The following is a 57671-nucleotide window of genomic DNA, read 5'->3' as shown; positions in this document are numbered from 1 at the left end:
CCACCCGAACCCGACGAGATGGAACGCGTCATCGACGCCGATCACCGGAAGTACCTGGGCCACATGAACGACCGGCCACGGCACACCCAGCAGGTCGACTACTTCCTGTACGAGCACGACCTGCGCACCCGGGAGCTGCGCGACGGCCGCGCCCGCGTCGACGCGTCGGGCCCCGTCACGCTCGGCGCAGCGCAGGGCGGGGGTGTGGGGGCATGATCCGCGACACCGTCCGCTTCCGCTCCGGCACGGCCGACATCCACGCGTGGCACTTCCGAGCGGACCGTGCACCGGACGAGGCAGATGCTCCGTGCGTCGTGATGGCGCACGGACTCGCGGGTACCAAGGACTCGGGGCTCGCCCCGTTCGCCGAGGCATTCGCCCGCGCCGGCATCGACACGCTCGCGTTCGACTTCCGTGGCTTCGGCGACAGTGGGGGAGCGCCGCGGCAGAAGGTGTCGATGCGGGCGCAGGTCGACGACTACCGCGCCGCGCTCTCCGCGGCCCGCGCACTGCCCGGCGTCGATCCGGCGCGGCTCGTCGCGTGGGGAGTGTCGCTGTCCGGCGGGCACGTCTTCGAGCTCGCCGCCGAGACACCCGCGCTCGCCGCTGCCGTCGCGCTCACGCCCCTCGTGAGTGGCCCTGCCGCGGCAGCGCACTCGGTTCGCGAGCGGTCGCCCCGGGAGTTCGCATCCGGTGTCCTCGACGGCGTCCGGTCGGCCGCGAGCCGAGGCACACGGCGTATGCCCGTCGTCGGGCCGCCCGGCACCCACGCTGCCCTCACCAGTCCGGGCGCCGACGAGTCGTACCGGGCGATCGCGGGACCGTCGTGGCGCAACGAAGTAGACCCCGGGGTGTTGTTCGAGCTGCCGTCCTACCGGCCCGCACGGCACGCCCGGCGCATCAACGTGCCGATGCTCGTGCAGATCGCCGACTTCGACCGGTCGGCGCCGCCCGACAGCGCCGCACGCGCCGCATTCGACGCGCGGGCACTCGTCCACCGCTATCCGTGCGACCACTTCGACGTGTGGCCGGGAACGAGCCACCACACCCGCGCCGTCGAACATCAGGTGCGGTTCGTCGAACGGGTGGTGCGCCAGCCCCTGTGAGACCCCGTGCGGGACACGCGGACCAGCTGAAACGAAGCCGCCCCCGGCGACGATGGACGGGGGTCGGGAACATACCATCTGGTCCGAACTGTGACGGTCCGTGCCCGCGGTGCCGAGACGAGGGGGAGTCGTGCCGTATCTGAGCCTGATCGTGATGGTGATCTGGGTGCTGTGCCTGATCGACGTGGTGTGCGCCGACACCTACGCGGTGCGGCATCTCCCCAAGGTCGCCTGGGTGTTCGTCGTGCTGCTGCTTCCGCTCGTCGGATCGTTGTTGTGGATCGGGATCGGACGGCCGGAGGGAGCCCGATTCGGCGGCGCCTCCACTCGCGGTCCAGCCCCGACGACTGCATTTCCCGAGTACGAACGGCCCGGACGTCAGCTCGCGACCAACTCGGCCGCCGACGAGGAGTTCTTGCGCCGGTGCCGCGAACGTGCCGAAGCGCAGCGTCGCACGTACCGCGAGCAGCAACGTCGCGCCGACGACGCCTGACGCCCGCACACACGGACGTCAGGCGCACAGGACTCAGGCGCACGTACTGCCTGCGTCGCCACCGTCGCGGGCCGTCGTCACGAACGCGCGCACGTCGTCGAGCGACTCCTCGAGCACCGCACGATGGTCGGCGCCGTCGTAGACCCGATAGGTCAGGTCGGCGCCGTTGCCGCACAACGCTTCCGTCACCGTGTCGGTCACCGCACGCGAGACGAGTGCGTCGTCCGTCCCCTGCACGACGAGAGTCGGCACCGTCGGGGTGAGCCCCTCGAGTTCCTGGGTCGCGTAGTAGTCACGCAGGCCGGTCAGATCCGCGTCCGGCGCGAACACCTGATCGAGCGGGACCGACGCTGCTGCGGCGCGGACGTCGTCCATGCATCCGGTGCGCGCCGCGGTCAGCAGCGGCCGTGACGTGTCGGTGAGCATCGCGTCGGCGGACAACTCCGGCTTCGCTGCTTCCGCACCCAACAACAGCACCGGCAGGAAACTCAACGCCTGCTCGATCCCGGGTCCACCGGTCCGGAAGTACTCCGCGGTATCGCTCGTGCGCGAACCCGGCGCGAAGGACACCACTGCCTCGAGGTCGAGCTCCGGTGCACGGGCGGCGCCGCGTGCCGCGGTGAACAGCGCGGCGTGACCGCCTTGACTGTGGCCCATCGCGATCCAGTGGGTGCCGATCGACGGATCGAGTGCGCGGGCCGCGCGCACGATGTCGACCACACTGTTCGACGCGCTGTCGCCGTTCATGTACGGATGCTCGCCGGGCGTACCCAGCCCCTCGTAGTCGGTCTGCACGACGGCATAGCCGTCGGCGACCCACCGGTCGAGCATCGCCGACGTGCGCGAGACGTAGCTGTGCGCCGGCCCGCCGGTGGTGTCCGCCGACGGTGCGCACGGGTCGCCGACGCCCGTCGTGCCGTGCGCCCAGCTCACGACGGGCCAGCCGCCCTCCGGTGCGTCGCCTGCCGGGATCGCGACCGTGCCGGACACGAGGACGGGCCGTCCGTCGGCGCCCTCGGACAGGTACGTGACGAGTTCCGAACGAGCCGCACTCGGCAACGCCGCCGCCGAGGTGAGTGGCCGATCGGTCACGAGGCTGCCTGCGGCGAGCTCGTCGGGGGAGTCGGCGGTATCGGCACAGGCCGTCAGCGTCAACAAGGTCGTCGCGGCGACCGCGGTGACCGCGGCGCGGGTGGGGAAGTGGCGCATGAAACCTCCGTTAAGACGAATGCATTAAGAATCGAGACGAGGTTCTCAGTAATGTGTGATCCATGCCTCTGTCAAATGGCCGTCTCGCTCTCCTGGACTCGGCCGAGAAGCTCATCGCACGCCGCGGCATCCACGGCGTGTCGGCACGCGAGGTGCTCAAAGACGCCGGGCAGCGGAATAATTCGGCCATCGCGTACCACTTCGGGTCGTGGCACGGGCTGCTCGACCAGATCTGGTCTCGGCACGCACCACGTATCAACGTCGAACGCGCCGCGCTCGTCGCCTCCGACGACGAACGCCCGGAACTCGAACGACTCGTCCACGCGTACGTGCACCCGCTCACCACCCAGGTCGGCACCCACGATCCGAGCTACTGGGCACGATTCAACGAACAATGGCTCGCCACCGCGCCACTCGACGTCCTCGCCGTACCCACACCGGAATCGGTGAGCGCGGACTACTACCCGTCGGACGACTCGCTCGACGTTCTCGCGTCGTTGCTCAACCGCATCGCGGCAGCGCTGCCGTTGCCCACCGAGCACGGACGCCGCCGCGTCGGGCTCATGGTGCGCTTCGTCATCGGCTCCTACGCCGCATGGGAACGCGCGCGCGATCACGGCGACGCCCCGGACCTTCGTGCATTCGAAGGTGAGATCGAACGGATCGTCTGTGCGATGCTGGGCGTTCCGCCCGCGTGATGCCGTCTCGACGTCGGGGATCGCCGCCGACAGGAGGTCTCGTGTCCCACCCGATCAGTGCTGTGCATCCCTTCGAACACCGCGTACCGGACGCCGAACTCGACGAACTGCGTGCGCGTCTGGCTACGGCACGGTTGCCCGAGGCCGAGACGGTTCGTTCCGACGCGTCCGGCCGGGCGCGCTGGGAGCAGGGTGTCCCGCTGGCCGACCTCGTCGAGATCGTCGAGTACTGGCGCACGGACTACGACTGGCGGCCTTTCGAGGAACGGCTCGACCGGATCGGCCAGTTCCGCACAACCATCGACGGACTGGGAATCCACTTCCTGCACCGACGATCCACACGCGCCGATGCGACGCCGCTGATCATGACGCACGGCTGGCCGGACAGCATCGTCCGCTTCGTCGACATCGTGGACGAGTTGGCAGATCCGGCGGAGACGGAGGCGCCCGCCTTCCACGTCGTCGTGCCGTCGCTCCCGGGCTTCGGGTACAGCGACAAGCCGGCCGCCACCGGGTGGGGCACCGAGAAGATCGCCGCGGCATGGGTCGAACTCATGAGCCGGCTCGGATACGGTCGATTCCTCGCGCACGGCGGCGATTGGGGAGGCAATATCGCCACCGTCCTCGGTGGCCGCTTCCCGGCACACGTGATCGGCATCCACACGACGTTCGCCGAGGCAGCGCCCGGGTCGACCACGGACGGCCTCACGCCGATCGAGCGCGAATGGGTCGGCGAGACACGCGACTTCTGGGCTCACCGCGCGGCGTACGCGAAACAGCAGGCGACGCGCCCGCAGACCATCGGCTACTCACTCGTCGATTCGCCGGTCGGGCTGCTCGCATGGATCCTCGACAAGTTCGCCGAATGGTCGGACACGGGGGACAGCCCGTTCGACACGATGTCCCGCGACCGGATTCTCGACGACGTCACGCTGTACTGGCTCACGCAGACCGGGGCGTCGGCGGCCCGCATCTACTACGAGAGCCACAACTCGCTCGATCCCGAACTGCGGGTCGACGTTCCCGCAGCACTCACGATGTACCCGCACGACGTCGAGAAGTGCCCGCGTCCGTGGGCGCAGGAACGGTACCGGCGGATCGTTCGCTGGAGCACACCCGATGCCGGGGGACATTTCCCGGCGATGGAGATGCCGGAGTTCTTCGTCGACGATCTGCGGCAAGGACTGACGGCCGTGCTTGCCGCCGACCGGTGAGCCGAGCGGTGGACGAGAGCGACAGGGGGCGTCGACAGCGCCGCGTGGGGAGCCCGGCGGGGGTGGCCGGCAGAGCCGCTCCCGAGGTCCTTTCCTCGTGTTAGTTGACATAATGTAGATTATCGGCGCTTTTTCCACCTGGGCGGATATGGGCCGGAAGTGGTCCATGGGTGTACCCGTAGACCGATTTTCGGCCGTTTCGCCGACCTGGGATTCCGACGGCTCCGCGGCTGTCGTCGTGTGCACGGCACGTACCGCGCGCATGACGCGTCGCGCATATTATTCACGCCACCGAATGAGCGAGCCGAAGAGCGAGACCGCCGCGGGATCCGGGCTTTCGCTCGCTTGTCCCGAATCGACGACTCCGGCGACCGCTTCCCCACCTCCGGCCACTCTCGGTCATTTCGTCACTGTGACGTTTTGAGGTCAGTCAGTTTTGTTCCACTTGCCCGATCAGCGACACCGGAGTCCATGAGGGCCAGTTCGCGTCACCCACCTGCTCGCCGCCGGCGAAGCGCGCCACGATGCGCGTGACGTCGGCAGCCGTGTTGTCGTAGACGGTCGCGTGGTCGGCCCGCGCGACAGCCTGCGCGACGAGCGGCCAAAGCCTGTCGAAGCGCGCGCGGATCTTGTCCTCGGGCACCCGGTGGCCACCCTCGACGGCTCGTTCGGCGACGCGAGCGACCGACAACTCGACCGGTACCAGCAGGACGTGGAGCACGACCACATAGTCCGCGCGCCGCGCTCGGTCGACGAATTCGAGCTTCGACGGATGCGAGAACACGGTCTCGGCGATGAACGACTCCCCTCGCTCGAGGAGCGCGTCACGGATGGTCGCGGCGATCCGAGCAGCCTCGTACGAGTGCTCCTCCGGGGAGCGTGGCCACCGTTGCCGGGCAAGGTCGTCCGCGTTCACGAAGCTGCTTCCGGGGAGCAGTGGAGCGAGGCGCTGCGCGACGAAGGTGGACTTGCCGGCGCCGTTGGGGCCGACGACGAGGTCGAGTCTCCTCACAGCACGATCTGGGTGCCGTCCGGAAGGTGTTTGACGACGCGCCCTTGCTCGTCGAGCACGACGCTCGCGAGGCCGCGTGCGGCGCGGTCGGCGACGTGATTGCCCGTGGCGAGCGACTCGTCGAGTCCCGCCGCGACCTCGGCGTTGAACACCACGCCTTCCTCCGCGGACAACTCGCGCAGTGGCAGGCGCCCGGCCAGCGCGGCCTCGACCCGCCGCCGGGCCACCTGCTGCTGACTGGAGACCTCGCGGCCGACGCGCGCCCAGTGCTCGAGCTGCTGGCGGGCGGACCTGTTCTCCCGCTCCCCCTCGGACGCCGCGGCGTCCACCAGATCGGAAGAAAACCGGGTGACTCGATCCGTGGCGTTCGTCATACGTCTTCCTTACGCGGGCATCGTGTCGGAACGGACCACCTCAGTGTAGCAATCTGCTACACGCGGGTGACCGCTCTCGAAGGTCAGTGCTCGAGTCCTGCGTCCTTGCTGCCGTACGCGCTGTGCAGGGTGGGTTTGACGACCTTGCCGCCTGCGTTACGCGGCAGTGCGTCGACGACGACGAGGCCCTTCGGCTGTTTGAAGCGGGCGAGGTTGTCGTTCAGGTAGGCGCCGAGCTCGTCGAGGGTGAGCGTGTCGACGCCGTCGGCGAGTGCGACCACGGCGATCGGCACCTCGCCCCATTTGTCGTCGGCGCGGCCGATGACGGCGGCCTCGGCGATCGCGGGGTGCCCGTAGAGCACGTTCTCGACTTCGGCGCAGTAGATGTTCTCGCCGCCGGAGATGATCATGTCCTTCGCCCGGTCGACGACGTAGAGGAAGCCTTCGTCGTCCTGGCGCACGAGGTCGCCCGAGTGGAACCACCCGCCCGCGAAGGCGTCGGCGGTGGCCTGCGGGTTCTCCCAGTATCCCTTCATGAGATTCGGCCCGCGGTAGACGATCTCGCCGACTTCGCCGGGTGCGACGTCGTTCATGAGGGGATCGACGATGCGCGCGGTGACGGCGGGGACGACCTTGCCGATCGAGCCGATCTTGCGCCGCGCATCCTTGCCTTCGAGGATGCACGTGACGGGCGACATCTCGGTCTGGCCGAAGGCGGTCAGGTTGAGTGCGTCGGGGAAGGTCGTGTTCATCGCCTCGAGGACGGTGTCGGAGGCGGGCGCGGCGCCCCAACTGATCGTGCGCAGGCGTAGTGCGCGGGGCCGCGCCTGCTGTGCCGCGCACACTGCCTGCCACTGGGCGGGCACCATGAACACCGAGGTGGTGCCTTCACGTTCCATCGTGTCGAGCATGTCGTCGGCGTCGAAGGCGCCGAGTGGGTGGATGACCGCGCGGATACCCCGGTAGAAGACGGGGGCGAATCCGGCGATGCCGGCGATGTGGAACATCGGCGGCACGCACGACGACACGTCGTCGGGTCCGCTGTCCGCCGTGCTGATCACGGTCATCGCCTGTGCCTGCAGGTTCTGGTGGGTGAGCATCGCGCCCTTGGGTTTTCCGGTGGTGCCGGAGGTGTACATGACCAGGGCGACGGTGTCTTCGGGAACGTCGATCTCGGGCAGGTCGGACGAGTCCTCGGCGACGAGTGTCTCGTAGTCGAGGTGGTCGGCACTGTCGCTGCCGCCGACGACGATCGTGGTGTCGAGGGTTCCGGTGGTGGTGGCGCCCGCGTCGGCGAGCGGTGCGAGCAACGTTTCGGTGACCATGACATGCGCTCCGCTGTCGGTGGCCAGGAAGGCGACCTCGGCGGGGCTCATGCGGATGTTGACCGGGACGGGTATGGCGCCGATCAGGTTGGCGCCGAGGACGGCTTCGAGGTATTCGGTGCGGTTGAGCAGTGCCATGAGGATGCGGTCGCCGAAGCGCACGCCGCGCCGGCGCAGTGCGGCGGCGAACGCGCGGGACCGCTCGTCGAGCTGCCGCCAGGTCGTCTCGCGGTCCAGGTACTTGATCGCCACCATGTCGGGGTTCATGAAGGCGTGGCGACGGACCTGGTTGTTCCAGTGGTTGCGTCGTGAGCGCAGCGGCTCGGCGGTGGCGATGTCGGGCGTGTCGATCGCAGCGGTCATGGCGCGCTCCCCTTGTCGTGTGACGCGTCCGGGGCCGTCGAGGCCGCGACGCGCGACGCATCGTTGTGTCGCGGGTCACACACTAGACGGGAGGTGGCTGTCGAGCGAGGTGTTCGATGCGGGGTGCGCCGCGAACCGGGCGTCGAGTTCGCGGGCGATGACGTCGGTCGACTCCGGGGAGAGCATCTGATGGTGTGCGCACGGCACCCGGTACTGGTGGATGCCGCCGTCCACGACGTCGTGCCACGCAGCGACCGGGGGTACGGACGACGTCGAGTGCGCGGCGGCGAAGAACAGGACGTCCCCGTGGAAGACGGCCGGTGTGTGCCGCCGTGCGGCTTCGGCGGCTGCGGTGGCTCCGGCGTGCACGCGTTCGAGGTGGTGCGGTGTCAGTCCGGTCGCGGCACCGAAGGTGCGGCCGAGCAGTTCGAGGGCGTCGTCGTAGCTGGGGTCGGGTCCGCCGTTGACCGACACACCGAGGTCTCGGAGCAGGTCCTTGACGGTGGGGGCGCTGCCCGCGGGCACCTGCAGGTGGGTGTCGAGGAGGGCGAGGGTTTCGACCTTCTCGCCTTCGCGTTGGAGTTCGACGGCGGTGGCGTGCGCGACTATTCCGCCGAGGGACCAGCCGAGCAGGTGATAGGGCCCGCGCGGTTGGACGCGCCGGATCTCGGCGGCGTAGCGGCGCGCGAGGGCGTCGATCGTGTCGACCGGTTCTCCGCTCCCGATGGTGGGCAGTTGCAGGCCGTACAGGGGGCGTCCGCTGCGGAGTCGGCGGGCGAGGGCGACGTATCCCCAGGCGAGGCCTGCGGCGGGGTGCACGCAGAACAGCGGTGGCGAGTCACCGTTGCGCAGCGGGACGAGGACCCGCAGCGCGTCGTCGAAGGTCTCGCCGGTGTCGCCCGCCGCGAGGTGCTCGGCGAGGCCGGCGACCGTCGGATGGGTGAAGAGGGCCTGCATCGCGACCGGTCGGCCGAGCCGTTGCGCGAGGTCTGGTGCGAGCCGGGTGGCGAGCAGTGAGCTGCCGCCGAGGTCGAAGAAGTCGTCGTCGGCGGACACGGTGGCGATGCCGAGGTGGGTGGCGAAGGTCTCGGCGACGACGCGTTCGAGGTCGGTCGCGGGTGCGCGGTGGGATTCGGTGCGGCTGCCGAAGTCGGGTGCGGGCAGGGCGCGGCGGTCGAGTTTTCCTGCGGGCGTGAGGGGTATCTCGTCGAGCACGGTGACGACGGCGGGCACCATGTGCGCGGGCAGTCGCTCTGCGACGTGACGGCGTAGAGCGGCCGGGTCCGGGGCGTCGTCCGTGTCGCCGTGGACGTAGGAGACGAGGACGGTTTCCCCGGAGGGGGCGGTGTGACCGAGTGTGTGCGCGAATCCGATGTCGGGGTGGCGGGTGAGGGTGTCGTCGATCTCGCCGAGTTCGATACGGAAGCCGCGCACCTTGACCTGGAAGTCGCTGCGCCCCACGTACTCGAGTTGCGGTCCGCTCTCGTCGTCGATCCACCGCACCACATCGCCCGTGCGGTACATCCGCTCCCCCGGCTCGCCGTGTGGGTTCGCGACGAAGCGTCCTGCGGTCAGGTCCGGTCGGGCGTGGTAGCCACGCGCGAGTCCGCCGCCCGCGACGTACAGTTCGCCGGCGACGCCGAACGGGACGGGACGGAGCCGTTCGTCGAGGACGAGCGCGTGGTCGCCTCGGGAGGGGTGGCCGATGGTGACGTGGTCGCCGGGGGTGAGCGGCTCGGTGAGCGAGGTCATGATCGTGGCCTCGGTCGGCCCGTAGGCGTCGATCATGCGGTGGTTCCCGCCCCAGCGGGTGACGAGTTCGGGTGGGCACGCTTCGCCGGCGACGAGGAGCACGCGCAGGTCGGGCACGCGGTCCGGGGCGAGCGAGGCGAGTGCGGTCGGCGTGATGAAGCTGTGGGTGACCCGGTGGGTACGCAGCACGTCGGCGAGGTCGTCGCCGCCGTACACGCCGGGGGGCACGACGACGAGGGTCGCGCCTGCGCACAGCGCCATCATGTGTTCGAAGATCGACGCGTCGAAGCTCGGGGACGCGAGATGCGAGATCCTGCTGTCGGGTCGTACCCGGAGATGGTCGTGTTCGTCGGCTGCGAGGTCGGCGAGCCCGCGATGCGTGACGGCGACGCCTTTGGGTCGGCCGGTCGACCCGGAGGTGTAGATGAGGTAGGCGGTGTGGTCGAGGCGGGGAACGGGGCGGTCGTGGTCGGTGAGTGGGGCCGGTGTCGTGGCGCCGAGGGCGTCGACCGTGCCGGGGTCGATCACGAGCCAGGCGACGTCGTCGGGAAGCGAGTCGCGGTGGTCGGGGGTGGTGACGCCGATGCGCGCCTCGCTGTCGGCGAGCATGAACGCCACCCGCTCGGGTGGATAGGTCGGGTCGACGGGCACGAACGGCGAGCCGCTGCGGACGGCCGCCCACACGGCGGCGACGGATTCGATCGACCGGGGTACCGCGAGGGCGACGACGGTGTCGGGCCCGGCGCCGTTGTCGAGCAGCGATCGTGCGAGTGTCGTTGCGACGGTGTCGAGTTGCTCGTAGGTCAGGGTTCGGTCGGCGTCGACGACGGCCGGGGTGTGTGGACTGGTGGCGACGGCGTCGTCGAGCAGCTCGGGCCACACTCGCGGTGCGGTGCCGGTCGGGCCTGCTGCGGGCGTGAGGGCATCGTGTTCTGCGGTGGTGAGCAGGTCGAGGTCGCCGACCGGGATGTCGGGTGTGGCGGCGACGGCGTCGAGCAGCTGGAGCAGTCGGTCGGCGAACGAGGCGACGGTGGCGGGGTCGAACAGGTCCGTCGCGTACACGAATGCGGCGTCGAGGGTGCGGTTGTCACTGTCCTGCGTCCGGTCACTGTCCTGTGCGCGGTCACTGTCCTGAGTGCCGTCGGCGACGAGGAGTTCGAGGTCGAAGTTGCATACGGCGGGGTCGAGGCGGACGCCGCGCGCGGTGAGGTCGGGCAGGTCGAGCCGGGTGGCCACGGGGTTCTGGAATTCGAGCGACACCTGGAACAGGGGTGACTGTGCCGTCGAACGGGCGGGGTCGACGGCTTCGACGACGTTCTCGAAGGGAAGGTCGGTGTGGGCGAGCGCGTCGAGGTCGCGGCGCGTGACGTCGCCGAGGAGGTCGGTGAAGGTGGCGGCGCCGTCGACGGGGGTGCGCAGCACGACGGTGTCGACGAACATGCCCACCATCTCGTCGAGCGCGCGATGTCCGCGACCGGCGACTGGGGTGCCGATCGCGATGTCGGACATGCCGGACAGTCGCGCGAGGAGTGCCGCGAATGCGGCGTGCAGGGTCATGAACACGGTGGTGTCGTGGGCTGCGGCGAGGGTGCGCAGCCGCGCGTGCAGTGCGCCGTCGATGGTGAAGCGCACGCTGTCGCCGCGGAAGGACTGTTGCGGGGGCCGCGGACGGTCGGTGGGCAAGGTGAGGACGTCGGGTAGCGCACTCAGCGTTTCCCGCCAGAACCGGGTCTGCTCGGCGGCGCGTGAATGCTGGTCTGCGGGGTCGCCGAGCCGGTCGAGCTGCCACAGTGCGTAGTCCGCGTACTGGATGTCGAGTGGTGTCCAGGTGGGTGCGTCGCCGCGCACGCGGGCGTCGTAGGCGGTCATGAGGTCGCGTGCGAGCGGGGCAAGCGACGATCCGTCGGCGGCGATGTGGTGCACGACCAGGACGACGAGGTGTTCGTCCGGCCCGAGGGTGTGGACGCGAGCGCGGAGCGGGGGGTCGACCGTGACGTCGAATCCGGTGCCGGCGAAGTCGGTGACCGCGGCGAGGACGGTGTCCTCGGTTGCGGCGACCGTGTCGACGGTGAGTGGGGTGTCGGCGGGGTCGAGCACATGCTGTCGTGGTCCGTCGGCGCTTGCCGGGTACACGGTGCGCAGCGCTTCGTGCCGCGCGAGGACGTCGCGGAGGGCGCTGGAGAAGGCGGCGGGTGAGAATCGTCCGTCGAGGCGCAGGGCGAGGGGGATGTTGTAGGCGGCGGAGGTGGGGTCGTACTGGTTGACGAACCACAGGCGCCGCTGGGCGGGTGAGAGCGGGATGTGCTCGGGGCGTCGGGTGCGGGTCGGGCCGGTGTCGGCAACGTCGGGTCCGGTGCTGTCGAGGTGCGCGGCGAGGGCGCGGACGGTGGGGTGCTCGAACAGGCTGCGTACGGCGATGTCGCGGCCGAGACTCTCGCCGAGCCGGGCGGCGGCGCGGGTCGCGGCGAGCGAGTTTCCGCCGACGTCGAAGAAGCTGTCCGTGGCGGAGAGCCGGTCGAGCCCGAGCACGTCGGCGAGTTGGTCGGCGACGATCATCTCGAGTCCGGGTGCGGGCGGCTGGTGGCCGGTCGAGGTGCGGCTCAGGTCGGGTTCCGGGAGTGCGCGACGGTCGAGTTTGCCGACGGGTGTCAGCGGGATCTCGTCGAGCACGGTGACGACGGTGGGCACCATGTGTGTCGGAACGCTCTGGGCGACATGTGTTTTCATCTCCGACGGGTCGATCGTCGCCCCTGGCGCGGGGTGGCAGTGGGCGACGAGGACGGTGTCTCCCGAGGGTGCGGTGTGCGCGACGGTGACGGCGAACGCGACGCTGGGATGCGTGGTGAGGGCGGCGTCGATCTCACCGAGTTCGACGCGGAAGCCGCGCACCTTGACCTGGAAGTCGCTGCGCCCCACGTACTCGAGCTTCGGACCGTGGCCGTCGTCGATCCACCGCACCACATCGCCCGTGCGGTACATCCGCTCCCCCGGCTCGCCGTACGGGTTCGGGAGGAAACGCGTCGCGGTCAGGTCGGGGCGGGCGTGGTAGCCCCGCGCGAGTCCGGTTCCCGCGAGGTAGAGCTCACCGGCGACGCCGAGCGGGACGGGCCGCAGCGCGGTGTCGAGGACGACGGCGTGCGCGCCGCGTATCGGCGGGCCGAGCGTGACGGCGTCGTCGACGTCGAGGGGACGGCTGATCGCGGCCATGATCGTCGTCTCGGTCGGCCCGTAGGCGTCCACCAGGCGCCGGCCGGGGGCCCAGGTGGCGAGGAGTTCGGGTGGCCAGGCTTCGCCGCCGACGGCGAGGTCGGTGAGCGTGGTCAGGTCGTCGGGTGTGAGCGAGGCGAGGGCGGCGGGCGTGATGAAGCCGTGGGTGACTCCGGTGTCGGCGAGGAAGCGGCCGAGTTCGGTGCCGCCGTACAGGTGGGGTGGGACGACGACGAGTGTGGCACCCGAGGCGAAGGCGAGCAGGTACTCGAAGATCGAGGCGTCGAAGCTCGGTGACGACAAGTGCATCACCTGGGCGCCCGGTCCGGCGTGGAAGCGGGTCTGCTGGTCGAGCGCGAAGTTGTGCAGGCTGCGGTGGGTGGTGACGACGCCTTTGGGTCGGCCGGTGGACCCGGAGGTGTAGATGACGTAGGCCGCGTGGTCGAGCCCGACCGGGCGGTGTCCGGTGGGGGCGGGCTGCCCGGCGTCGGGTGCGTGCAGGTCGAGCCAGCGGACGGACGACGGTAGGCCTGCCCGGTACTCGTCGGTGGTGACGCCGAGGGTGGCGCCGCAGTCGGTGAGCATGAACTCGATGCGCTCGGCCGGGTAGCGCGGGTCGACGGGGACGAATGCTGCGCCGCTCTTGGCGATCGCCCACATCGCGGTGACGGACTCGAGGGAGCGATCGACACCGAGGGCGACGTATCGCTCGGGCCCGGCTCCCGCGGCGACGAGGCGGTGCGCGAGGCGGCTGGCCCGCTCGTCGAGTTCGCGGTAGGTCAGCGAGCGGGTGTGGTCGGTGACGGCGATCGCATCGGGATGGGCGGCCGCGGTGGCGGTGAGCAGGTCCGGCAGCGTCCGGGTCGATCCGCCTGCGGGTCCGGAGACCGGGGTGAGGATGCGACGTTCGGCGTCGGTGAGGAGGTCGATCCGGTCGGCGCGGGTGGCCGGGTCGCCGGTGAGTGCGTGCAGCGCGGTGACGATGCGGTCGGCGACGGCGCCGGCGTCGTCGCGGGTGAACACCTCGGTGAGGTATTTGAGCCGCAGATGCAGTGCGGGATCGGCGTGGGTGACGACGCTCAGTGGGTAGTGCGTGGCGTCGTGGCCGGCGATTCCGGTGACCCGCAGCCCGGCGATGTCGGTGTCGCTGTCGAGTCCGGCGGTGTCGACGGGGTACGACTCGAACACGGTGAGCGTGTCGAATTGTGCGGCAGGACCGACTGTCTGGGCGAGGGTGTCGAGGTCGACGTGGTGGTGGTCGAGCAGCGCGGCTTGTTCGGCTTGCACACGTTCGAGCAGTGCGCCGACGGTGTCTCCGGGGCGCACCGTGATGCGCACGGGGACGGTGTTGATGAACAGGCCGATCATGGATTCGATGCCGTCGACGCCGGGCGGTCGGCCGGACACGGTGGCGCCGAAGACGACGTCGGTGCGGCCGGTGAGTGCGCCGAGCACGAGCGCCCATGCGGTCTGGACGAGAGTGTTGACGGTGACTCCGCGCGCCGCGGCGGCGGTGTCGAGACGGTCCGACAGCGCATCGCCGAGGTCGATGTCGAGGTCGACGGAGGCGCCTGTCGCGGTGCGGGTCTCGTGGTGCGGCGCGAGCAGTGTGGGTTGGTCGAGTCCGCCGAGCGCGTGGCGGTACGCGGCGACGGAGGCGTCGGCGTCGCGGTCGGCCAGCCAGCGGAGGTAGGTGCCGAAGTCGTGCGGGCGGTCGAAGGCGCTGTCGTCGCCGGTCGCGTAGGCCAGGAGGAGTTCACGCACGAGGACGGGGGTCGACCAGCCGTCGAGGAGCAGGTGGTGGTTGGTGAGGGCGATGCGGTGCCGTCCGGGTGCGGTGCGGACGACGTCGAGGCGCAGCAGTGGCGCCTGGTCGGTGTCGAAGCGCGTGCGGCGGGCGGTGTCGAGGACCGCGGCGGCGGCCGACTCGGGGTCGGTCCGGGCCGCGACGTCGGTCGCCGCGAACGGCACCTCGACGTGTGTGGGGATCACCTGGACGGGGTTGCCGTGCCCGTCGTCGGTGAACGCGGCGCGCAGGGTGGGGTGTCGGGTGAGGAGGAGGTCGACGGCGTGCCGTAGCCGGTCGGTGTCGAGGGGGCCGTCGACGTCGAGGACGAGTTGCACGATGTACGCGTCGGCCGCGTCCCCCGCGACGAGCGCGTGGAAGAGCAGTCCGGACTGCAGTGGAGCGACGGGCCACACGGTGTCGAGTTGTCCGTACCGGCGCTCGAGGTGTTCGATGCGGTTCTGGTCGAGACGGACGAGGGGCAGATCGGAGGGGGTGAGGCCGCCGGCGTGCGGAGTGTCGGCGTGGCGTGCGAGCGCGGCGGCGGCGGTGCCGAATGCTGTTGCGAGCGTGGCGACGTCGGTGTCGTCGAGTAGTGCGGCGGGGAACGACCAGTGTGCGCGCAGCGCGGGGCCGTCGTCGGTGTCGACGGTGACCGCGTTGACGTCGAGTACGGCGGCGGCCGCCGTGTCGGGGCCCTGCGCGCCGCCTCGGTCGAAGCCGGTGATGGGGAGCCACGGGGTGTCGGCCCCGTGCTGGGTGCCTGCGGTGGGCCTGCCCAGATAGTTGAAGCTCACCTGTGGCTGTGCGAGTGCGGCGAGATCGCGGCAGGCGTCGGTGTCGAGATAGCGGAGCAGCCCGTAGCCGATGCCGTGGTCCGGGACGGCGACCCCGCTTTCCTTGACGGCTTTGACGGCTTGTCCGGCGGCGGGCCCGCCCGCGAGTGCGTCGTCGAGGTCGATCCCGGTGAGGTCGAGCCGTAGCGGGTGGATCGTGGTGAACCAGCCGACGGTGGTCGACAGGTCGGCGCCGTCGGCGATCGTCGTGTCACGGCCGGGCCCTTCGACGGCGAGCAGCACCACGCGGGTGTCGTCGCCGCGGTCGCGGCGCCACGCAGTGAGGGCGAGCGCGAGGGCCGTGAGCAGCGCGTGATCGACGGAGCCGTGGAAGCGGTCGGGCACGGTGGTGAGCAGCGTGTCGGTGACCGCGGCGGGCAGCTCGGTCGCGGTGGTGACGACGGTCGCGGTGGTGTCGCGTGCGGGATCGAACGGCCGGTCCCCCAGCGCCGGTTCGTCGACGTCGAGAGTGGCCCGCCACCAGTCGAGTTCGTCGCGTCGGGTGCTGTCGGCGAGGGCGTGGGCCCAGCGGCGCATCGAGGTTCCCGTGGCGGCGGGTAGCAGCGTCGACGGTTCCGGGGCAGCGTGCTCGTCGTCCGGTGCGTCGCTGCGCGGTGCGGAGGCGTCGTGGTGCGCGGCCCAGGCGGCGGCGAGGTCGGGGACCAGGATGCGCCACGACACGCCGTCGACGGCGAGGTGGTGGATCACGAGCAGTAGCCGACCGGCGTCGGCCGCCGGGTCGAACCACACGGCTTGCACGAGGATTCCGGCGGTGGGGTCGAGGCGGTCGGCGGCGGCATCGAGTTCGGTGGCGGCGAGGGCGAAGAAGTCGTCGGAGTCGGCGACGCTGGTGACCGGGACGCGGCGGACGAGTCGGTCGGCCGCCACCGTGCCGGGCGGCTCGACGTGCAGGGTGACGTCGTGTGCCCCGTCCGGCCGCACGAGCCGTGCGCGGAGCATGTCGTGGCGATCGAGTACCGCCTGCAGGCTCGCGTCGAGCGCCGGGCCGGTCAGCTCGGCGGGTGCGGCCAGCAGCACGGCCTGCGAGTAGCGGTCGACGTTGCCGCCGCGCGCGAGCAGCCAGTGCACGATCGGCGTCGCGGGGAGGCCACCGAGTGGCCCACCGGGCAGCTCGGTCAGCTCGGGCGCAGCGGGTGTGTGTCCGGCGGCGGCCGCGAGCGCGGCTGGGGTCTTGTGTTCGAACACCTCTCGTGGGGTCAGTTCGAGCCCGAGCGTCTTGGCGCGTGCGACGAGCTGGATGGACATGATCGAGTCGCCGCCGAGCGCGAAGAACGAGTCGTCGACGCCGACGGTGTCGACGCCGAGGACGTGTGCGAACAGGTCGATCAGCGTGCTCTCGCCTGCCGTGGCGGGGGCACGGGTGGTGGTGGCGCGGGCCGCGAAGTCGGGTGCGGGCAGGGCGCGGCGGTCGAGTTTGCCGCTCGCCGTCACGGGCAGGGTGTCGAGGACGACGAGGGCCGCGGGCACCATGTAGGCGGCGAGCCCGGTCGCGGCGTCGGCGAGGACCGTGTCGGGGTCGAGGCGGGTGCCGGTTTCGGGCACGACGTATGCGACGAGCCGATCGGTGTCGCTGTGCTCGTCGTGGTGCACGGCGGCGATCGCGCGTGCGACACCGTCGCTGCGCAGCAGCGCGGCTTCGATTTCGCCGAGTTCGACGCGGAATCCGCGCAGCTGGACCTGGGAGTCGCTGCGGCCGAGGTAGTCGATGCCGCCGGTGCGGGTCCGCCGCGCGAGGTCGCCGGTGCGGTACAGCCGCTGTCCCGGTACGCCGTGCGGGTCGGCGACGAACCGTGTCGCGGTGAGTGCGGGCCTGTGCAGGTATCCGCGGGTGAGTTGGTCGCCGGAGACGTACAGCTCGCCGGTCACCCCGGGCGGGACGGGGTGCAGTCGGGGGTCGAGCACGTGCAGTTCGAGTGCGGGCAAGGGTTCGCCGATCGGGCTCGCGTCCGTGCGGCCCGCGAGGGCGCGGTGCAACGGCAGCATCGTCACGTGCACCGTCGTTTCCGTGATGCCGTACATGTTGACGAGGGTGGGCGCGGTGTCGTCGTGGCGGCGGTACCAGCCGTCGAGTCGGGAGGGGTCGAGTGCTTCGCCGCCGAAGACGGTCCACCGCAACGACAACGGCGGCCCGCCCGCGACGCGGTCGGCCTCGGTGAGTTGCGCGAAGGCCGTCGGTGTCTGGTTGAGGACGGTGACCTGTTCGCAGCGGAGCAGGTCGAGGAAGGCGTCGGGGTTGCGTGCGGTGTGATAGCCGACCACGACGAGGCGGCCGCCGTGTGCCAGCGCACCCCACATCTCCCACACGGAGAAGTCGAAGGCGTACGAGTGGAAGAGGGTCCACACGTCGTGCTCGTCGAAGCCGAAACGCCCGCGGGTGTCGTGCACGAGGGTGGCGACGGTGCGGTGCGGCACCGTCACCCCCTTGGGGCGCCCGGTGGAGCCGGAGGTGTAGATGACGTAGGCGGTGCTGTCGGGGTGCAGCGGGGCGTGCCGGTCGTCGTCGGTGAGCGGTGTGTCGGGCAGTGCCGCGAGGGCCGCGGCGGTCGCCTCGTCGTCGAGGCGCACCGTGGGGGGTGCGGCGGCGGGCAGTTCGGTGGCGGGCTCCCCTGCGGTGACGACGCACACGGGCTGCGCGTCGTCGAACATGTAGGCGAGACGCTCACGCGGGTAGGACACGTCGATCGGCAGGTAGCCGGCCCCGGCGTCGAGGACGGCCAGCAGCGTGGCGACGAGGTCACGTCCGCGGGGCAGGGCGACCGCGACGAGTGCGTCGGGGCGGGCGCCGCGGTCGACGAGCAGCCGTGCGAGTCGGTGGACGCGGGCGGAGAGTTCCCGGTAGGTGTAGCTGCCGTCGTCTGCCGTGATCGCGACGGCGTCCGGGTCGACGGCGGCGCCGCGCGCGAACAGGCCGGGCAGGGTGTCCTCGGTGCGCGGGCGGGCCGCGGCGGGGGCGGCGGGCCGTTCGCTGTCGGCGAGCAGGTCGATGTCGCCGACCGGCAGGCCCGGTGCGGTCGTGGCGGCGTCGAGGATCCGCTGCAGCCGGTCGGCGAACAACTCGACCGTCGCCGCGTCGAAGAGATCGGTGGCGTAGGTGAACGCGCAGTCCAGTTCCCCGTGCGGGTTCTCCGCGACGCCGAGTTGCAGGTCGAACTTGGCGACGGCGGGGTCGGCGTCGAAGGCGTCGATCGTCAGCCCGGGGAGTTCGAGATGTGTGCGCTGCGCGTCGTGGAATTCGAGCACGACCTGGAAGAGCGGTGAATGGTCGGTCGCCCGGGCGGGTGCGAGTGCGTCGACGAGCCGCTCGAACGGCAGTTCGGTGTGGCCGAACGCGGCCAGGTCGCTCTCCCGGGTGCGGTCGAGGTGTTCGCCGAAGGTCGTGGCCCCGTCGACGGGGGTGCGCAGCACGACGGTGTCGACGAACATGCCCACCAGTTCGTCGAGGGCCCGATGTCCCCGGCCGGCGACGGGGGTGCCGATCGCGATGTCCGAGAGGCCGGAGAGCCGGGCGAGGAGCACCGACAGCGCGGCGTGCACGGCCATGAAGGTGGTGGCACCGTGCTCGGCCGCGAGCGCGGTGAGCCGGCCGTGCAGCGCGGCGTCGACGGTGAACCGATGGACGGCGCCGCGGAACGACTGGTGTGGCGGCCGGGGACGATCGGTCGGCAGCGGCAGTACCTCCGGCAGGTCGGCGAGGGCCTCGCGCCAGTAGTCGAGTTGCCCTGCCGCGAGCGAGGTGGGGTCGTCGAGGTCGCCGAGGAGTTCGCGCCGCCACAGGGTGTAGTCGGCGTACTGGACCGGCAGCGGTGGGCGTTGCGGGCCGTCGTCGCGGGTGCGGGCGAGGTAGGCGTCGACGAGGTCTCGGGCGAGCGGCGCCATCGACGCACCGTCGGCCGCGATGTGATGGACCACGACGACGAGGACGTGCTCGTCGGGTGCGAGCGAGAACAGTGCCGCCCGCAGCGGCACGTCGGCTGCGACGTCGAAGCCGTCGGCGACGAGTGCGGTGACGCGGGCTGCGAGGTCGTCGGCGTCGACCGGTTCGGGGTCGAGTGCGGCCGGCACGTGCGACGCGTCGGTGACGATCTGGCGTGGCCCGTGCTCGTCGCCGGGATACCACGTGCGCAACGCCTCGTGGCGGTCGATCACGTCGTGGACGGCGCGGGCGAGGGCGGTGGTGTCGAGGCGGCCGGTGAGGCGGATCGCGAGCGGCAGGTTGTAGGCCGCCGAGTCCGTGTCGAACTGGTTGACGAACCACATGCGTTGCTGCGCGGGTGCGAGCGGGAGCCGTTCGGGGCGTGGGCCTGCGGTGAGCGGGAGGTGACCGTGGCCGCCGTGGTCGTCGAAGACGTGCGCCGCGAGAGCGGCGACGGTGGGCGCGTCGAAGAGGACCCGGACGGCGGCGTCGGTACCGAGGGCGGTGTTGAGTCGGGCGACGACGCGGGTCGCGAGCAACGAGTTGCCGCCGATGTCGAAGAAGTTGTCGTCGGCGCCGACGCGCTCGAGCCCGAGGATCTCGGCGACGACGTCCGCGACGACGCGTTCGAGATCGTTCGACGGTGCCCGGTACCGGCGGCCGGTGTCGGTCAGGTCGGGAACGGGCAGCGCGCGCCGGTCGAACTTGCCGACCGGGGTGAGGGGGATCTCGTCGAGGACGATCACCCTGGCGGGCACCATGTGGGCGGGCAACCGGGTCGCGAGGTGGGTCCGTACGTCGGTGGGGTCGACGGTGCGGTCGGGCTCGGCGAGGACGTACGACACGAGCACGGTCTCCCCGGACGGCGCGGCGTGCCCGGTGGTGTGGGCGAACGCGACGGCTTCGTGACTCGTTGCGGCAGCGTCGATCTCGCCGAGTTCGATGCGGAAACCGCGGACCTTGACCTGGAAGTCGCTGCGGCCGAGGTATTCCACCGTGCCGTCGCGGAGCCAACGGACCACGTCGCCGGTGCGGTACATCCGTTTTCCGGGGTCGCCGAACGGGTCGGCGACGAACCGTGCCGACGTGAGACCGGGCCGGTCGTGGTAGCCACGCGCGACGCCGGGGCCCGCGACGTACAACTCCCCCGCGACGCCGATCGGGACGGGGCGCATCCGGTCGTCGAGCACGACTTCGTGGAAGCCGAGGGCGGGTCCGCCGACGGTGACCGTCCGGTCGGGTTCGAGGGCGGGGCTGACGCTGGTTTCGATGGTCGCTTCCGAGGGGCCGTAACCGTTGAACATGCTGCGCCCGGGCGCCCAGCGGGCGACGAGCTCGGGTGGGCACGGTTCGCCGGCGACGACGAGCGAGCGCAGCTCGTCGAGCCCGCGCGGGTCGAGGGAGGCGAGCGCGGTCGGCGTGACGAATGCGTGCGTGACGTGTTCGTCGCGGAGCAGCCGGGCGAGTTCGTCGCCGCCGTACACCTCGGGCGGCACGATCACCAGGGTGGCGCCTGCACAGAACGCCTTGGTGTATTCGAAGATCGACGCGTCGAAGCTCGGGGACGCGAGGTGCGACACGCGTGCCCCGTGGGTGAGGCGGAAGTGCCCGCGCACCTCGGCGCCGAGGTTGGTCAGGCCGCGGTGGGTGATCACCACTCCCTTCGGGCGGCCGGTCGAGCCCGACGTGTAGATCAGGTATGCGGGGTGGTCGAAGTGCAGCGGCGCCGTCCGGTCGGCGTCGGTGACCGCCGCGGCGGGTGTGGCATCGACGCGCCGCGCGGTCGCGGGGTCGTCGACGACGAGCCAGGGCACCGTGTCGGGCAGGTTCGGGCGGTGTGCGGTGGTGGTGAGCCCGTGGACGGCGCCCGAGTCGGTCAGCATGTAGTCGATCCGCTCGGCCGGGTAGGTGGGGTCGACCGGGACGAAGGCCGCGCCGGTCTTGGTGACGGCCCAGACGGCGGAGACCGATTCGAGGGAGCGGGCCAGGGCGAGCGCGACGACGTCCTCCGGTCCGATTCCCCGATCGACGAGCAGGTGCGCGACGCGGTCGGACCACTCGTCGAGCTCCCGGTAGGTCATGGTGGTGCCGCGGAAGGTCAGCGCGACGGCGTCCGGCACGATCGCGGCGGTCGTGGTGAGCATCTCGGGCCACAACTGCGGCGAGGCGGCGGGCAGGCCGCGGGCGGGCGCGAGCGCCGTGAGTTCGTCTCGGGTCACGATGCCGATGGCGCCGATCACCGGTGACGGCGCAGCGCCCTCGTCGAGGCCGCAGACGGCGTCGACGATGCGGGCGAGGCGGTCGGCGAACGACGCGACGGTCTCGGGGTCGAACAGGTCGGTCGCGTAGGTGAACGACGCGCGGATCCCGCCGGGTCCGCCGTCGTCGTCGACGGTCTCGGCGACCGACAGCTGCAGGTCGTACTGGGACAGGGTCGTGTCGAGGTCGACGACGGTCGCGGTCAGCTCGCCGAGCGCGACGTCGGGGCGTTCGGTGTCCTGGAATTCGAGCAGGACCTGGAACAACGGCGAGTATGCGGCGGAGCGTGGCGGGTCGAGCACTTCGACGAGCCGCTCGAACGGCAGGTCGGCGTGGTCGAAGGCGGACAGGTCGTCGTCGCGGACCCGCGCGAGGAGCGTGTCGAAGGGCTCGTGCTCGTCGACGTGGGCACGCAGCACGACGGTGTTGACGAACATGCCGACCAGATCGTCGAGAACCTGCTCGCCGCGTCCGGCGACGGGGGTGCCGACGACGATGTCCGAGGTCGACGACACGCGGGCGAGCAACACCGCGAGCGCGGCGTGCACGACGGTGAACAACGAACTGTCGTGCCTGCGGGCGAGGGCGAGGAGCGCGCGGTGGGCCCGCGCGTCGAGGGTGAACGGCAGCCGGGCGCCGCGGCCGGTGCGCTGGGCCGGGCGCGGCCGGTCGAGTGGCAGCTCGAGCAGTTCGGGGATGCCGGCCAGGCGATCCCGCCAGAACGCGAGTTGCCGGGCGGCGAGCGAGGTCGGGTCGTCTTCGTCGCCGAGCAGGGCGTGTTGCCACAGCGTGTAGTCGGCGTACTGCACCGGCAGCGGTTTCCGGTCCGGGGCGTGGCCGTCGCGGCGCGCTGCGTAGGCGGCCATCACGTCGCGCGCGAGCGGGCCGAGGGAGAAGCCGTCCGCGGCGATGTGGTGCACCACCAGGACGAGGGTGTGCTCGTCGGCGGAATCGGTGAACAGCCGGACGCGGGTGGGGATCTCGCCGGCGACGTCGAATCCGGTCGTCGTGGTGCGGGCGATGCGCGCGGCGAGGTCGCCGTCGCTGTCGTGCCCGTCGAGGGCCTCGAGTGCGAACGTCGCGGGTGCGGCGGCGTCGGCGGGCACGACGGCCTGGACCGGCTCGGTGTCGACGAACGGGTAACGCGTGCGCAGCGTTTCGTGGCGTGCGACGACGTCGGCGAGTGCGTTGCGCAGGGCGTCGAGGTCGAGCCGTCCGGTCAGTCTCAACGCGACGGCGATGTTGTAGGCGGGTGAGGTGGTGTCGAACTGGTTGACGAACCACATGCGTCGCTGGGCCGGCGAGAGCGGGACGTGTTCGGGCCGCGGGTGCGCGGCGAGCGCGGGCCGCCGGCGGGCGCCGCCGCGCTGGAGGTGCTCGGCGAGGTCGGCGACGGTCGGGTGGTCGAACAGGTCCCGGATGCCGAGCTCGGTGCCGAGCAGTGTCGACAGGCGGGCCGCGAGGCGCATCGCGAGCAGCGAGGTGCCGCCGAGGTCGAGGAAGCTGTCGTCGGCCCCGACCCGGGGGACGTCGAGCAGGTCGGCGAAGGCGTCGGCGACGGCGCCTTCGGTGGGGGTGCGCGGCGCCGTGTAGGCGGGGGCGCCGTCGGTGAGGTCGGGGGCGGGCAGCGCGGCCCGGTCCAGTTTCCCGTTCGGGCCGACGGGGAGTCGGTCGAGTGTCAGCAGGGCCGCGGGGATCATGTGCTCGGGCAGCAGGGTGTGCAGGTGGGCGAGCACGTCGGCGGTGTCGAGGGAGTCGCCGGTGCGCGGGGTGACGTAGCCGGTGAGGACGTTGTCGGCGCCGCGGTGCACGCGCACGACGGCCTGCGCGACGTCGGGGTGGGTGCGCAGTGCGTGTTCGATCTCGCCCGGCTCGACTCGCACTCCGCGCAGTTTGACCTGGAAGTCGGTGCGCCCGAGGTAGATCAGTGCGCCGTCGGCGGGCCGCCGGGTCGCGAGGTCACCGGTGCGGTACATGCGTTCGCCTGCGAGGCCGTACGGATTGGCGACGAACCGTTCGGCGGTCAGGGCGGTTCGCCCCCGGTAACCGCGTGCCAGTTGGATGCCGGCGAGGTACAACTCGCCGACCGCTCCGGGCGGTACCGGGTGCAGGCGGGCGTCGAGGACGTAGGCGCGTGTGTTCCACACCGGGCTGCCGATCGGCACGGTGCCGTCGTCGTGGTCGGTGGTGGCCCACGAGGTGACGTCGACGGCGGCCTCGGTGGGGCCGTACAGGTTGTGCAGCGCGGCATGCGGCAGTGCCGTGCGGGTGGCGGCGGCGGTGTGCGCGGGCAGCGCCTCGCCGGACGCGAACACCAGGCGCAGCGACGCGGCGTGGCCGGATTCGGCGGCGAGCGCCTCGGTGAACACCGCGAGCATCGACGGGACGAAGTGCACGACGCTCACGCGCTGCTCGTCGACGACGCGGATCAGGTAGTCGGGGTCACGGTGTCCGCCGGGCGCGGCGAGGACGAGCCGCGCGCCGGTCTGCAGCGGCCAGAAGAACTCCCACACCGACACGTCGAAGGTCGCGGGCGTCTTCTGCAGCACGGTGTCCGCACCGTCGATGGGGTACGTGTGCTGCATCCAGCGCAGCCGGTTGACGATCGCGCCGTGCGGCACGGCGACACCTTTCGGCCTGCCGGTCGAGCCGGACGTGTAGAGCACGTAGGCGAGCGTGTACGGGCCGGGTGCGGGGCGCTCGGCAGCAGTGAGCGGGGCCGCGGATTCGGCTCCGGTGTCGAGCGTGTCGAGACGCAGGGCGGGCACGTCGTCGGGCAGCATGTGCGCGTCCGCGCTGGTGGTGAGCACGAGCAGCGGCCGGGCGTCGTCGAGGACGTACCGGGTCCGGTCGGCGGGGTGGTCGGGGTCGAGCGGTAGATAGGCGGCACCTGCCTTGACGATCGCGTACATCCCGACGAGCAGTTCGAGCGAACGCGAGGCGGCGAGCCCGACGACGGTGTCGGGGCCGGCGCCGCGGCGGAGCAGGACGCGGGCGAGCCGGTTGGTGGCCGCGTCGAACTCGTCGTAGTCGAGGCTCCGTCCGTCCGCGACGACGGCGGGCGCATGCGGGGTCGCCGCGGCCTGCGTGGCGAACAGGTCGGCGAGGGTCGCGTGGACGGTCGGGGCTGCGTGCGCATTCCACTCGTACAGCACCCGGGTGCGTTCGTCGGCGGTGAGCAGTGCGAGATCCCCGACGGGACGGTCGGGGTCGGCGGTCGCGGCGTCGAGCAGCTGCACGAAGCGGCCGGCGAGGGTGGCGGCGGTGGCGGAGTCGAACAGGTCGGTCGCGTACGACAGTGTCCCGGTCAATGCGGTGGCGCCGTCGCCGGTCGCGGTCTGCGCCAGCTGCAGGTGAAGGTCGAACTTGGTGGTGCCGGTGTCGACCTCGGCGATGTCGACGGCGAGGCCGGGAAGTTCCAGATGGGCGTGGTCGGTGTTCTGGAAGGCGAGCATCACCTGGAACAGCGGCGAGTACGCGGCTGAGCGGTCGTGTGCGAGTTCGTCGGCGACCACGTCGAACGGCAGGTCGGCGTGCGCGAAGGCGGCGATGTCGTCGTCGCGGACGTGAGCGAGCAGTGCGCCGAATCCGCCGTCGGCCGCTACGTGGGTGCGCAGGGCGACGGTGTTGACGAACATGCCGACGAGGTCGTCGAGTGCGCTCTCGCCCCTGCCGGACACGGGTGTGCCGATCGTGATGTCGCGGTCCCCCGACAGCCTGCCGAGCAGCGCGACGAGCGCTGCGTGCACGACCATGAACTCGGTGGTCCCGTGCGTGTGCGCGACGGCCTCGATCCGGCGATACAGCTCGGGGCCGATCTCGATCGGGACGCCCGCGCCGCGGAAGGACTGTTGCGGTGGCCGCGGCCGGTCCGTCGGCAGCGACAGCAGGTCCGGTGCGCCGGCGAGACGGGTGCGCCAGTAGTCGAGTTGCCGGCCGGCGCGCGAGGCGGGGTCACGAGGGTCGCCGAGCAGCTCGTCGAACCACAGTGAGTAGTCGATGTACTGCACCGGAAGTGCTGTCCAGGAAGGTGTTTCACCACGGGCGCGTGCGTCGTAGGCGCTCGTCAGGTCCCGGGCCAACGGTGCGAGCGAGGCTCCGTCGGCGGCGATGTGGTGCAGCACGACGACGAGCACGTGGTCGTCGGGGGCGATCTCGAACACGCGCAAGCGTACCGGCGGGTCGGCGGTCACGTCGAAGCCGGCACCGACGCACGCGCTGATCGCGTGGGGCAGGGCGTCCGCGCTGATCGCCTCGGCCGAGGCCGAGGCCTGCACGTCCCGGTCGCGAAGCGCGTCGACGGGCAGCACCCGTTGGACCGGTCCGGACGGAGTCGCCGGGTACACGGTGCGCAACGCTTCGTGCCGGTCGAGGACATCGTGCACGGCCGCCGCGAGCGCGGCGGTGTCCAGCCGCCCCCGCAACCGGATCGCGGCGGGCACGTTGTAGGCGGCGGAGGCCGGGTCGAGTTGGTCGATGAACCACAGGCGCCGCTGTGCTGCGGACACCGGGATGTGCTCGGGCCGGGGACGCGCCTGCAGGGTGGGGCGGGAGCCGGTCGCCGCCTCGCGCAGGCGAGCAGTGAGAGTGCGCACGGTCGGAGCGTCGAACAGGATCCGCACACCGAGATCGGTGCCTGCGACGGCGTTGACGCGGGCGAGTACCCGCGTCGCGATCAGCGAGTTGCCGCCGAGGTCGAAGAAGCTGTCGTCGCGGCCGACCCGGTCGATGCCGAGCTGGTCGCGGAACACCCCGGCGACGGCGTGTTCCAGGTCGTCGGCGTGTTCCAGGTCGTCGACGGGCTCGAGGCCACCGGAACCGGCGAACACGGGGGCAGGCAGGGCGCGGCGGTCGACCTTGCCGACCGGGGTCAGGGGGATCTCGTCGATCTCCACGAGCGCGGCGGGGACCATGTGGGCGGGCAACCGGTCGCGGACGTGTTCGAGCAAGGCCGCCGTGTCGAGCGTGCGGCCGGCGTCGGCGAGCACGTACGACACCAGGATCTGGTCACCGGCCGGGCCGGTGCGCCCGAGCGTCGCGGCGAAGGCGACGGTGTCGTGTTCGGTGAGCGCCGTGTCGATCTCGCCGAGCTCGACACGGAAGCCGCGCACCTTCACCTGGAAGTCGCTGCGCCCGACGTATTCGATGGTGTCGCCGTGCCAGCGGACCACGTCGCCGGTGCGGTACATGCGGCTGCCGGGTGGGCCGTACGGGTCGGCGACGAAGCGGGTCGCCGTGAGCGCAGGACGGTCGAGGTAGCCGCGGGTGACGCCCGGGCCGCCGACGTACAGCTCCCCCGGCGCGACGCGCGGGACCGGATGCAGGCGGCCGTCGAGGACGGTCTCGGTGACGCCACGGACAGGACGGCCGATGGTGACGGTCTCGCCCGGCACGAGAGGTTCGCCGATGTTGACGACGATCGTCGTCTCGGTCGGCCCGTAGGCGTTGATCATCCGCCTGCCCGGTGCCCACCGGGCGGCGAGTTCGGGGGTGCACGCGTCGCCCGCGACGGTGACGGCCCCGCAGTCGACGCCGGTCGGATCGACGGATGCGAGCGCCCCCGGCGTCGAGAACGCGTGCGTGATCCGTTCGCTGCGCAGCAGCCGCGCCAGTTCCGGGCCCCCGTACACGTGTGCCGGGATCACCACGAGGGTGCCGCCGCTCCCGAAGGCGGTCATGTACTCGTAGATCGACGCGTCGAAGCTCGGCGACGAGAACTGCGACACCCGCGACTGCGCTGTCGGCGCGAGCCGCTCGTGCACGGTCGCGAACAGGTCGGCGAGCCCACGGTGCGGAACGACGACCCCCTTGGGCCTGCCGGTCGAGCCGGAGGTGTAGATCACGTAGGCGACGTGGTCGACGCGTAGTGGCGTGGTGCGGTCGGTGTCGGTGACGGGACGCGCCTCGGCCTGCTCGACCCGCGCAGCGGTCGTCGGCTCGTCGAGCACGAGCCACGGGACGGTGTCGGGCAGGTCGGTGCCGGTGACGGTGATCCCCACCAGCGCCCCGCAGTCGCCGAGCATGTAGCGGATCCGGTCGGCGGGGTAGGACGGGTCGACGGGCACGAAGGCGGCACCGGTCTTGGCGACGGCCCAGGTCGCCACCACCGAGTCGATCGAGCGGCCGAGCGCGATCGCGACGAAGCGTTCGGGTCCGGCGCCCAGGTCGAGGAGTACCCGCGCGAGCCGGGTCGACCGGTCGTCGAGCTCGCGGTAGCTCAGTACGCGGCCCTCGCAGGCGACGGCAGGCGCATCGGGCGCGCTCGACACGGCGCCGGTGAGCAGCTCCACGAGTGTGCGTGCGGGGACCTGGTCGCCGCCGCGGGCGGGCAGCAGGCCGTGCGGTTCGTCCGGCCCGGTCACCGGCAGGTCCCCGACCGCGGTCCGGGGATCGGTGAGGACGGCGGCCAGGACCCGGGCGAGCCGGTCGACGAGGTCGGTCGCGGTGGCGGCGTCGACGTCGGCGGGTCTGCGGACGGCGCGCACATGCAACCGGTCCGGGTCGGCGGTGACGTGCAGGACGAGTGGCGCGCTCAGGTGCGCAGGCGGGTCGGTCTCGGTGAGCACGACGGGCACCGCGCGTCCGGCTGCTGCTGCCGGACCGTCGGTCGTGAGGCCCGCGTGCGCGGCCACCGCGCGGTCGAGGGCGTCCACCCGTTCGAGGTATCGGGCGAACGGTTCGGCAGGATCGACGAGCACACGCAGCGGCAGGACGGCCGTGGCGGACGGCCTGCCTACGACGGTGTCGGTGGTTGCGGTCAGTCGCGACACCACGACGGTGAGGGCGGCGTGCACGGCGACGAACAGGGCGTCGCCCGCGCCGTGTCCGGGGTCGTCGACCAGCGCAGCGAGTGCCGTCGGATCGACTGCCAGGTCGATATCGAATTCCGTTGCTGTGCTGTCGCATTCGGGACGGTCGGGTGCGGCGGAGCGGGGCAGGCGCGGCGCGTCGGGAGCGTCGGTGAGCATGTCGTCCCAGAATGCGGCAGCGGCGGCGGCGCGCGTGCGACGTCTGCCGAGTTCGACGGTGGCGGGATCGATCCGGTCGATGCGGGCGTCGTCGGGTGCATGGACGAACTCGTCGAGCAGTGCGACGAAATGCCGGTGGTGCTCACGGAGTTCGTCGAGGTCGTATCGGTTCGGGTTCCCACGGAAGTCGACGAAGGTGTGTGCCGGGTTCCCGCTCTGATAGATGTTGACCAGCAGGTCCTCGACCGGACCCGAGGTCATGATGTGGAACTCGCCGCGCAGATCGCCGAGTTCGATCTGCTGCCGGAACAGCATCACGTTGATCATCGGTCCCGAATAGCGGTGCGGGTCGTCCGCGGCGCCGCTCTCCCGCCGGAGGTCCTCGAGGCTGTAACGCTGGTGCCGCAGCGCACCGGTCAGCTCGAGCAGTACGCGCCGAGTCAGCTCGCCGCGGGTGTCGTGCGGGTCGACGTGCAGGTGCAGCGGCGCAGTGTTGACGAGCATGCCGCCCGAGCGGCGCACCGTCGCGGTGGTGCGTGCGGACACCGGGAGGTTGACCACGACGTCCTCGCGCCCGGTCATTCGCGCGAGATAGCAGGCGAAGGCCGCGACGACGGTAGCGCTCGCCGAGGAGCCCGGTTCGTCACCGGCGCCGGTGAGCGTGCGGACCACCTCGTCGGGCAGTGCCGCACCGTGGAGCACGTCGTGAGCGCGGGCGGGGCCGTCGCGACGGGCGAGGGTGCTGCCGTCCTCGAGGCCGGCGACGCGTCCGAGCCAGTAGTCGCGGTCGGCCGTGTAGCGGTCGGAGTCGCGGTAGGAGCGGTCCCACTCGTAGAGGGTCGGCAGATCCGCCGCACGCGCCGGAGCCGGCTCGTCGCCGCGGATCGCCGCCGTGTACAGCTCGGCGACGCGGTTGACCATCGTCATCGCGGCGTAGCCGTCGAGCGCGACGTGGTGGATGCGGGTGTACCAGAGGTACCGGTCGGCGGCGACGCGCAGCAGGGTCATGTTCACCAGCGGGTCGGCGGCGAGGTCCACGGGCCGGGCGTAGTCGGCGTGCATCCAGTCGGTTGCGGCCCGCATCGGTTCCGGTTCGTCGCGGAAGTCGAGGACCTCGATGCGTCCGCGCGCCAGCGACGGGTCGACGAACTGGTGTGGGTCTCCGTCGACGTCGACGACCCGGAGGAAGGCGGACTGGAACTCGCCGCCCGCAGTGCGTGCGACGGTCTGCAGCAGTTCGACGTCGAGATCGCCTCGCAGATCGACGTACTGGGCGATGCAGATCGGGACGTCGGGGGCGAGTTGCTGGGCAAACCAGATCGACCGCTGTGCGGACGAGAGCGGGAAGGCATCTGTGGGCAGAGTGCGACGATCTCGCAACGACATGTATCTCTCCGGGGAACGATGCTGCTGGCCGTGGCCGGCGCGCCCCGACGCCGCGTCGTGTCGTCGTCCTGTGCCGAGCCGGGGGCTTTCGCGACCGGGACCGGCCGTGGGTGATGCCGGCAGATGCTCCGGACGCCAATTCTCAACCTAGAGCACTTTCCGTCGCTTTTCGCCGTAGTCGAGAAAGAACGGCGAAAAACTCTGACCCGCCGGACGGTGGGCTGGAACAATCGGCATCACGCAATATCGGTCTCGCCCGAGAATCGGCGATCCGGACAATTCGGTCGGGGTGGACACCCGTTTTGCCGGCCGCTGCCGAATTATCACCGTGACATTCGGCTCGGGTGCGCATTCGCATTTCTTCGAAGGAGACAACTTATGCCCCGTCACAGCACTGCCCGCACGCTCGCCCGGCGGATGGTCGCGCCGCTCGCCGTGGCCCTTGCCGTCGCCGCTCCGGCCGTCGGGGCGGCCGAACCCGCCGCGCCGCCGGGACTGCCGCTCGACGACCTGCGGGCTGCCGCGAGCGCGCAGTCCCCGGAGGCGGCGGACGCGGTCGAACGACTCCTGGCCGGATCGGGGTCGGTCGATCCGTTCGCTCCCCCGCCGAAGAACGTGCCGCAGCCGTTCATGCCCGCGCCGACCGTCGGACCTGGGTGCGGCGGTGGTGTCGTTCCGTACGCACAGACCACCGCCTGGGTGCATCCCGGTCCGCACGACAGCGTCCCGCTCGGCTCGATCCAGGTGTTCGTCGACCGGACGATCGACGTACCGATCGCCGACTCGTCGATGACTCTCGTGTGGCTCAACGTCGAGAACCTGCGCGGCGGAATCGGCACCCTCGACGCGGCGGGGCCACATCTGACGGCGACCGTCGACAGCGGGCCCGGCGCGGTCATGGCCGCGGTGTTCGGGTCGATCCGCTACGCGAACGGGGCGTTCTGCCAGGTCGTGTACACGATGGGAGGATTCTTCGCCTGACGAAACAGTCGGTGCGTGCAGAACGCCATTCTTGGTAGCGCGTCCGCACCAGAATTTCGAATACCTATTTCGCTGCACTGGATGCCATTTTTTTGTGACACGGACGCACCACCAAGAAAATCGCGCGTAACGAATTCGAGGTGAGTCGCGAGATAAACATGTGCGCTCTTGCCGGGCGCGCGCCACATTCGCTCGGCGACGACCGTGAACCGCCGCAGTGCCGGAGGGGTGCGTGCCATCATGAGTACATCCACTCCGGCCGCCCCCTTCGGGGAGCGACTCGTCGATGCCCGGTCCGCCACGACTCGGCATCGCTCCGCACATCACCGGCACGGCACCCACCACACGGGGAGCAGACGTGGACGACAGCAAGACAGTGATCGACGAGACGTCCTCGGCACCAGCGCGTGTCGGTGGGCCGGACATCGAGGCGACGCTCGAGGAGTTGCGTGCGCAACTCGACCGCGTCGATCGGGCCCTGCTCGACGACATCCGCGACCGTATGCTGTTGTGCGCGCGCGTCGCCCAGGTCAAGCGACAGCACGCCATCGCGGTCGTGCAGCCGGGCCGGATGCGGACCGTGCACCACCGTGCGCGCGAATACGCCGATCGCCACGGGCTCTCCGCCGAGTTCGTGCGGGCGTTGTACGACCTGCTGATCGACGAGGCGTGCCGCGTCGAGGACCGGATCGTCGACGACGCCCGGCCCGGCGGCACTCGGAGTTGAGGCCGCCATGGCGCCGCCACCGATCCGTACGCTGCTCGTCGACAACTTCGATTCGTTCACCTACAACCTGTACAGCCTGCTCGCCCGCGTCGAGGGGCTCGCGCCGATCGTCGTCACCAACGATGCTCCGTGGCACGAACTCCCGTGGACCGACGTCGACAACGTCGTGATCTCCCCCGGGCCGGGCAGGCCCGACCGTGCGCGCGACTTCGGCGTCAGCGCGCGCGTCCTGCGCGAGAGCGAACTCCCGGTTCTCGGCGTGTGTCTCGGCCATCAGGGGCTGTGCCATGCATGCGGTTCCTCGATCGTGCGTGCGCCGCAGCCGGTGCACGGCCGCACGAGTTCGATCGTGCACCGGGGCACGGGCCTGTTCGACGGGATACCGTCGCCGTTCACCGCGGTGCGCTATCACTCGCTCGTCGCGGACGCGATTCCCGAGGAACTCGAGGCGCTCGCGTGGACCGCGGACGGGCTGCCGATGGCGGTGGCGCACCGGGACAGGCCCCTGTGGGGCGTGCAGTTCCATCCGGAGTCCATCGGCAGCGAGTACGGCGCCGAGTTGCTGACCAATTTCCGCGACGCCACACCTCGCCGCCGGACGCACATCTCGGTGGCCGCGCCCGCTCCTGCGCGCGGCGCGCCGCGCTACGTGCTCGACACGCGGGTGCTGGCGTGCCGGCCCGATCCGCACGCAGCGTACGAAGCGTTGTTCGCCGCCGACCCGCACAGCTTTCTGCTCGACGGCAGCTGCGCGCGGGAGCAGCAGTCCCGGTTCACGGTGATGGGCGACGCGTCCGGTCCGCGTGCCGAGTTCGTCACCTACGACGTCGCGGCGACGGTGGTCCGCGAACGCCGCGCCGACGGCACCCTCGCCGAGTACCACCGGACCCTGTTCGACCATCTCGACCGCCGGCTGCGCGAGCGACACCTCGAGCCGCGTGAGGACCTGCCGTTCGCATTCGGTCTCGGGTACGTCGGTTACCTCGGATACGAGCTCAAAGCCGATGTCGGTGGCGCCCTCGTGCACCACTCGCCCGTCGACGACGCGGCGCTGGTGTTCGCCGACCGGGCCGTCGTGCTCGACCACGAGGCCGGATGCTGCCATCTCCTCGCGCTCGGGGAACACGTCGACGAACCGGCGAATGTCGCCTGGTTCGAGCAGACCGCGGCCGCCCTCGCCTCCGTCGTGGACGACGCGCCACCGGCCACCGCACCGCCACCGCTGCGCCGCGACGCGCGGGACCCGACGATCCGCGTGCGCCACGACCCGCAGGACTATCTCCACCTGATCGGCCGGTGCCTCGGCGAGATCCGCCGCGGCGAGACCTACGAGGTGTGCCTGACGAACTCCGCGACCGTCGACGGCAGTATCGACTCGCTGCGCACCTACCGGGCACTGCGCGCCCTGAGCCCCACCCCGTACAGCGCTCTACTGCGGTTTCCCGGGATGTCGGTGCTCAGTGCGTCGCCGGAACGGTTCCTGCGGATCGGGACGGACGGGGTGGTGGAATCGAAACCGATCAAGGGCACCCGGCCGCGCGGCGCGAACGACGCCGAGGACCGGGCTCTCCGGGACCAGTTGCGGGCCAGCGAGAAGGACCGGTCGGAGAATCTCATGATCGTCGACCTGGTGCGCAACGACCTGTCGCGGGTGTGCGTGCCGGGGTCGGTGCACGTGCCGACGCTGTTCGACGTCGAAACCTATTCCGCGGTGCACCAACTCGTGTCCACGGTGCGTGGGATTCCGCGAGCCGACGTGAGCGCGGTGGACTGTGTGCGCGCCGCCTTTCCGGGCGGCTCGATGACCGGCGCACCGAAGCTGCGCACGATGGAGATCCTCGACGAGCTGGAGGCGGGTCCACGGGGCGTGTACTCGGGCGCCCTGGGTTATCTGTCGCTGACCGGCACCGTCGATCTGTCGATCGTGATCCGGACCATGGTCGCCACCGACCGCGCGGTCACCTTCGGCATCGGCGGCGCGATCGTCGCCCTGTCCGACCCCGGCGACGAGCTCGACGAAACCTTCGTCAAGGCGGTCGCGATGCGCCGGTGCCTCGCCGACACGGACGTCTCGCCGCTGCTCATCGACGGGAGTCGCTGATGGGTGCCGCCACGGATCGGGCCGTCGTCGTCGGCGGCCGGGGAGCCGTCGGCGCGATGGTCGCGCAGGCGCTCGTGGACGACGGCAGGCACGTGCAGATCGTGGACCGTGCCGGCGGACCCGCCGGCACACTGCGGGGCGACGTCACCGCTCCGGCCGCCGAGCTCGCGCACGCGCTGGGTGCGGCCGGAGCGGTCGTTCTCGCGGTACCGGAGCACGTCGCGATCGACGCTCTCCCGGTCCTCGACGAGCTGCTGGCGCCCGACACGGTGCTCGTCGAAACGCTGTCGGTGAAATCGGGGATCGCTGCCGCGCTGGCGTCGTGGCGGCGGCCCGCGCTGGGGGTGAACCCGATGTTCGCGCCTGCTCTGGCGATGGCGGGCCGGCCGGTCGTGGCGACCGTGCACCGTGCCGGGAGCGGTGTCGAGGCGTTCCTCGGCGCGCTCGCGCGCGGCGGGGCCCGCATCGAGCGGCGAGGTGCGGCCGAGCACGACCGCCTCGCGGCGGCGACCCAGACCCTCCCCCACGCGAGCGTTCTCGCCTTCGCGCTCGCACTGGGCGAACTCGACGCGGCCGGGGCGGCACCCGCGACCGCTCCCCCGCCGCATCGGGTGTTGCGCGCGGTCGCGGCCCGGGTGGCGTCGGGGGAACCGGCCGTGTACCGCGACATTCAGGTTGCCAATCCGTATGCGGCGCAGGCTCGCCGCGCGTTGCGGCGCGCGCTCGACGAGCTCGACGCGGCCGCCGCCGCACCCCCGCACGAGTTCACGGCGCTCACGGCCCGCGCCCGCGCCGCGTTGTCTCCCGATCTCGAACAGGATCGTCTCGTGGGGGCGCGTGTCGTGTCGGCGATACCGACCGCTGACGCCCCGCTCACGGCGGGAACGGAGCCCGGATGAACACGCGGGGGCGTGCGGCCCGGTCCGTCGGTCCGCCCGACGGTCTCGCGCCGCTGCAGGCGCCGCCGCTGCCCGCCCACGATCCGGCCGATCCCGTCGAGAACGCCGTGATCCGCGGGTTGTCCCGGTCGTGGCCGCGCCGGGCGGCGGTCAAGAAGAAGGAACCGGACCTCGACGAGCTGTTCGATCCGGATCGCGACGACTATCCCGAGTCGCTGATGCCGTTCCGCACGCACCCCCGGTACGACGCCCTCGACGAGGAACGGCGTGCCCGCCTCCGTGCGTGGGCGTGGATCGCCTACAACAAGAGCGTCGTCGACATCGAGCAGTACGTGGTGAACCCGGGATTCGGCGTGATCACGTCCGACGTGTTCGGCCTCGGTCCCGGCGACACCACGACGATCGGGGTGATGCAGGCGATGGTCGACGAGCAGTACCACACGCTGATGCACCAGAATGCGAACGCGTTGACCCGGCGCAGGAGGGGCTGGTCGCTGCCCGACGCGGTCCTGCCGCACGGGCGCACCGTGCGTGCCCACGATGCCGCCGTCGCGGCCGCCGCCGACCCGCGTGCGGCGGCACTCGTCCGTTTCGCGTACGCGACGGTGGCGGAGACGTCGATCAGCGCGTACCTCGGGCTGCTCACCGGCGACGAACGCCTGCAACCGGTGAACCGGTCCACGGTCGCCGTCCACCGTCGTGACGAGTTGTGCCACGGGTCGCTCGCGGGAGAGCTGCTCACGATGGTGTTCGACTCCCTCGGCGCCGCCGAGCGCGACCGTCTGCTCGACCTGCTCGCCGTCGGCGTCGACGAGTTCACCGCGAGCGACCTCGAGACGTGGACGGCGATCGTGCGGCACGAGGCCGTCCCGGGCGGCGACGGCATGATGCGCGATGTGGCCGAATTCGCCGCGAACGCTCCTGTCGTACAGGATTGTTCGGCGATCGGCCGGCTGGGTGCCTCGCTCGGGGTCGGCGCGGATCTCGGTGGCCGGTTGACCGCGGATCGCACGGCCGGCTCGGGCCCAGGGGCCTAGTCTGAAGGTACGTGCGGACCGGAGGAGGAATTCGTGAGCGACCACGAAGTGAAGATGATCATCCTGTCGACAGACGATCTGGACGAATCGATCGGGTTCTACAGCGAAACCCTGGGTATGCCGCTGAAGTTCCGCGACGGCACGCATTTCGCGGCACTCGACGGTGGTGCGATCACCTTCGCGCTCGCGACGGCGGTCGACCATCCGATCCACGGGCAGGTGGTCGTCGGCATCAAGACCGCGGACGTCGACGCGGCGGCGAAGGCCGTCGAGGAGTCGGGCGGCGGGATCGTGCAGGGTCCGTACGACGACGCTCACGAGCGGCGTGCGGTGGTCTACGACAACAAGGGCAACGGGCTGGTGTTCTACCGTCCGCTCGCACGCTGAGGCCAGGGGGCTGCAGTACGAGGGAGTGGTCAGCGCAGCCGCTCGGCGTCACGCGCGAGCTGCACCAGGTCCCGGCACAGCGCCTCGAGGTCGGCGTGCGGGGCGCCCTCACTCAAGGCGGTCGCCACGTCCTCCGCCGCGCACCGCACCTCGAACGCGCGGTCCACGAGCGCCGACGCCTCCTCGGCGGTCAGCACCACCGCGTCGTCCGGGAAGGCGCTGCCCTTGACGGCAGTGCGTTGCTCGTACGCACGCTGCCTGCACGACTGCCTGCAGTAGCGCCTGCGCCTGCCGCTGCCGGCGTCGGGCACTTCCCGGCCGCACCACAGGCACGCGTCGAGACGCCGCGGGGAACGGGACCGCCCCGACTGCTCCGGCGGCTCGAGCTGTTGCGATGAGGTGGACACGGACAACGACACTAGTGGCGCCGCCGGCACCGCACACGTACCCGGGCCACGGGTGTCCGGCGCGGGTCGCGTGGGTACCATGGTCGGGCAGAGAACCAGGCCGGAGGCCGACAGCGGGAACCTTTCGCGGTCGTGCCGCGTTGTACCCGGATGTGAACGCGTGATTTCGCCTCCGGCACGGTCGCGCGGAGTCGATCGAGGAGAGGACATCACCATGGCAGATCGCGTACTTCGAGGTAGCCGACTCGGTGCGGTCAGTTACGAGACCGACCGCGACCACGACCTCGCACCCCGGCGAGTCGCCCGGTACCGCTGCGACAACGGCGAGGTCTTCGACATTCCGTTCGCCGACGAGGCCGAGATCCCCGGCACGTGGATGTGCCGCAACGGTCTCGAGGGCACCCTCGTCGAGGGCGCCGCACCCGAGGCGAAGAAGGTCAAGCCGCCGCGCACGCACTGGGACATGCTGCTCGAGCGCCGCTCCACCGACGAGCTCGAGGAGCTGCTCAAGGAACGGCTCGACCTGCTCAAGGCCAAGCGCCGCGGAGCCTGACTCCCCCGCACACTCGAACGCACAGCGCCGCCCCGGTTCTCCGGGGCGGCGCTGTGCGTTCGCGAGCCGCTTTTCCCTCGTGAGTACTGTGCGAGTCTCCGCACGCTCTGGTCACTCACGGGGTGCGCTCACACGGGCAGGTTTCCTGCGTGGTCCTCCCCCACGACCGGCCCGTTCTGCGCCGTCGTGCGGGCGAGCTCGTCCGACACCACGGCGAGGGCCGCGGGTTCGGCCATCGACCAGTGGTCGGCGTCGACACGATGCTCGACGAACGAGTCGACGTACGGCTCCCACGTGAGCGCCGGGTCCGGGTGCTCGTCGCGGGCCGCGGTGAAGAACACCATCGTCCCGTCGAACCGGCGCGGCCGGTGCGCGTCGAGGACGGCCGCCGACCCGGACGCGGTCGCGTACAGGCCGGCGAGCTGCGTGGCGTCGAACATCGCCAGCGGGCCCTCGGTCCCCTGCAGCGCCGCGGCGGCCGCGTCGGCGTCGAACGTGCCGGTGTCCGATGCCCGCGCGAGCAGACCGTCGAAGCCGCCGGTGTCGGCGACACCGAGGCTCGGCAGCAGCGTCTGCGCCGACACCGCGGTCGGGTCGACCGCACCGCGATCGACGTCGACATAGCTGTCGAGAACCGCGAGGACCTCGACGCGTTCGCCCGCCTCCTGCAACTGCACCGCCATCTCGTGTGCGACGACCCCGCCGAACGACCAGCCGAGCAGCTTGTACGGGCCGTGCGGTTGCACGCTGCGGATCTCGCGCACGTACCGTGCCGCGTACTCGCGGATCGACTGCGGCGCCTGCGCCCCCGAGAGCGCGGGCGACTGCAGACCGAACACCGGTGTCGTGCGCGGCAGGGTCCGGGCGAGGGGCGCGTACGCCCACGACAGGCCCACAAACGGGTGCACACAGAACAGCGGGATGTCGGCGCCGGCCGGGCGGATCGGCAACAGCACGTCGACAGCGCTGTCGCCGCCGAGGGCTCCCGCGTCCATCGCGCGGTCGATGCGGTCGGCGAGCGCCTGCGTGGTGGGTTCGGTGAACATCCACTGCAGGGGCACCGGCGTGTCGAACTCGCGGGACAGGCGCGCGACGGTGCGGGTGGCCGACAGCGAGTTGCCGCCGAGCTCGAAGAAGTTGTCGAGCAAGCCGACCCGGTCGGCCCCGGTGACCTCGGCGAACGCGGCCGACACCGCGAGTTCGGTGCGTGTGCGCGGCGCGACGTACTCCGTGTCGGCGACCGTGGTGACCGGTGCCGGCAGCGCGCCGCGGTCGAGTTTGCCGTTCGCGGTGAGCGGCAGCCGGTCGAGTTCGACGTACCACGTCGGCACCATGTACGACGGCAGTCGCCTGCCGAGCTGCGACTGCAGATCGCCCTCCTGCGGGGCGCCGGTCGGCACGACGTACGCGACGAGGGTCTGCCCCGCGGAGGCGTCGGTGTGCACGGCGACGACGGCGTCGGCGACGGACGGCTGCTCACGCAGGGCGTGCTCGATCTCACCGAGTTCGAGCCGCTGCCCGCGCAGCTTGACCTGGAAGTCGCTGCGGCCCAGGTATTCGAGTGCGCCGTCGCTGCGGCGCCGCACGAGATCGCCGGTGCGGTAGAGGCGGGTGCCGTCGCCGCCGGGGCAGGCGACGAACCGTTCCGCGGTGAGCGCGGTGCGCCCGACATAGCCCTGCGCGAGTTGGACGCCCTCGAGGTACAGCTCGCCGACGACGCCGACGGGTACCTCGTGCAGCCGTGTGTCGAGGACGTGCAGGCCCGTGTTCCACACGGGCCGCCCGATCGGGACCGTCGCACCGTCCCGGTCCGAGGTCGCCCAGTAGGTGACGTCGACGGCCGCTTCGGTCGGGCCGTACAGGTTGTGCAGGTCGGCGTCGGAGACCCTGCGGAAGTCGGCGGTCTGGCTGGTGCCGAGCGCCTCGCCGGAGCAGAACACGTGGCGCAGGCTCGCGCACCGGTCGCGGTCGGCGACGGCGGTGAACACCGACAGCATCGACGGCACGAAGTGCGCGGTGGTGACGCGGTGCCGTGCAATCAGGGCGGTCAGGTACTCCGGGTCGCGGTGCCCGCCGGGTGCGGCGAGCACGACGCTCGCGCCGGTCTGCAACGGCCAGAACAACTCCCACACCGACACGTCGAAGGTGACGGGTGTCTTCTGCACGACGACGTCGTCGGCGGCGAGCGGGTACTCGTGCTGCATCCATCGCAGTCGGTTGACGATCGCGTCGTGCGCGACGGCGACGCCCTTGGGCCTGCCGGTCGAGCCGGAGGTGAACAGCACGTAGGCCGTGTCCTGCGGTGCGGGCAGGATGCGTTCGTCGTCGCCGAGCGGACCGTCCGGGTAGGCGGTGTGGTCGGCGGTGTCGAGGTCGACGGTGATCTGGCCGTCCGGCAGGTCGGCGCCGTCGCGGCCGCGGGTGAGGACGACGAGCGGCGCGGCGGTGTCGAGGACGTACTCGAGCCGTTCCCGGGGATGCCCCGGGTCGAGCGGGAGGTATGCGGCGCCGGCGGCGACCGAGGCGTGGATCGCGACGAGCATGTCGACCGACCGGTGCATCGCGATCCCGACCACCGTGCCCGGGCACGCACAATAGTCGACGAGGACGCGGGTGAGCCGGTGCACGCGCGCCGTGAACTCGGCGTAGGTGAGCCGGAGACCGGTGTCGTCGTCGACGACCGCGAGTGCGTCGGGGGCCGCGGCACACTGCCGCTCGAGCAGCGACACCAGCGTGTCACCGGTGTCCGGGACGGTTGCGCCGCGCGCCGGTGCGACCGCGGGATCGAGCGGCAGGTCGCCGATGGCGCGGTGCGGGTCGTCGGCGACGCCGGTGAGGATCCGCACGAGATAGGACGCGAACCGGGTCACGGTGTCGGCGTCGAACAGGTCGGTCGCGTAGGTGAATCGGATCGCGACGTCGCCGGTGGTCGCGGCCGCCGCGTCGGCGACGGTGATCTGCAGGTCGAACTGGGCGGGTTCGATCGGCGGTGCGACCGCGGACACCGTGAGGTCGGGCAGCTCGAGCGGCGGTTGCTCGTGGTTCTGGAAGGTGAGCATCACCTGGAACAGCGGATGCCGCCCGGTCGAGCGCGGCGGGTCGAGCACGTCGACGAGCCGTTCGAACGGGACGTCGGCGTGCGCGAAGGCCGCGAGATCGCCCGCCGCGACGTCGCCGACGAGCTCGTCGAAGGACGCGGCCGGGTCGACGGCCGCCCGCAACACGAGCGTGTTGACGAACATGCCGATCAGGTCGTCGAGCGCGGCTTCGCCGCGGCCGGCGACGGGGGTGCCGACGGCGACGTCGTCGGTGCCGGCGAGCCGGGCGAGCAGGACCGCGACGGCCGCGTGCACGACCATGAACGTCGAGGCGCCGCGGCCACGGCCGTACGCGGCGAGGGCGCGGTAGACCTCGGCCGGGACGGTGACGTCGACGTGTTCGCCCGCGAAGGACTGCCGCAGCGGCCTGGGCCGGTCGGCAGGCAGGTCCAGTTGGTCGGGCAGGCCCGAGAGGCGCTCGCGCCAGTAACCGAGCTGGCGGCCGAGCACCGACGCGTCGTCGTGTTCGTCGCCGAGGACGTCGCGCTGCCACAGCGCGTAGTCCGCGTACTGCACGGGCAGCGGCAGCCACGCGGGCTGCTCGCCGACGACGCGCGCCGTGTACGCGGTCATCACGTCGCGCACCATCGGGGCGACGGAGAAGCCGTCGGCCGCGATGTGGTGCACCACGATCGCCAGCACGTGCTCGGTGGGATCGACGCGGTACAGGGCCACGCGCATCGGCACCTCGCTCGTGACGTCGAAGCCTGCGCCGGCGAAGCGGGCCAGGGTGTCGGTGAGCGTGTCGCGGTCGACATCGGTGACGGTCGGTCCGCGCAGCGCGGCGTCGACCGCGAGCACCTCCTGGTACGGGCCGTCGGCGGAGTCCGGGTAGCGGGTGCGCAGGATCTCGTGCCGGTCGACGACGTCGGCGAGCGCACCGCGCAGCGCGGCGACGTCGACGGTGCCGCTCAGACGCACGGCCACCGGGATGTGCTCGGCCGCCGAGTTGGGGTCGAGCCGGTTGAGGAACCACATGCGGCGCTGTGCGAACGACAGCGGTACGGCCGCGGGGCGGGGCGCGGCGACGAGCGGTGCCCGCACGTCCCCGGCGTCGGCGTCCTCGACGGCGGCGGCGAGCTGCGCGACGGTCGGTGCCTCGAACAGGGTGCGTAGTTCGACGCGCTTGCCGAGCGCGGCGCCGAGCCGGGCGACGACGCGGGTCGCGACGAGCGAGTTGCCGCCGAGGTCGAAGAAGTCGTCGTCGGCGCCGACCCGCTCGACGTCGAGGATGTCGGCGAACACGTCCGCGACGGCTGTCTCGGCCGCGCCCTGCGGCGCACGGAACTCGCGGGCCGCGGCGGGTGCGGGATCGGGCAGCGCCTTGCGGTCGAGTTTGCCGTTGGCGGACAGCGGTAGCGCGGCGAGCACGGTGACCGTCGCCGGCACCATGTAGCCGGGCAGCTCGGCCGCGGCCGCGCGGCGGACGGCGTCCGCGTCGAGTCCGGTGTCGGCCGTACCGGCGACGTACGCGGCGAGCGCGGTGCCGTGTGCTCCTTCGTGCGCGACGACGGCGGCGGCCGCGACGCCGGGCACGCGGGTGAGGGCGGATTCGATCTCGCCGAGCTCGATGCGGAAGCCGCGCACCTTGACCTGGAAGTCGGCGCGCGCCACGTAGTCCAATGCGAGCGCCCCGGTCTCGTCGCGGTACCAGCGGACGAGGTCGCCGGTGCGGTAGAGCCGCGAGCCCGGTGCCCCGAACGGGTCGGCGACGAAGTGGTCGGCCGTCAGGTCGGGGCGCGCGAAGTAGCCGCGGGCGAGTTGCACGCCACCCAGGTACAGCTCGCCCACCACACCTTCCGGAACGGGTGCGAGATGCGCGTCCAGGACGTAGGTGCGGGTGTTCCATTCCGGCACACCGATACCGACCGGGTCGCGCATCGGTTCGGCGGCGACGTCCGCGTGCGTGACGGACACCGCGGCTTCGGTGGGCCCGTACAGGTTGTGCAGCGCGGCCGGGTGCGCGTCACGGAAACGTCGTGCCGTGTGCGCAGGCAGCGCTTCACCGATGCACAGCACCAGCCGCAGCGCCGGCTGGTCCACCGCACCGGGCGTCGCGACGAACGCGTCGAGCAGCGACGGCACGAAGTGCGCCGCGCTCACCCGGTGCGTGCGCATCAGGTCGGCGAGGTACGCGGGGTCGCCGTGCCCCTCGGGGCGCGCGATCACCAGCGTCGCACCGGACATCAACGGCCAGAACAGCTCCCACACCGACAGGTCGAAGGTGACGGGAGTCTTCTGCACCACCGCGTCGCCGACGCCGAGGTCGAAGGTCGCACTCTTCCACAGCAACTGGTTGACGACGGCGCGGTGCGGCACCGCCACGCCCTTCGGCCGTCCGGTGGAGCCGGACGTGAACAGCACGTACGCGAGGGTGTCCGGGCCGGGACCCGCGACAGTGGCGTCGGCTGCGGGTGCGGCGAGCGTCCTCGGGGTGTGCACCGCCGCCGAGCGGGCGGTGAACCCGTCGCGTTCGGTGGTGAGCACGAGCAGCGGACGTGCCGTGTCGAGGACGTACTCGATGCGGTCGGCGGGATGGTCGGGGTCGAGCGGCACGTACGCGCCGCCCGCGCGCAGCACCGCGTGCAGCGCGACCATCAGGTCGAGGGAGCGGCGCATCGCGACACCGACCCGCACGTCCGGACCGACACCGGTGGCGGCCAGACGCGCCGCGAGGTCGTCGACGCGGGCGTCGAACTCGCGGTAGGTGAGACGGGTGCCCGTGCCGTCCTCGACGAGCGCGACCGCGTCGGGCGTCGCGCGGCACTGCGCGCGCACGAGGTCGGCGAGCGTGTGCACGCTGTCGCCGGCGAGCGCATGCTCGGTGTCGAGTGCGAGCGCATGCTCGGTGTCGTTGACGTCCTCGACGACGGCCCGGGCCTCACCGGGCAGCAGGATGTCGAGGCGGCCGACCGGGAGGTCGGCGTCGGTGGTGACGGCCTCGAGGACACGCACGTACCGCTGGGCGAGCGCCTCGACCGTCGCATGGTCGAAGACGTCGGTGGCGTACGCGAACTGGGCGGCGAGTTCGCCGTCGTCCTCCTCGGACAGCGTCAGGTGCAGGTCGAAGTTGCTGATCGGCGACTCGAGGTCGAGCGCCGACACGTGCAGGCCGGGGAGTTCCGCATCGGCGCGGGCCTGGTTGTGGAACGAGAACGCGACCTGGAAGAGCGGATGGTGCGCGCTGCTGCGTGCCGGGTTCAGCACGTCGACGAGCTGCTCGAAGGGGATCTCGGCGTGCGCGAATGCGTCGAGTGCGACGGTGCGGGCCTGGGCGAGCAGATCCGCGAAGCTCGCGTCGTCGTCGATGCGCGTACGCAACACGAGGGTGTTGACGAACATGCCGACGAGATCGTCGAGTGCTTCGTTGCCGCGGCCGGCGACCGGCGCGCCCACCGCGATGTCCTCGTCGCCGCCCCACCGGTGCAGCAGTGCGGTCAGCGCCGCGTAGGCCGCCATGAACGGCGACGCCTGACGCTGCCGGGCGAGGTCGCCGACGCGATGCGCGAGCGCGGCCGGGACACGGAAGTCGACGTGTCCGCCGCGGTGCGAGGCGACCGGCGGGTGCGGGCGGTCGGTGGGCAGGGTCAGGCGCTCGGGCAGCCCACCCAGCGCGCCGGTCCAGTACCGCACCTGCTGCGCGGCCGTCGACGTCGGATCGGCGGGGTCGCCGAGGACGTCGCGCTGCCACAGTGCGTAGTCCGCGTACTGCACCGGCAGCGGCGTCCACTGCGGTGTGCGGCCCGCGCGGCGGGCCGCGTACGCGATCATCACGTCGCGTGCGAGCGGCGCGAGGGACCAGCCGTCGCCGCTGATGTGGTGGGCGACGAGCGCGAGGACGTGCTCGTCGGGCGACACGCGCAGCAACAGCACACGCAGTGGCACCTCGTGGGTGACGTCGAAGCCGGCGGTGACGAAGGCCGCGACGCGGGCATCGACCGCGGCGGCGCCCGCCCCCGGGTCCGACGGATCGAGCGGCGCCGAGGCGGACAGATCCTCGGTCTGCCACTGCAGGACGGCGCGCTCGCGCGGCAGGATCACCTGGTGCGGGCCGGAATCGGAGTCCGGGTACACGGTGCGCAGGCTCTCGTGCCGGGCCACGACGTCGCCGAGCGCGGCGCGCATCGCCTCGGCGTCGAACTCGCCGCGCAGGCGCAGCGCGACCGGCAGGTTGTAGGCCGGTGACGCGGTGTCGAACTGGTTGACGAACCACATCCGTTGCTGCGCGAGCGACAACGGGATCGCGGCGGGCCGCGGCTGCGGGACGAGCGGCGCCCGGGTGCCGCGCGCAGCGGCGCCGGTGCACAGTGCGGCGAGCGCTTCGACCGTCGGCTGGTCGAACAGGGCCCGCACCCCGAGGTCGGTGCCGAAGGCGGAGTTGACACGCGAGATCACCTGGGTCGCGATCAGCGAGTTGCCGCCGACGTCGAAGAAGTCGTCGTGCACGCCCACCTGTTCGCGGGAGAGCGCGTCGGCGACGATGCCCGCGACGATTCGTTCGGCGTCGGTGCGCGGCGCGACGTACTCGGCGCCCGAGAACACCGGCTCGGGCAGTTTCGCGCGGTCGAGTTTGCCTGCCGGGGTGAGGGGCAGTTCGTCGAGGACGACGACCGCGGCGGGCACCATGTACGACGGCAGCACGTCGGCGACGGTCGTGAGGACGGCGGCCGAGTCGAGCACCGGCGCCTCGGCGTCGTCCGGGAGTACGTAGGCGACGAGCCGCGTGTGCCCGTCGGCGCCCTCGTGCCCGAGGGTGGTGGCGAACCCGACTCCCGGGTGGCTACGCAGCGCGGCGTCGATCTCGCCGAGCTCGATGCGGAACCCACGCACCTTGACCTGGTGGTCGGTGCGGCCGACGAAGTCGAGGTCGTGGTCGGCGCGCCAGCGGACGAGATCGCCGGTGCGGTAGAGGCGTTCCCCGTCGCCGAACGGGCTCGCGACGAACCGCTCGGCGGTCAGCGCCTGGCGGCCGAGGTAGCCGCGGGCCAGGCCCGGGCCCGCGACGTACAACTCGCCCGGCACCCCCACCGGAACCGGCTGCAGTCGCGCGTCGAGGACGTACGCGTGCACGCCGCGGCTCGGCCCGCCGATCGAGATCGGTGCGTCGGCGGCGAGCGGCTGGGTGAGCGAGGACATGATGGTCGCCTCGCTCGGGCCGTACGCGTTGATCATGCGCCGCCCCGGCGCCCACCGGGAGACGAGGTCCGGCGGGCACACGTCGCCTGCGACGAGGACCGTGCTGAGGTGGTCGAGCCCGTCCGGGTCGACCGAGGCGAGCGCGGCGGGGGTGGAGAACGCGTGCGTCACGCGCTGACGGCGCAGCAGGTCGGCGAGCTCGTCGCCGCCGTACACGGTGGGCGGGGCGATCACGATCGTCGCCGCCGCGCTCCACGCCATCAGCATCTCGAACACCGACGCGTCGAAGCTCGGTGAAGCGAAATGCAGTGTGCGTGAGCTCTTCTCGACGCAGAGGAGTTCGCGTTCGTCGGCGACGAGGTTGGCCAGGCCGCGGTGCGTGACGACGACGCCCTTGGGCTTGCCCGTCGAGCCCGACGTGTAGATCACGTACGCCGGCTGGTCCGGTTCGGTGCCGCGCATGCGGTCGGCGTCGTCGAGCGGCGCGGTCGACTCGCCGGACACCTGCAGCCGCACGTCCGGTGCATCGACGTCGATCCAGCGCAGCGTCGTCGGCAGCGCGTCGCGTGCGTCGCTGCGGGACAGGCCGAGAGTGGCACCCGAGTCGGTGACCATGTGCTCGATGCGTTCGCGCGGATACCGGGGGTCGACCGGCACGAATGCGGCACCGGTGCGGGCGACGGCCCACACCGCGAGGACCGAGTCGAGGGAGCGTTCGAGCGCGAGCGCGACGACGGTCTCCGGGCCGACACCGCGGTCGACGAGCAGCCGGGCCAGCTGGTTGGACCGGGCGTCGAGTTCGCCGTAGGTCAGGGCGTCGTCGCCGAACCGGACGGCGTCCGCGGCCGGGTCCACGCGGGCGGCGTCGTCGAGGATCTGTGGCAGGGTGCGCGGCGCGAGATCCGGTGCGCCGCGCCGCGAGAGCAGCGCGTCGCGTTCGCCGTCGGCGAGCAGCGGCAGATCGCCCACCGGCAGCGTCGGGTCGGCGACCGCGGCGGCGAGCATCCGCACGAACCGGTCGACGAACGCCTGCGCGGTGCCGTCGGTGAACAGGTCCTGTGCGTACACGAGGGTTCCGCCCCACCGGTCGCCGCCGGTCTCGACGGTCAGGTGCAGGTCGAACTTCGCGATCGGCTCGCCGGCCGGGGCGGGCGCGATCTCGACGTCACCGAGCGACAACGCGCGCGCGGGTGCGTCGGCGACGCCGAGCGCGACCTGGAACAGCGGGTGGTGCGACGTCGAACGGGTGACGTCGAGCGCGTCGACGAGCTGCTCGAAGGGCAGGTCGGCGTGCGCGAACGCGTCGAGGTCCGCCGCGCGGACGGCGTCGAGGACCGCGCCGAACCCGGTGCCGGGATCGACGGGGGTGCGCAACACGAGGGTGTTGACGAACATGCCGACCATGTCGTCGAGTTCGCGGCGGCCGCGGCCGGCGACCGCGGTGCCGACGGCGACGTCGTCGCTGCGCGACAGCCGGGCCAGGAGGACCGCGAGAACGGCGTGCAGGCCCATGAACTCGGTGGCGCCGTGGGCACGGACGACGCCGCGCAGCGCCGCGGTGACGTCGGCGTCGAGGGTGAAGTCGACGACGCCGCCGCGGTGGCTCGGCACGGCCGGGCGAGCACGGTCGGTGGGCAGGTCGAGCCGATCCGGGAGACCGCCCAGCCGGTCCCGCCAGAACGCGAGCTGGCGGGCCGCGGTCGACTCCGGGTCGGTGTCGTCGCCGAGGACGCGGCGTTGCCACAGCGCGTAGTCGGCGTACTGGACGGGCAGCGGTTCCCACGTCGGCGCGGCCGACCGGGTGCGCGCCGCGTAGGCGACCGCGACGTCGCGCACGAGCGGGTCGACCGACGCGCCGTCGCCCGTGATGTGGTGGACGACCATCGCGAGCACGTGCTCGGTCTCGTCGACGGTGAACAGCCGCACGCGCACGGGGATCTCGTCGCGCACGTCGAAGCCGGCGGAGACGAACCGGGCGACCGAGTCGGCGAGCTCGCCCGCGGCGACGCGCTGCCGGTCGAGGTCGACGCCGGTGTCCGCGATGTGCTGGTGCGGGCCGTCGTCGTCCGTCGGGTAGGACGTGCGCAGCGACTCGTGGCGGGCGGTGACGTCCCGCACGGCCTGCGCGAGCGCCGGCACGTCGAGGTCGCCGCGCAACTGCAGCACCGCGGGCATGTTGTAGGCCGGTGACGACGGATCGAACTGGTTGAGGAACCACATGCGCTGCTGCGCGGGCGAGAGCGGGATACGGTCCGGCCGCTCCCCCGCGGTGAGCGCGGGCAGCGCCGCCCGGCCCGCCGACGCGTCGATGCGGGCCGCGAGCGCCCGCACCGTCGGCGCGTCGAACAGATCGCGCACCGCGAGCTCGGTGCCGTGATCGGCGCGCAACCGGGCGACGACCTTGGTCGCCGACAGCGAGTTGCCGCCGACGTCGAAGAACGAGTCGTGCGCGCCGAGCCGCGCCACACCGACGACCTCCGCGAACACTGCGGCCACAGACAGTTCGGTGTCGGTCTCGGGGGCGACGAATTCGCCGGTCGGCATGGAGAAGTCGGGCTCGGGCAGCGCGCGGCGATCGATCTTGCCGCTGGTGCCGACCGGGAACTCGTCGAGCGCGGTGACCACGCTGGGCACCATGTACGACGGCAGCCGCTCCCCCGCGTACAGGCGCACGGCGGCGGCGTCGAGGCCGTCGCGCCCGACCAGATAGGCGACCAGGTGCTCGCCGGTGTTCTCGCCGCGGTGCACGACGACGACCGCGCCGGTGACCGCGTCGTGGCCGCGCAGCACCGCTTCGATCTCGCCGAGTTCGATGCGCTGGCCGCGGAACTTGACCTGGAAATCGGTGCGGCCGAGGTATTCCAGGACGCCGTCGTCACGGCGGCGGACGAGATCGCCGGTGCGGTACATCCGTTCGCCCGGCGCGAAGGGGTTCGCGACGAACCGGTCCGCGGTCAGGTCGGTGCGCCCGACGTAGCCGCGCGCGAGCTGATCGCCCGACAGATAGAGCTCACCTGCGACGCGCGGTCCGACCGGGTGCAACCGGTGGTCGAGCACGTACGCGCCGGTGCCGGGCACCGGCAGGCCGATCGGCAGGGTGGTCGTGGTCTCGTCGCCGCGATAGCGGTACGCGGTGACCTGGATGGTGGCCTCGGTGGGGCCGTACACGTCGATCACCTCGGCGCCGAACCGGTCGTGCACCGTGTCCGCGGTCGACGTCGGGACGGCCTCGCCGCCGGTGAACACCCGGCGCAGGCTCCGCCCGACACCCGTGTCCCGGGCCTCGTCCGCGACGACGTCGAGCAGTGACGGCACGAAATCGGTTGCCGTGACGGCATTCCGCTCGATCGCGGCCAGCAGGTAGGCAGGGTCGCGATGCCCGTCGGGCACGGCGACGACGATCTCGGCGCCCGCCGTGACCGCCGCGAACACACCGATCAGGCTCGCGTCGAAGGTGGTGACGCCGCGCAGCAGGTACCGGTCGTCGGCGGTGAGCGGATACGCGTCCTGCAGCCAGCGGAACTGGTGCACCACCGCGCCGTGGGACACGCCGACGCCCTTCGGCCTACCCGTCGAGCCGGACGTGAACATCACGTACGCGAGGTGTTCGGGGCGCAGCGGCGCGGCCCGTTCGGCGCCGACGACCGGACCGTCGGCGTAGCCGGACAGGTCGAGTGCGTCGAGTTCGACGACCTCCAGGCCGTCGGCAGCGCCGGCGGCGAGCAGTCCCCGTTCGGTGAGCACGAGGGTCGGACGGGCCTGCGCGAGTACGTGTTCGATGCGTGCGCTCGGATGGTCGGGGTCGACGGGCACGAATGCGCCGCCCGCTTCGAGGACCGCGTAGAGCGCGACGACGAACCGCGGCGACCGGCGCAGGGCCAGTGCGACCCGCGTGTCCGGGCCGACGCCCGCGTCGATCAGGAACCGGGCCAGGCGGCGCACGTCGCCCGCGAACTCGGCGTAGGTGCGTGTGTCCGGACGCGTGTCGGCCGCCGGTCCTTCGAGGTCGCCGGTGAGGGCGGGCCGGTCGGCGTGCGCGGCGGCGGCGGCCGCGAACAGGTCCGGCAGGGTGTCGCGGGGGTCGCCCGTCGCCGCGGCCCGGTCGATGCCCGCCGCGACCTCGGCGGCCGAGAACACCGGCAGGTCGCCGACCGCGATGTCGTCGCCCGCCGCGAGTGCGGTGAGCACCCGCAACAGCTGGTCGACGAGGGCGTGCGCGCTCGCCGCGTCGAACACGTCGGTCGCGTAGGTGAGCGAACCGCGCAACGTGCCGTCGGCACCGGCCTCGGAGCCGTGCAGGAACGTCAGCGACAGGTCCGTCTTGGCGACGTCGAGGCCACCGTCGAGGGGTTCGACGGTGAGCCCGCCGAGTTCGAAGGACGGCCACGAATGGTTCTGGAACGCCAGCATCACCTGGAAGAGCGGATGCCTGCCCGCGGCGCGCGGTGGATCGAGCACCTCGACGAGCTGTTCGAACGGCACGTCGGCGTGGTCGAAGGCCGCGAGGTCGACGTCGCGGACCTCGCGCAACAGGTCGCCGAAGGACGCGGTGGGGTCGATGCGGGTGCGCAGCACGAGGGTGTTGACGAACATGCCGATCAGGTCGTCGAGTGCGCGGTCGCCGCGCCCGGCGACCGGCGTGCCGATCGTGACGTCGTCGCTCGCGCCGACCCGCGAGAGCAGGATCGCGACGGCGGCGTGCATCGCCATGAACGGCGACGCACCGTGGCGAGCGGCCGCCCGCTCGAGGGCGGATGCGACGTCGCCCGGCACCGCGAAGTCGACGCGGGCGCCGTGGCCGGTGGGATGGTTCGACCGCGGCCGGACGATCGGCAACGTGATCTCGTCGGGTGCGCCGTCGAGGGTGCGGCGCCAGAAGTCGATCTGGGCGGCGGCGAGCGACTGCGGGTCGCCTGCGTCGCCGAGCCGTTCCCGCTGCCACAGTGCGTAGTCCGCGTACTGGACGGGCAGCGGCGACCAGTCGGGTGCGGCGCCGCCGCGACGCGCGGCGTAGGCGGTCATGACGTCGCGCAGCAGCGGACCGACCGACCAGCCGTCGCCGGTGATGTGGTGCAACACCGCGCCGAGCACGTACTCGTCGGCGGCGACGTGCAGCAGCAGGGTGCGCACCGGCATGTCGCACGTGACGTCGAAACCCTCGCCGAAGAACTCGGTGAGCAGATCGAGCACGTCGTCGTCGGCGCACGCGCGGGCAGTGAGCGTCGGTGCGGCGGTGTCGGTGTCGAGGATGTGCTGGACGGGGCCGTCGGGCGAGTCCGGGTAGACGGTGCGCAGGCTCTCGTGCCGGGCGACGACGTCGGCGAGCGCAGCTTGCAGTGCAGCGACGTCGAGGTCGCCGCGCATGCGCACCGCGAACGGCACGTTGTAGGCGGCCGAGTCGGGCTCGAACCGGTTGAGGAACCACATGCGCTGCTGGGCGAGCGAGAGTGGGATCCGCTCGGGCCGCGGCTGCGGGGTGAGCGGCTCGGCGGCGGGACCGGACCGGCCGTCGCCGGTGAGGTCCACGAGCGCCGCTGCGAACGATTCGACGGTCGGGTGATCGAACAGGGTGCGTACGCCGACCGACGCACCGGTCGCCTCGCCGATGCGGGAGACGACCTGGGTCGCGGACAGCGAGTTGCCGCCGAGTTCGAAGAAGTGGTCGTCGAGACCGATCTCGGTGGCCTCGCGGTCGACGACTCCCGCGAACACGGCCGCCACGGTGCGCTCGAGCTCGGTGGTCGGGGCGCGGTGCTCGCCGCGCTCGGCGAACACCGGTTCGGGCAGCGCGGCGCGGTCCAGCTTGCCGACCGGGGTGCGCGGGATGTCGTCGAGCACGGTGACGACCGCGGGCACCATGTGCGCCGGCAGCGACCGGGCCGCGTGGGCGCGCACGTCGTCCGGGTCGACGTCGGCGTCGCCGCGCGCGAGGACGTACGCCACGACGACGGCATCTCCCCCGCCGTTGCTGCCCCCGTGCGCGACGGTAGCGGCGAACCCGACGTGCGGGTGCGACGCGAGGACGGCGTCGATCTCGCCGAGCTCGACGCGCTGGCCGCGGATCTTGACCTGGAAGTCGCGGCGGCCGACGTACTCGATCTCCCAGTCGCCTGCGCGGCCGCGGACCCAGCGCACGATGTCGCCGGTCCGGTACAGCCGGGTGCCTGCCGGGCCGTGCGGGTCGGCGACGAACCGCTCGGAGGTGAGTGCGGGCCGGTCGTGGTAGCCGCGGGCCAGCGCGTCGCCCGCGAGATACAGCTCGCCCGCGACCCCGGCGGGCACCGGATGCAGGCGGGAGTCGAGGACGCGTGCGGTGGCCCCGCGGACCGGCGTGCCGATCGTGAGCGGCGCCGCCGGATCGGTGATCGGGTCGGCGATCGTGACGACCATCGACGTCTCGGTCGGCCCGTACACATTGTGCATCGCGCGGCCCGGCGCCCAGCGGCGCGCGAGGTCGCCGCCCCACGCCTCGCCGCCGACGGCGATGTGCTGCAGGCAGTCGAGGCCGGTGGGGTCGACCGACGCGAGGGCAGCGGGCGTGATGAATGCGTGCGTGACCTGCTGCTCGCGCACCAGGGCGGCGAGCGCGTCGCCACCGAACACGTCGGGCGGGGACACCACGAGGGCGGCGCCGGACGGGAACGCCATGAGGTATTCGAGCACCGCGGCGTCGAAGCTCGGTGTCGCGACGTGCAGCACGCGCGAGGACGCGTCGATCCGGTACCGGCTGCGCTGTTCGGCGGCGAAGTTCGCCAGACCGGTGTGCGTGACGGCGACGCCCTTGGGCAGCCCGGTCGAGCCGGAGGTGTAGATCAGGTAGGCGACCGACAGCGGGTCGATGCGCCCGGCGCGGTCGTGGTCGGTGAGTGCCGTCGAAGGGTGCGCGGCGATCGCGTCGCAGGCCTCGTCGAGTACGAGCCAGTCGGTGTCGTCGGGTAGCGACGGCCGGTGCTCGGCGACCGTGACGCCGAGTGCGGCACCGGAATCGGTGAGCATGTGGGCGATGCGGCCCGCCGGGTAGCGCGGGTCGACGGGCACGAATGCGGCGCCGGTCTTGGCGACGGCCCACACCGACAGCACCGACTCGAGCGAGCGGCCGAGTGCGACGGCGACGACCCGGCCGGGTGCGGCGCCCCGCGCGATCAGGGCGCGCGCGAGCCGGTTGCTCCGCGCGTCGAGTTCGCCGTAGGTGAGGCTCTCGGCACCCGACACGACGGCCGTGGCGAACGGCGCGGCGGCGCCGTCGGCGAACAGTTCGTCGAGGGTGCGGCGCGCCAGCGGGGAGTCGCCGGTGACGGCCGTGAGCTCGGCGCGTTCGGCCGACGTCAGGATGTCGAGGTCGCCGACGGCCGCGGTCGGGTCGTCGAGTGCACCACGCAGCACGGCGGTGAACCGGTCGGCGAATCCGCGTACGGTCCGCTCGTCGAACAGGTCGGTCGCGTAGGTGAACGCGGCGCGCAGCCCGTCCGCGTCGGCGCGGGCACCGATGCTCAGTTGCAGGTCGAACTTCGCGACGTTCGGGGCGATCTCGGCGACGCGCGCGTGCACACCCGGAAGGTCGATCTCGGTGGCGGTGGGTTCCTGCATCGCGAACGCGACCTGCACGAGCGGTGCCCGGCCACCGGCGCGGGGCACGCCGAGCGCGTCGACGACGCTGTCGAACGGCACGTCGGCGTGTGCGAACGCGGCGATGTCGGCGTCGCGGACCCCGCGCAGCACGTCGGCGAACGACGCGGCCGAATCGACGGCGGTGCGCAGGGTGAGGGTGTTGACGAACATGCCGACGAGGTCGTCGAGCGCGCGGTCGCCGCGGCCGGCGATCGGGGTGCCGAGCGCGACGTCGTCGGTGCCGGCGAGCCGCGCGAGCAGCACGGCGAATGCGGTGTGCAGCACCATGAACTCGGTGGTGCCGTGGGTTCGGGCCAGCTCTGCGACGCGGGCGTGCAGGCCGGCGTCGAGATCGAAGTCGACGTCGGCGCCGCCGTGTCCCGGGGTGTCCGGCCGGGGCCGGTCCACGGGCAGCCGCAGCTCGTCGGGCAGCCCGGCGAGCGTCCGGCGCCAGAACTCGAGCTGGGCGTGGGCGCGCGAGTGCTCGTCGTCCGGATCGCCCAGCACCTGCTGATGCCACAGCGCGTAGTCGGCGTACTGGACCGCGAGCGGCGGCTGCTCGACGGACCGGTGCTGTGCGCGAGCGACGTAGGCACTGGTCATGTCTCGGGCGAGGGGCCCGAGGGACCACCCGTCGGCGGCGATGTGATGGAGCACGACGACGAGGACGTGCGTGTCGGGATCGATGCGGAAGAGCGCGGCGCGCAGCGGGATCTCCGACGTGACGTCGAAGCCGCGGGCGGCGAACCCGGCGACCGCGGTCTCGAGGTCGCCTGCCTCGACGTCACGCACGTCGAGCACTGCGTGGGTGTCGCCGACCGGCAGGATCTGCTGGTGGGCGCCGTCGCCGTCGCCGGGGAACACGGTGCGCAACGCCTCGTGCCTGCTGAGCAGGTCGCCGAGGGCGAGGGTCAGCGCCGGGATGTCGAGGCGTCCGTCGAAGCGCAACGCGAACGGCAGGTTGTACGACGCGGAGTCGGGGTCGAGCCGGCTGAGGAACCAGATGCGTTGCTGCGCGGGCGCGAGGGCGATGCGGTCGGGGCGCGGGCGCGCGGTCAGCGGCGGCAGGTCGTCGGTGGCCGCGTCGGCGAGGCGCGCCGCGAGGGCGCGCACCGTGGATGCTTCGAACACGTCGCGCACCGACACGGAGCCGCCGTGTTCGCCGCGCAACCGCGCGACGACGCGGGTCGCACTGAGCGACGTGCCACCGAGCGCGAAGAAGTCGTCGTCGGCGCCGACCCGGTCGATGCCGAGCACGTCGGCGATCACCTCGGCGACGGCGACCTCCTCGGCGGTCGTGGGCTCGACGAACTCTGTGGTGGCCGTAGCGATATCCGGCTCGGGCAGGGCGCGGCGGTCGACCTTGCCCGCCGCGGTCAGCGGCAGCTCGTCGAGCACCGTGACGACCGACGGCACCATGTACGGCGGCAGCGCCCGCTCGGTGTGCGCACGGAGTTCGCCCGGGTCGGGTGCGCCGTCGGCGACGACGTACGCGACGAGGTGGTCGCTGCCCTGCGCGGTGTGCACGAGCACCACGGCCGCGGTGACCGCCGGGTGGGTGCGCAGCACCTCTTCGATCTCGCCCGGCTCGAGGCGCTGGCCGCGGAACTTGACCTGCGCGTCGGTGCGGCCGAGGTAGTCGAGCGCGCCGTCCGGACGCAGTCGCACGAGATCGCCTGTGCGATACATGCGTTCGCCCGGCATGTACGGGTCGGCGACGAACCGGTCGGCGGTGAGATCGGGGCGACCGATGTAGCCGCGGGCGACGAGCCGCCCGGACAGGTACAGCTCGCCCGGCACGCCGACCGGTGTGCGGTGCAGCCGCGCGTCGAGCACGTACGCACGGGTGTTCGGCAGCGGCGCGCCGATCGGCACCGGCCCGGTACCCGCGGTGCCGCGCTCCCCCGGCCCCGCGACGACGGCCGCGGTCGCGAGGACGGTCGCCTCGGTGGGCCCGTACCCGTTCACGAGCGTCGCATCCCACCGGGAGGAGAAGCGCGCCACGCTTTCCCGTGACAGCGCTTCGCCACCGGCGATGACCAGACGCAGGCTCGTGCCTGCCCCCTCCGGGGCGGACGCGACGAACACGTCGAGCATCGACGGCACGAAGTCGGTGTGTGTGACGGACTCGCGGTCGATCGTGGCGGCCACGTAGAACGGGTCGCGGTGCCCGCCCGGCTCGGCGACGACGATCGTGGCGCCGCACGCGAGCGGCCAGAAGTGGCCGTCGTGGGATGCGTCGAAGGTGGTCGATCCCATCGCGAGGTACGCATCGCCCGGGGCGAGGCCGGTGTAGGCGATGCCCCACGCGATCTGGTTGACGAAGGCCGCGTGCGAGATCGCGACCCCCTTCGGGGTGCCCGTCGACCCGGACGTGAACAGCACGTAGGCCGCGTTGTCCGGGTGCAGCGGCGCGCGGCGCTCCGCATCGGTGACCGCGGCGTCGGCGAAGCCGGTCAGGTCGAGGGTGTCGACGTCGATCGTGGGCACGTCGACCTCGCCCGGGTGGTCGCCGGTGCGGGTGAGCACGCACACCGGCGCGGCGGACGCGACGACCAGGCGGGTCCGCGCGGCGGGGTGTTCCGGATCGAGCGGGACGAACGCGCCGCCTGCCTCGAGCACCGCGTACACCGCGACCAGGTAGTCGGCCGAGCGGCCCATCGACACGGCGACCCGCGTGTCCGGGCCGACGCCCACGTCGATCAGGTACCGCGCGAGGCGCCGCACGCGCGCGAAGAACTCGCGGTAGCCGACGGCGTGAGTGCCCTCGACGACGGCGCGGGAGTCGGCATGGCGGACAGCGGATTCGGCCATCACCGCGGGCACCGTGGTGACCGGGACGTCGACGACGGTGTCGGTGAGGGCTGCATGTGCGGTGCGGTCGACGTCGGTGGTGAGGTCGAGATCGCCGACGACGAATGCGGCGTCGGCCGCCGCGGCGGCCAGGATGCGGGTGAGCAGGTCGACGAAGCGCACGACGGTGGCGTCGTCGAACAGGTCGCGTGCGAAGCTCATCCGGCCGGTCATGGTGCCGTCGGGCCGGGGCGCCAGGGTGACCGCGAGATCGAACTTGGCGGCGTCGACGTCGACGTCGAGCACCTCCATGGTCACACCGTCGAGGTCGACGGCGCGCTGCGTGTGGTTCTGGAACGCGAGCAGCACCTGGAACAGCGGGTGCCGATCGAGCGCCCGGGCCGGGTCGAGGACCTCGACGAGCCGCTCGAACGGCACGTCGGCGTGGTCGAATGCGTCGAGATCGCGGCCCCGGACGCCGGCGAGGACGTCGGCGAAGGACGCGCCTGCGGGCACCGGCGCGCGCAGCGCGAGGGTGTTGACGAACACACCGACCAGGTCGTCGAGTTCGGCGGCGCCGCGGCCTGCGACCGGAGTGCCGATCGTGAGGTCGTCGGTACCGGCGAGGCGCGACAGCAGCACTGCGAGCGCGGTGTGCACGACCATGAAGGTCGACGCGCCGTGCTCGTGCGCGAGGGTGTCGAGGCGCGCGCCGAGGTCGGCGGGCACCGTGAAGTCGACGTGTCCGCCGCGCAGCGACTGGCTGCGCGGGCGGGGCCGGTCGGTGGGCAGCTCGAGCCGGCCGGGCGCACCGGCGAGGGCGTCGCGCCAGAACGCGATCTGCCGGGCGGCGAGCGAGTCGTCGGCGGTGTCGTCGCCGAGCAACTCGCGCTGCCACAGCGCGTAGTCGGCGTACTGGATCGGCAGCGGCTCCCACGCGGGTGCGTTGCCTGCGGCGCGGGCGGCGTACGCGACGGCGACGTCCCGCAGCATCGGTCCCGCGGACCAGCCGTCGCCCGAGATGTGGTGCACGACGGCGGCAAACACGTACTCGCGCCCGCTCGTCGCCCGCTCCCCTGGTTCGCCGTCGTCACCGACCGCGAACAGCCGGGTGCGCACCGGTTGGTCGCGGGTGACGTCGAAGGGGACGGTGAACCAGTCGGCAAGGGCGGCGTCGAGCTCGTCGGGCGAGACCCGCTGCTCGATGAGCGGGGCGGGCTCGGGCGGGAGGATCACCTGGTGCGGGCCGTCGGCGGTGTCCGGGAAGATCGTGCGCAGCGACTCGTGCCGCGCGATCAGGTCGTCGACGGCCGCGGTGAAGGCGGCGACGTCGAGGTCGCCGCGCAGCCGCACCGCGAACGGCACGTTGTAGGCGGCCGAGTCGGGGTCGAACCGGTTGAGGAACCACATGCGTTCCTGCGCGGGCGAGAGCGGCAGCCGGTCGGGGCGCGGTCGCCGGGTGAGCTCCGGCAGATCACGGTGGACGGTTCCCACGGTGTCCCCCGCGTCGAGGCGGGCGGCGAGGGCGTCGACCGTCGACGCCTCGAACAGGTCGCGCACCGTGACACCGGGATGGTCGGTGCGCAGCCGGGCGACCACCTGCGTCGCGCTCAGCGACGTGCCGCCGAGTGCGAAGAAGTCGTCGTGCACGCCGATGCGGTCGGCGCCGAGGACCGCACCGAAGGCGCCCGCGACGCGCTGCTCGGTCTCGCTCGTGGGGGCCGCGTAGGGGCGGTCGAGGTCCGCGAACTGCGGTGCGGGCAGCGCGCGGCGGTCGAGCTTGCCCGACGCGTTGAGCGGGAACTCGTCGAGCACCGTGACCGCGGCGGGCACCATGTACCCGGGCAGACGGGTCGCGGCGGCGGTGCGCGCCGCGGCAGGGTCCGCGTAGCCGGTGACATAGGCGACGAGGTGCTCGCCGGCATCACCGGTGTGCACGAGGGCGACCGCGCCGTCGACGCCGTCGCACGCGCGCAGCGCGGCTTCGATCTCGCCGAGCTCGATGCGCTGGCCGCGGAACTT

General features: G+C 72.0%; 19 protein-coding genes (1 of these 19 running past the window's edge). 12 read left to right on the top strand and 7 right to left on the bottom strand.

Annotated elements, in window-relative coordinates; all coding sequences use genetic code 11:
- The 3 genes from HCA44_RS18420 to HCA44_RS18410 all read left to right on the top strand — a co-directional run.
- Positions 1–216, top strand: the 3' end of a protein-coding gene (locus HCA44_RS18420; protein WP_169650783.1) for an NAD(P)-binding domain-containing protein. 1149 nt of this gene lie to the left of the window's left edge; 216 of the gene's 1365 nt are visible here — the last part of the coding sequence; its start codon lies beyond the left edge, outside the window; its stop codon occupies positions 214–216.
- Positions 213–1106 carry an alpha/beta hydrolase gene (locus HCA44_RS18415; RefSeq protein ID WP_169650782.1) on the top strand — a complete coding sequence of 298 codons (894 nt, stop codon included), beginning with the start codon at positions 213–215 and terminating at the stop codon, positions 1104–1106. Before HCA44_RS18420 ends, HCA44_RS18415 begins: the two co-directional genes overlap by 4 nt.
- A 130-nt stretch (positions 1107–1236) precedes the next feature.
- The gene (locus tag HCA44_RS18410) at positions 1237–1599 is read left to right on the top strand and encodes a PLDc N-terminal domain-containing protein (protein ID WP_169650781.1); all 363 of its coding nucleotides are present in this window, start codon (positions 1237–1239) and stop codon (positions 1597–1599) included.
- Positions 1600–1632: 33 nt separating this feature from the next.
- On the opposite strand, the gene HCA44_RS18405 is transcribed toward HCA44_RS18410, so the two are convergent.
- Positions 1633–2808: a lipase family protein gene (locus tag HCA44_RS18405; protein WP_169650780.1), complete on the bottom strand. Its 1176-nt coding sequence runs from the start codon at positions 2806–2808 to the stop codon at positions 1633–1635.
- 62 nt (positions 2809–2870) lie between these two features.
- Between HCA44_RS18405 and HCA44_RS18400 the strand changes: the two genes are divergently transcribed.
- Together HCA44_RS18400 and HCA44_RS18395 are read left to right on the top strand one after the other, a co-directional pair.
- Positions 2871–3506 (top strand): TetR family transcriptional regulator, encoded by a 636-nt coding sequence (locus tag HCA44_RS18400; protein ID WP_169650779.1) that lies wholly within the window; start codon positions 2871–2873, stop codon positions 3504–3506.
- A gap of 41 nt (positions 3507–3547) precedes the next feature.
- Positions 3548–4720, top strand: a complete 1173-nt coding sequence (locus tag HCA44_RS18395) for an epoxide hydrolase family protein (protein WP_346764787.1) — start codon at positions 3548–3550, stop codon at positions 4718–4720.
- 430 nt (positions 4721–5150) lie between these two features.
- Here HCA44_RS18395 and HCA44_RS18390 read toward each other — a convergent pair whose 3' ends face one another.
- From HCA44_RS18390 to HCA44_RS18375, 4 genes are all read right to left on the bottom strand, one after another.
- Complete coding sequence (locus tag HCA44_RS18390; protein WP_169650777.1) at positions 5151–5732, bottom strand: AAA family ATPase; 582 nt, start codon at positions 5730–5732, stop codon at positions 5151–5153.
- Positions 5729–6106 (bottom strand): hypothetical protein, encoded by a 378-nt coding sequence (locus HCA44_RS21100; protein ID WP_169650776.1) that lies wholly within the window; start codon positions 6104–6106, stop codon positions 5729–5731. The genes HCA44_RS18390 and HCA44_RS21100 overlap by 4 nt, the downstream gene beginning before the upstream one ends.
- Before the next feature lie 83 nt (positions 6107–6189).
- Positions 6190–7794 (bottom strand): fatty-acid--CoA ligase FadD5, encoded by a 1605-nt coding sequence (fadD5, locus tag HCA44_RS18380; protein ID WP_169650775.1) that lies wholly within the window; start codon positions 7792–7794, stop codon positions 6190–6192.
- A gap of 75 nt (positions 7795–7869) precedes the next feature.
- Positions 7870–29922, bottom strand: a complete 22053-nt coding sequence (locus HCA44_RS18375) for a non-ribosomal peptide synthase/polyketide synthase (protein WP_169650774.1) — start codon at positions 29920–29922, stop codon at positions 7870–7872.
- Between the two features lie 378 nt (positions 29923–30300).
- Between HCA44_RS18375 and HCA44_RS18370 the strand changes: the two genes are divergently transcribed.
- The 6 genes from HCA44_RS18370 to HCA44_RS18345 all read left to right on the top strand — a co-directional run bounded on the left by HCA44_RS18370 (position 30301) and on the right by HCA44_RS18345 (position 36054).
- Positions 30301–30903 (top strand): hypothetical protein, encoded by a 603-nt coding sequence (locus tag HCA44_RS18370; protein ID WP_240945629.1) that lies wholly within the window; start codon positions 30301–30303, stop codon positions 30901–30903.
- A gap of 358 nt (positions 30904–31261) precedes the next feature.
- Positions 31262–31630: a chorismate mutase gene (locus HCA44_RS21095; protein WP_346764786.1), complete on the top strand. Its 369-nt coding sequence runs from the start codon at positions 31262–31264 to the stop codon at positions 31628–31630.
- 7 nt (positions 31631–31637) lie between these two features.
- Entirely contained in the window at positions 31638–33731 is a 2094-nt protein-coding gene (gene pabB, locus HCA44_RS18360) for an aminodeoxychorismate synthase component I (protein ID WP_169650772.1), read from the top strand.
- Entirely contained in the window at positions 33731–34630 is a 900-nt protein-coding gene (locus HCA44_RS18355) for a prephenate dehydrogenase dimerization domain-containing protein (RefSeq protein WP_169650771.1), read from the top strand. Before pabB ends, HCA44_RS18355 begins: the two co-directional genes overlap by 1 nt.
- Positions 34627–35667 (top strand): diiron oxygenase, encoded by a 1041-nt coding sequence (locus tag HCA44_RS18350; protein WP_169650770.1) that lies wholly within the window; start codon positions 34627–34629, stop codon positions 35665–35667. The genes HCA44_RS18355 and HCA44_RS18350 overlap by 4 nt, the downstream gene beginning before the upstream one ends.
- A gap of 33 nt (positions 35668–35700) precedes the next feature.
- Entirely contained in the window at positions 35701–36054 is a 354-nt protein-coding gene (locus HCA44_RS18345) for a VOC family protein (protein WP_169650769.1), read from the top strand.
- Between the two features lie 29 nt (positions 36055–36083).
- Here HCA44_RS18345 and HCA44_RS18340 read toward each other — a convergent pair whose 3' ends face one another.
- Positions 36084–36383, bottom strand: a complete 300-nt coding sequence (locus tag HCA44_RS18340) for a hypothetical protein (protein ID WP_169650802.1) — start codon at positions 36381–36383, stop codon at positions 36084–36086.
- Between the two features lie 292 nt (positions 36384–36675).
- Between HCA44_RS18340 and HCA44_RS18335 the strand changes: the two genes are divergently transcribed.
- Positions 36676–37014, top strand: coding sequence for an RNA polymerase-binding protein RbpA (locus HCA44_RS18335; protein WP_169650768.1), 339 nt, complete (start codon positions 36676–36678; stop codon positions 37012–37014).
- 128 nt (positions 37015–37142) lie between these two features.
- Here the strand turns inward: HCA44_RS18335 and HCA44_RS18330 are convergent.
- A partial coding sequence (locus tag HCA44_RS18330) for a non-ribosomal peptide synthase/polyketide synthase (RefSeq protein ID WP_169650767.1) occupies positions 37143–57671 on the bottom strand: 20529 nt, incomplete at its 5' end.

This window comes from Rhodococcus sp. HNM0569, from assembly GCF_012726205.1.
In the GTDB taxonomy this organism is placed as follows: Bacteria; Actinomycetota; Actinomycetes; order Mycobacteriales; family Mycobacteriaceae; genus Rhodococcus_F.
The sequence above is the reverse complement of the archived record's forward strand: the minus strand, read 5'-3'. Positions and strand labels throughout refer to the sequence as shown.

Bases quoted from the DNA above. Each gene is read 5' to 3' on its own strand.
- pabB (WP_169650772.1), top strand. From the start codon at position 31,638: ATGGCGCCGCCACCGATCCGTACGCTGCTCGTCGACAACTTCGATTCG.
- HCA44_RS18415 (WP_169650782.1), top strand. From the start codon at position 213: ATGATCCGCGACACCGTCCGCTTCCGCTCCGGCACGGCCGACATCCAC.
- HCA44_RS18335 (WP_169650768.1), top strand. From the start codon at position 36,676: ATGGCAGATCGCGTACTTCGAGGTAGCCGACTCGGTGCGGTCAGTTAC.
- HCA44_RS21100 (WP_169650776.1), bottom strand. From the start codon at position 6,106: ATGACGAACGCCACGGATCGAGTCACCCGGTTTTCTTCCGATCTGGTG.
- fadD5 (WP_169650775.1), bottom strand. From the start codon at position 7,794: ATGACCGCTGCGATCGACACGCCCGACATCGCCACCGCCGAGCCGCTG.
- HCA44_RS18355 (WP_169650771.1), top strand. From the start codon at position 33,731: ATGGGTGCCGCCACGGATCGGGCCGTCGTCGTCGGCGGCCGGGGAGCC.
- HCA44_RS18375 (WP_169650774.1), bottom strand. From the start codon at position 29,922: ATGTCGTTGCGAGATCGTCGCACTCTGCCCACAGATGCCTTCCCGCTC.
- HCA44_RS18405 (WP_169650780.1), bottom strand. From the start codon at position 2,808: ATGCGCCACTTCCCCACCCGCGCCGCGGTCACCGCGGTCGCCGCGACG.
- HCA44_RS18400 (WP_169650779.1), top strand. From the start codon at position 2,871: ATGCCTCTGTCAAATGGCCGTCTCGCTCTCCTGGACTCGGCCGAGAAG.
- HCA44_RS18370 (WP_240945629.1), top strand. From the start codon at position 30,301: ATGCCCCGTCACAGCACTGCCCGCACGCTCGCCCGGCGGATGGTCGCG.
- HCA44_RS18350 (WP_169650770.1), top strand. From the start codon at position 34,627: ATGAACACGCGGGGGCGTGCGGCCCGGTCCGTCGGTCCGCCCGACGGT.